The following is a 57,671-nucleotide window of genomic DNA, read 5'->3' on the forward strand; positions in this document are numbered from 1 at the left end:
CTTTTCGGCTCGCTCGCCGTGTCCGATGGCCTTCGTCGACCCATCGTGCCTGCCGCTATCGCCGGGCATGCAGTACTTGCTGGTCCGCCGCAGCTGCCGCGCGCTACGACCGCCGCTCGTAGGTGACGAACGAGAAGGACACCCCTTCGGGGGTCACTCCGCCAGGCTGGGAGTCAGCAATCTGCCAGGCTGGGTTCTCGTCGAGGTTGGGGAAGTACGCATCTGCCTCCACGACGGTATCGTTCTTGGTGACGTACGCCCTGGAGCAGCGGGGGAGAAGGGCACGGTAGACGCTTTCGCCGCCAATGAGCCAGACCTTCCCGTCGCCCTCGCCCACGACGGCTCGAAGCGCATCCTCCGGCGTGGTGTACACCTCGTAGCCCGTGCCTCCCCCTCCGCCAGCGTCTCGTCCCGCGCCGTCCGAGCGAGGGTAGCCTGCGCGCTCATAGTGGGCATCATGCGTGATGACCACGTTCCGGCGTCCGACAAGCGGTCCCTTGGGGAAGCTCTCGAAGGTGGTTCGCCCCATGAGGACGGTGCCACCGCGTGTGAGTTCGACGAAGCGGTGCATGTCGGCACGGTTGCGCACGAGCAGGCGCCCGTTGTTGCCGATACCCCAGTCGCTCGTGACGGAGACGATGGCGTTCATGCTGCTCCTTGTCTGTTTTCGGACGGTGCTTCGACCAGCACTCTTGGCAGTGATGGCGCTTGGGCGATGCCTCCGGCCAGCGATGGGCAACCCGGGTGGCACCCCCTTGGCCAGTGGCGGGGATGGGGGGCTACACGGCAATGGGGATGTCCTTGACCTGCGGACCGTGGTTGTAGTCGCAGACGATGAGGTCGTCGGTCGTGAAGTCGTAGAAATCGTGCACGTCAGGCCTGAGGCTCACCTTGGGTGCGGGGTAGGTCGGCCGCGCGATGAGCTCGCGCACGATGTCCACGTGACGGTCATAGATGTGCGCGTCAGAGATCATGTGGACCAGCTCGCCGGCGACCATGTCATTTGTCTGCGCGACCATCATGAGGAGGATGGCGTACTGGCAGACGTTCCAGTTGTTTGCGGCTAGGATGTCCTGGCTACGCTGAACGAGCAGCATGTTCAGGGACGGGCGCTCCTCTCCGGGCGTCTGCGTCACGTTGTAGATGACGTTGAAGGCACAGGGGTAGAGGTTCATCTCGGAAAGGTCCGCGAAGGTGTACGTGGAGGTCATGATGCGCCTGCTGTATGGATTGCTCCTGAGGTCGAAGAGGACGCGGTCCATCTGGTCCATGTCGCCCTCGGGATAGTGCGATTTCTGGGCGATCTGGTAGCCGTAGGCCTTGCCGATGGAACCCGACTCGTCGGCCCACTCGTCCCAGATGTGTGAGCTGAGGTCATGGATGTTGTTGGACTTCTTCTGGTAGATCCAGAGCACCTCGTCCATGGCACTCCTGAGGGCCGTGCGGCGCAACGTGAGAGCGGGAAACTCCTCGCGCAGGTCATAGCGGTTGCATACGCCAAACTGCTTGATGGTGTAGGCGGGCGTGCCGTCCTCCCAGTGCGGGCGGACCCTCTGACCCTCGGTCGTCGTGCCGCGCTCGATGATGTCCGTGCACATCCGGACAAAGATGTCATCGGCTCTGCTCATGCTGTCGCCTCCGTGCGTCGCGTGGTCGAAGGGGCCTGTGGAAGGATCCGTGGAGGGGGCTCGCACGGAAAGGCCGGGATATGAAGAGATCGAGATATGGGGGTTTCCTCGGTGTGGCGCAAAGGGCCCTAGGACAGGCTGCTGGTCGAGAGGGTCCCCGAGCCATATCCCGAACCAAGCCTGCCGTCCTCCCGCACGAGCTCCTCGAGCCTCTCGTACACGTCCCCGTCGTCGTAGTCGTCGTAGCGGCGGCGACCATAGTCGTAATCGTCGTACAGGCCGTTGTTGATGCCATACGCTACCGCCGTGATCATGTCGCTGACACAGCTGCCCACGCTCAGGGAGAGCGCGAGGAGCGCCGCGAGGCCCACCGCCGCAATGACATAGGGCTTGGAGCCGGAGTTGGCGTTGTCGGCTGAGGTCGTGGCCGAGGCCGTCTCGATGATGGGGGTGCCGGCCTGCTGGTGCTCGGTTGCTTGCGAGCAGGTGCTCTCAGTCTCTGCTGCCATGTCTGGTCCTTTCGTAGCGAGTGCCCCAAAGGGCACGGGTGCGTGTTGGGTGCGCTCCCTGCAGTTCACCTGCGCTCCGTGGGGCCTAGAGGTGCGCCACGGAGAAGATCTCCTCCCATGCGACGCCCAGACCCATGACGAGGCCACGGTCCGCGGGGAGCCACTCCACTGACATGAGGTCGTCTCGGCCCATCCAGCGGGTGTCCCTGTGCTCGAGCGATTGGGGCTCCTCACCCTCGGCGAGCGTCGCCACGTAGCAGTCCATGTGCAGGTGGAAGTCGGGGTAGTCGTAGTCCACGGTGTCCAGGTACCACATCGTAGAGAGCTTGCAACCCAGCTCCTCCCGGACCTCGCGCCTGAGCGCGGACTCCGCTGTCTCACCGGGCTCGACCTTCCCGCCGGGGAACTCCCAGCCGCCCGCTAGCGCACCGCATCCACGCTGCGCGCAGAAAACCCGCCCGTTGCGTTCGATGATGGCCGCAACCACGTGGATCGTCTCTGCCATTGGGTATCCTTTCGTTCGGCGCACCACCCGATTCTACCCGTGTGGCCGTGCCAGGCGCCCCTTTCGGGCGAGCCCACAGAAGCACAGCGCAATTGGCAAGCGATTATGGGGGGCCGAGATGCCTATCCCGCCTATCGCTTCCTGGTCACTCTCGACTCCGACGCGTCCGACTAGGGAGTCTCACGCGTCCTGCAGCATCACGGTGGCGAAGGGTCCTCCCTCCGGGCGCGAGAGCTCGACGGTGCGGCCCGACGCACAGGAGGACACCCGTGGCACGATCGTGTCGCCGGAGAGGGCCATGCTCTGGTACTGCACGGATATGCGGTGCAGGTCAAGGGAGATGCCCAGCTCGTCGAGGGCCGCGAGGGCCATGGAGATATAGCGTGCGTTGTTGACGTGGCGGTTGGTGTCGAGCTGCTGCTCGTCCACGACGATGGGACTCGTCTCGACGAAGGGCCCCTCGACGGGGATCCTGCGTCGTGTCGCAGGCATGTCGAGACGCCCCTCCCCAGACAGGTAGGCCCTCTGAGAGTCAGGGATGCGCACGGGGCGGCATGCCTCGGTGTCGAAGACGAACCAGAGGGAGTCAGCTCGCACGAGGGTGTTTCCGACCTGGTCGTTGATGGTGAAGTTACGTGACGCCAGGGCACGCCTGAGCCCGTAGCACCAAGTGCTCACGGTGATGTCGTCACCGAAGGAGGGGAGTTCGCCTATCTCTATCTGCCAGGCCGAGATGAACCACGCGTAATGGTCGGCCGCCATCCTGGCCAGTCCCAGCCCCAGGCTCTCGGAGTGGAACGTCGAGCAGTCCTGCAGGTAGTTGACCAGACCCAGGATCGAGAGCCGACCCGTCTCGTCGCATTCGCTGTAGCGAACGCGGCTGTCGAATGAGTACATGGGACCTCCGTCCGTGTCGTCCGTACGCGAGCAATTATGCCCCTTGCACGTGGCACAGCTTGCGAAATCGACGTATCCTGAACCTGTCATCCCCACATGCGTGCATGGGGGATGGGGCGGATGCGACCAAAGGGGGACCGTATGCCAGCCGTGAGGTTTGCGACCATTGGCAGGGGCGCCATCGTAGAGCGTTTCCTGGACGCCCTGGCCCAGAGCGGAGCTGCCGAGTTCGTCGCAGCCTACTCGCGTGACGGGGCCTCGGCATGCGAGTTCGCGCGTGCGCACGGTGCATCCCTCTGGTTCGGTGACCTGGATGCCCTCGCCGCCAGTCCGGAGGTCGATGCCGTGTACGTGGCCAGTCCCAACGCCCTGCACGTCCCCCAGGCCCTGCGGCTTGTTCGGTCGGGCAAGCATGTGCTGGTCGAGAAGGCCCTGGGTTCCAACGAGCGCGAGGCCCGCCTGCTTCTCACGTGTGCCAGGGAGAGGGACGTCGTTGCGCTCGAGGCCATGCGCAACATCCACGGCCCTGGGTTTGCGGCGGTCGAGGGCATGCTCGCCGACGTGGGAGAGCCCCGCCTCGCGCGACTGTGCTTCTCCAAGGTGACGTCGCGCATCTCTCGCCTGAGGGCGCGCGAGCGCGTCAACGTCTTCGATCCCCACCTCTCCGAGGGCTCCCTCATGGACATCGGCGTCTACTGCGTCGAGCCGGCCGTCGCGCTCTTCGGTGCGCCGCGCACGGTCAGCGCCGTGGGTGTCACGGCTGCGGTGGGCGGCGTCGCGCCGACGGACCGCTTCGCCACGATCGATCTGGCGGGGCAGGTGACGTTGGGTTACGAGGGAAAGGTCGTGGGCCTCTCCTTTGGCAAGGTCTCGAACGGCCTCTTGGACTGCGAGGTCCAGGGCGAGCGGGGCACGCTCGCCTTTGGCGAGACCTGCCGCATCGATCACCTCTCGTTTACGCCGCACGTGGACAGGGGCATGGTCTTCACGGAGACCGCAGGGACCATGGCAGCCCCGCGGTCCCTCGACATCGCCGAGAACGACATGGTCTACGAGCTGGAGGTCTTTGTCGCCGCCGTGCGCGGCGATGCGTCCGCGCTGGCGAGGGTGGCCTGGGCCCAGGAGGTGACGCTCTCGTCGCTTGCCGTCATGGACGAGGCGCGACGCCAGATGGGCGTGAGGTTTCCGGCGGACGACGAGGCGTAGCCCCGTTGGGGACATACCTGCTCACGCCATCGACGATCAAGCGGTTGCAGCCACCGATGACGTGGGCGTCGTAGGCGTCGATGGTGCCTGGCATGGCCTCGCCGTCCACCTGGAGCGGGATGGGCCGCGAGGACCTCACCTGGACGGAGGCCCCCGTGAACTGCTCGATGCAGGGCCTCCCTATGACCCTCCCGCTGCGGTCGACGAGGCTCGCGAACACTGGACGCAGCAGGTGCACGGCATCGGAGGTCTCGAGCACGATGACGTCGAGGAGCCCGTCGGTCATGCTGCAGTTGGGGACGACCTCGATCTCGCCCTGGATCATCGCGTTGTTGGCGACGATGCAGGCTATGCCGTCACGCTCGTGGGTGACCCCATCGACGGTGATGGAGAAGCGCGCCACCTCGGGCCGGGGGTTGGCGAGCGCTGCGGCAAAGTAGGCGGCCTCGCCCATGAGCTTCTTGTTGGGGACCGCCGCCGCCATGATCTGCGCGTCGAAGCCCGAGCCAGCCATGAGCCCGAAGCCACGCGTGCGCGCACGTCCGTCGCCGTCCACCCAGCCGATCTCGCCCAGGTCGGTCCGGATGGTCCTTCCCTGCCGACAGGCATGCGCGATCGCCGAGGGCTCCGAGGCACAGCCCAGGTTCTTGAAGAGGAGGTTGGCGGTCCCGGAGGGGAAGACGCAGGTGGGGACGTCGCGACCGCGAAGCTCGAAGAGCAGGCTCGTGATCGTCCCGTCACCACCGGACGCCACCACCAGGTCGAAGGACTCGGCATCGGAGAGGATCTCCCTCGCGCCTGCGCCATCAGGCAGGACGCGCAACACGCATTCGTCACCCTGCGAGACGAGTGCGCGCTCGAACTCGAAGACCGCGTCAGAGCCAAAGCCCGACTTCGCGTTATGGACGATGAGGCTGCGCACGTTACCTCCAGATGGCTTCTGTATCATGTCCTGTTGGCGCGCCACCCTGGTGGCGCCGCCCCTGACTTGTGATGTTAGCCATTTTCATTCCCGGGACGAATCGAGAGCCTGTGTACATTTCTGACCACGAGGGACTGACCACGTTCTGCAAGCGTGTCGCGACCTCCAGAGTTCTGGCCATCGACACCGAGTTCCTCCGAGAGAGGACCTACTTTCCGCGGCTGTGCCTCATCCAGGCCGCAACCCCTGATGAGTCCGCGGCAATCGACCCCATCCTCATCGATGACCTCTCTCCTCTCGCGAGGCTCCTTACGGACGAATCGATCACCAAGGTGTTCCATGCCTGCTCACAGGACCTCGAGGTCATCTACGACGCCCTGCACTGCGTGCCCGGGCCCATCTTCGACACGCAGCTGGCCGCAGCCTTCCTGGGCCATCGCCAGCAGATAGGCTACGGAGCGCTCGTCGACGCCTGCTGTGGCGTCCGCCTCCCCAAGGCGGAGTCCCTCACCGACTGGTCCCGCCGTCCGCTCGACGCCGAGCAGCTCGCCTACGCCGAGGATGACGTTCGCTACCTCCCGGGCATCTACGACCAGATGATGGCGGAACTCATCATGAGGGACCGTCTCCCCTGGCTTGCGCCCGAGATGGCCGAGCTCGTCTCGCCCGCACATTTCATGCGCGTCCCCGAGGAGGCATACCTGCACCTCAGGCGCTCGGGCTCCCTGACGCGCCGCCAGCTCGCGATAGCGCGCGAGGTCTGCGCCTGGCGCGAGAGCGCCGCCGCGCGCCGTGACGTCCCGCGCAAGTGGGTCGTCTCGGACGAGCTGATCGTCGAGGCCTGCAAGCGCGCTCCACGCACGCTTGACCGCCTGCGACGCATCCGTGGCGCCGAGTCCCTGGGCGAGCGCGACGCCAAGGCCCTCATCGAGGCTGTCGGGCGTGGTGCCTCCTGCCCTGCGGAGAAGTGCCCGTCGGCCAGGCGCAAGGACCGTCCCTCTCCCGACACGGAGAGCGTCATCGACCTGATGTACGCGATGCTGCGCCTGGTCGCCGAGAGGAGCGGCGTCGCGACACAGCTCATAGCGACCCGCGATGACCTGCTCGAGTTCGTCTCGCACCGCGAGGAGAGCCGCCTTGCCCACTCGTGGCGCTACGAGCTCGCCGGCAGGCAGCTTACCGATCTGCTCGAAGGCAAGGTGGGACTGACCGTCAAGGACGGTCGGGTCGAGACGCTCTGACGCCCACTGATTGGGCAGGGGGCTCTTCTGGCGCGAATTGCCATCCGTCGCGTCGTGTAGAGTGCCTCCTGATGGCGTGGGCCGCACGCAGGTGGGGTACAAGGAGGACAGCTGCGTCCCTCTCGACTGATTGGAGCCACCACATGCCCTATGGGATCGGATATGGTTATGGGCTTGGGTACGACATGACCTACATCGCGATCGTCGTCGTATCGATGGTCCTCGGCCTCTTGACCCAGTGGTACATCAACTCGTCCTACAAGAGGTGGTCCAGGGTCCCCACCTCATTCGGTACGACGGGCGCCGAGGTCGCCCGTCGCATGCTCGACGAGAATGGCGCCTCGGCCGTTGGGATCGGCCACGTCGCGGGACACCTCAGTGACTACTTTGACCCCCGTGACAACAACCTGCATCTCTCCGAGGAGAACTACGAGGGAGGCTCCGTCGCCTCTGTCGCAGTTGCCTGCCATGAGGCGGGCCATGCCGTCCAGACGGCGCGCGGCTTCGCGTTCGGTCGCTTTCGCACCGCCATGGTTCCGCTGGTGAACGTCACGCAACAGGCGTGGGCGGTCCTCCTGTTTCTGGGCCTCGTCTTGAACTTCACGGGCCTGGTTCAGCTCGGCGTGTTCCTCTTCGCCTTCACGGTGCTGTTCCAGCTGGTCACCCTTCCCGTCGAGATAGATGCCTCCCGTCGTGCGGTCGCCTACCTTTCGGCGTCGGGTTCCGGCATTGACGAGCGTGGCGCACGCCAGGTTCTCACGGCCGCTGCCCTCACGTACGTGTCTGCGGCGCTCGTGTCCATCCTCCAGCTCGTCTACCTGATGGGTCGGGCTGACAGGAGAGGTCGTTAGGAGTCTTATGCCTGTCAGTCAGCCCCTTTCCGTCCGAGAGGCGGTCGACATAGCGAAGCGTGGGGTCGACGCTCTGCCCGCCCTCGTCGTGCGCGGCGAGGTCAGCGGGTTTCGGGGTCCCAACGCCCGTTCGGGTCACTGCTACTTCCAGCTGAAGGACGAGGCCTCGAGCATGGATGCCATCGTCTGGCGGGGCATCTACCAGTCTGCAGGCTTCAGGCTCAAGGATGGCCTGCAGGTCCAGATGGATGGCAGGTTCAACGTCTACAACGCCAGCGGCAAGCTCTCGTTCGTCGCCCGTCACGTCGAGCTTGCCGGTGAGGGACTGCTGCGCCAGCAGGTTGCCGAGCTCGCGCGCAGGCTCGAGCGCGAGGGCCTCATGGAGGAGGGCCGCAAGCGCCCCATCCCGCGCTTTTGCTCCCGCGTGGTCGTGGTGACCTCGCTGTCAGGCAGTGTCATCGAGGATGTCAAGCGCACGCTCTCCCGCCGCAACCCCCTGGTGGAGATTTTGGTGGCCGGCTGCTCCGTCCAGGGCAGCTCTGCTCCCCCGACGATCATCCGTGCCCTTGCCATGGCAGCAGACGCCCGTCCCGACGCCATATTGCTCGTCAGGGGCGGTGGGTCTTTCGAGGACCTCATGTGCTTCAACGACGAGGCCCTGGCGCGCGCGGTGGCCGCAAGCCCCGTGCCCGTCGTCACGGGCATCGGTCACGAACCCGACACCTCCATCTGCGACATGGTCGCGGACCGCCGCTGCTCGACGCCCACCGCCGCGGCAGAGTCGGTGGCCCCGGGCATCGACGAGATCGAACGGAGCATCAACGACCGTCAGCTACGGCTCGTGCGTGCCATGTCCTCCCAGCTCGAGGGTGAGACGCAGCGTCTCGGTACGCTCGGCGAGCTTGCCCGCCGCTCGCTCGAGGTTCGCATCTCGCGTGAGCGCTTGCGCATAGAGGCCCTCGCCCAGCGCCGTTGCCTCACGGACCCGTATGCCTCCTACGAAGACCTCTCGGCACAGCTTGAGCTTACCGAGCAGCGCCTGCGTGACGCGCCGCTACGCTCCCTCGTCCATAGGGCGCAGTCCCTCGAGTCCCTCGGACAGAGCTTGCACGTCGCGGGCCCGCAGGCCTGGAGGCGCCTGGGCTTCGAGGTCGAGCGTGATGGGGCCCTCCTGAGGGGGATCGCGGCACGTATGCTGCGTCCCCACGAAGCCGATCTAGCCCGCAGTGCCGCCGCACTCGACGCGCTCTCGCCGCTCAGGGTGCTCGCGCGTGGCTACTCCGTCGTCCGGGACGGGTCTGGCCACGTCATGGGAGATGCCGGCGGGGCCAGCGTGGGAGACACGATCGAGGTGACGATGGCGCGCGGCTCGCTTGAGGCCGAGGTCAAGGACATCCGTTTGGACGAGGACGTGCGGCGCTAGTCGCAGGGAAGAGGAGAAGATGGCAGAGAAGAGCTATCCAAAGATCGAGGACATGAGCTTCAAGGAGGCCTCCATCGAGCTGGAGCAGATCGTGCGTTCGCTTGAGAACGGGGATCTGGAACTCGAGGAGTCCCTCTCACGCTATGCACGGGGCGTCGAGCTCCTGAAGAGCCTGCGCGAGCGCCTGGCCCGTGCGGAGCAGAAGGTCCAGGTACTTCTTGACGCGACAGACGAGGACGCCCCGGTGAGCGACACCACGGCCGCGCCGTCGACGGCCTTCATCGACGAGTAGGGGAGAGGGCATGGCAACCAAGGACGACTGCATCTTCTGCAAGATAGCGAACCACCAGATCGAGTCGGACTACGTGTACGAGGACGAGCTCGTCTGCGCCTTCCGCGACATGGACCCGCAGGCACCCGTACACGTGCTTATCGTCCCCAAGCAGCATTACGATGACATCATCGACGACGTGCCCGCCGACACCCTGGTGGCGATGAAGCGCGCCATCGCCGAGGTCGCTCGTCGTGAAGGGGTAGACGCGTCGGGGTTCAGGATCATAGCCAACACCGGCGCCGACGGGGGCCAGACGGTCCGGCACCTGCATATGCACCTGCTCGGTGGCCGCTCGCTGGGCGCTGCGATCCTACCCGAGTCCTAGGGCCCATCCTCGGACCCGTCCCGTCCGACAGGCGCTATCATGGTTCGCGCTTGTGCGTCCAATCGGGGTGCGTCCCCGGCGAGAGGAGACTTATGATCGTTCTGGTTATCAACGCTGGCAGCTCTTCGCTCAAGTACCAACTTCTGGACACCGCGACGGGCCAGGTGCATGCAAAGGGCAACTGCGAGCGCATCGGCATCGACGGCTCCTTCGTCGGCCACGAGGAGAATGGCTCTGGCAAGCGGAGGCTCGAGGTCGCCCTCCCGGATCACAAGACCGCCATCAAGTACGTCTTCGACATCCTCTCCGAGGCTGGCTTCGACACCGACAAGATCGAGGGCATCGGCCACCGCGTGGTCCAGGGCGGCTGGTACTTCCCCGAGTCCAAGGTCGTCACCGAAAAGACCCTGGGATGGGTCCGCGAGGTCGCGCCGCTCGCTCCGCTGCACAACTATGCCGAGGCGGACGTCATCGAGATCTGCCGCGAGATGTTCCCCTCCATCGGCAACGTCATCGTGGCCGACACCTCCTTCCACTACAACATCCCCGAGAAGGCCTGGCGCTACGCCCTGCCGCGCGACGTGGTCGACAGGCTCCACATCCGCAAGTATGGCGCCCATGGCACCTCGCACCGCTACATCTGGAAGAAGACGGCCGAGTTCCTGGACGGTGACGTGCACAAGCTCGTCTCCTGCCACCTGGGTTCGGGCGCGTCGCTGTCGGCCATCGAGGACGGGCGCGACAAGGAGACCACGATGGGCCTCACCCCGCTCGACGGCCTGATCATGGGCACCCGCTGCGGCACCATCGACCCCGCCACGGTCGCCTACCTCATGCGCGAGGGGGGCTACTCCATCGACGAGGTCGACACCATGATGAACAAGCAGTCCGGCCTGCTCGCCCTCTCGGGCCTCTCCTCGGACTCCCGCGACATCGAGGAGGCCGCCGAGGGCGGTGACGCCAACTGCCAGCTCGCCCTCGAGATGTTCTACTACCGCACCTCCCAGCTCATCGCCGAGATGGCCCAGTCCATGCATGGCTTCGACACCATGGTGTTCACTGCCGGCATCGGCGAGAACTCCTCCACCATGCGCCTGGGCGTCGCCAAGGAGCTGGAGTGGCTGGGCGTCAGGATCGACGAGGAGGCGAACAAGGTCCGCTCTGGCGAGCCGCGCGTGATCTCCACCGAGGACTCTGCGGTCAAGGTCCTCGTCGTCCCGACCAACGAGGAGCTTATGATCGCCCTCGACGTCGAGGAGCTGCTCTCAAAGTAGGCACTCCGCGTAGACACCCCGAATAGGCGTCCCGCGACCCTTGCATCTCGTAGGGCCACGCCTTCGACATCGACCAGGACCGGTGTCATGGCACCGGCCAAGAGCTGCGCTATGGCATCTGGCGGCGGCAACTGACCAACTTCGAGAGAGGAGCGGATTCATGACCATCGGCATCACCGGCGTGACGGGCAAGCTCGGCTCCTACACTGCCCGTGTCATCGCGGATGCAGACATCCCGTCCATCCACCTTGCGCGGACACCGGCGAGGGCGGAGCCCTACGAGCGAGCAGAGATCCGTCAGGCCAGCTATGAGAACACACCAGCAACGGTGGCGGCCCTGACGGGCGTCGACGTGCTGCTCATGGTCTCTGCACGCGAGAACCCTCGACGTGCGGAGGAGCACGGGGCCTTCGTGGACGCGGCCAAGGCGGCCGGTGTGCGTCACATCGTGTACACGTCGTTCTATGGGGCGAGCGAGCAGGCCACCTTCACCCTCTCGCATGACCACGCGAGGACAGAGCGCCACATCAGGGAGGCAGGCCTCGCCTACACCTTCCTGCGGGACAACTTCTACCTGGACTTCTTCGTGGACATGTGTGTGAACGACGGAGAGATCCGCGGGCCCGCAGGCGCGGGGAGGGTGTCGGCCGTCGCGCGGCGGGACAGCGCCGCCGTGGCGGCAGCCATCCTGATGGACCCGCAGGTCTGGGAGGATCGTGTGCTGAACCTCACGGGCCCGGAGGACCTCACCATGGGGGAGATCGCCCGTGCGGTCAGCCAGTCCACCGGCACAGAGGCATCCTTCCATGACGAGACGATCGAGGAGGCCTATGCCTCGCGCCTGCGGTGGCCTGCGGAGCAGTGGCAGTACGACGCTTGGGTGAGCACGTACACCGCCATCAGGGCAGGCGAGCAGGAGGGCGTCTCCACCGATGTCGAGCGCGTCCTCGGACGCCCTGCCACGTCTTTGCGCGACCTGCTGGAGGAGTGCTAGGTGCCTCGTGTCAAGGCCTTCTCGCGCTGACCTTCTCGCACAAGGCAGGAGACGGTCCCCACATCGAGAACTTCCTGCCCCGCTGGGGTGATGTCGTAGAGCTCGCGCCTCTCTTCCTACACGACGAAGCGAACGAGCCCGTTCTTCTCCATCTTGGAGAGGTTTCCGTATATCGTGCCTGCCGGCGCCTGCGCCTCTTTGTCCGCCAGTGTTGCACGGTGCAGGTGCGTATCCAGGCGGCACAGGCGTATGCCCTTTCGCGAAATCTCGGGCTTCGACTGCCAGAAGTGTGTACCCGAGGCACCAGAAGTGAGTGACGGGCACTCACTTCCAATGACTATGCTAGCGCCTGTGCCTGCGGAAATGACGAGGGACATGCTTTTCTCGGGATCTGCGCGCCCCCTGGGAGGCCGAAAAAGCACTCACTTCTGACGGCTAGGTACTCACTTCTGATTGGGCGCGCTTCTGATCGGATGCCTGCCGAATTCGGCTATGGTATGCGTGAAGCAGCTGTGAGACTCGTAGTTGGATGCCCTTCCACGTGAGGGGGGCGCCGCTTTCGTCGGATGCACATGTCGAGAGATGCCCCCTTCGAACGGCGACGCTGCGAGTTGCGCTGCGTGTAGTGCCCGTCTGGCTGTGGTGTCCTTCCGACCTTACGGTCCTATGGTCTATGATCTCCCTGACAAGCGGGGAGTCGAGGACGTGGCAGGGCATTGGGGCCAGGCGCATGGAATGAGGTCGGTGAGGCATGCGACGAGTGACGAGGCCTGTGAGGGGGCTCGTCGTCCCCCTCATGGGGTCCTTCCTTCTCGTGCTCTGCGTCGCCCTCTTGGTCTCAGGGTGTGCCCAGGAGCCTTCTCGGGAATACGGGGTGTTTCTGGGTATCAGCGGAAACGAGATTGAGCGGCTCGACGGATACGACATCGTCGTGATCGAGCCTTCCGAGTTCAATGCGGAGCAGATCGAAGCGCTGCATGCCGACGGCACGACGGTCTACGGATATCTCAACGTGGGGGCGATCGAGGGGTGGCGACCGTACTACGACCGCTTCCGGGACATGACCCTGGGCGTCTACGAGGACTGGCCGGACGAGCGCTGGGTGGATGTGACGTCGGCGGCGTGGCGGGATTTCATCGTCAACGAACTGGGCAAGGAATATGCCGCCATGGGCCTGGACGGCTTCTTCTTGGATAACGCTGACGTCTACCATCACTATCGCACGGACGAGACGTTCGAAGGACTGAGCCTCATGTTGAGGGGGCTTAAGGGCTACGGCCTCCCTCTCGTCGTGAACGGCGGTGACGACTTCGTCTCGAGATGCATCGACGACGGCAGCGCACAGGGCCTCTTTGACGGAATCAACCAGGAGACGGTCTTCACCAGCATCGACTTCGAGCGCGGGACCTACGGGGAGCGGACGGAGGGGGAGTGCGCCTTCTGGCAGGACTACCTCGCCAAGGCCAAGCAAAGCGGCCTCTCCGTTTACTTGCTGGAATACGGGGCAGACCAGGGGCTTGCGATGCGCATAGACGCGTACTGCCGGGAGAACGGCTTTCTCTGGTATGACGCGGAAGGCCTAGAGCTACGGTAGCCTCGGCGTGTAGGCGCCCTCACACATCTAAGTCGCTCCTGCAGGACGCGACAGCACCCGCACCCAGTAGGCGTCATCGACGGCGGAGCTTGCGGTCTTGTCGCGGAGGCGCCCTACTGTATTCGCTAACGCAGAAGTCGACAACTTGGGGCTGCGGTGGGAATCCTAGATCGTTTTGATTTCTATGTTAGACCGGCATTGACCTCGGCACCGTCCTCCCAGTAGTCCCCGAGGGGCTACGGCATCTCGACGAGGGTGCGCCTCGTATGGACGTGCCTGCCTCCCGCAAGCTGCCCGGAGAGGGCATCCCTTCTGTCGTACTCGGGATGACGTGCCCCCTGCTCCAGCTGGGCGAGCTGTGCAGCGCGGTGGTGGTGAGCTGCGTCGTCACGGCGGCGGTCGCGCTCGTCGGACGGGTGACGTGGGGCCTGCGTCTCTTTGTCTCGCCGGGCTCCGTCGCGGCCATCGTGGTCTGCTCCTTGGGGATGTACGGCATGGGCCTGGTCTTGGATGGCGTCGCCGTCAGGTACAAGCGGACGGGGTCGCTGCTGCTCCTGTTTCAGCTCGGCCTGCTGCTTGTGACCGATACGCTCCCCTCGGACCCGGGCGTCCTGGCCTTCACGCGAGCGATCCCCCTGACCGCGTGCAACGACTTCATCCGCCTGTCCATGACGGGAGGGGACCCTGGTGGGGCGCTGGTTGCCCTGGTCGTCACGTCGCTTGCCTGGCTGGTCGTCGGCAACGTCACATTCCATCTCCTTCTCGCAAAGGCAAGGAGAGATGGGAACCTCCTCTTTTACTGAATGGGAAAGCGAATGGGACTTGTCTTACCTCATGAGGTGCACCCCTGACTCCGGGAGGCACTCGGAGGCCGAAGCCGGCTGATGACCATTTCCTCCTATCCACCTTCCATCCTCCCCATCCATCAGAAGTGAGCACCAGTGCCATCAGAAGTGAGTACCAATGCTCACTTCTGATGGATGGGACAAGCCTGTTACCTGCGACTATGTCAGGAGGTATTTGTCTGTCGGATGCCAGATGCCTTCGGGAGGCCAAAAAAGTACTCACTTCTCAAAAAAGTGCTCACTTCTGGTAACCGAAACCGGGATCGGCAACCCGAGACCGGGGTCGTCCTCTCGGGCTCCAGAACCGCGATCCTCCCCGCCACGGTCGCCTGTGGTCCAGTGGTAGGCGAGACGAGCGCCACCATCAGGCAGATGTACGGTGCCGCAGCGCACAAAGCCTAGCCCCTCCAGCAGGCCCTGCATGGGCAGGTTGTCCTCATGGGTGTCAGCGCGCACGTCGCAGCCCCAAGAACAGGCCCAGGACATGCAAGCACCTCCAACGCCCGTGCCCTGGACTCGCGCGGCAATGCGGTGCACGACCTTGTAGGGCTTGTCGTTGAGCCAGCTGCCTCCCCCGATGGAACCATAGCTAGGATCAGGTCCGTCCAGCAGCGTGAGGCAGCCTAGGACCCCGCTCCCTCCCTCGCACACGTAGCAGTACCCGACGGCGATGTCCCGCTCTGCCGTCGAGCGCGAGGGGTAGCCGTCCGACCACTGCGTCGCGTTGCCGTGGGCTTGCATGAAGCCGCGCGCCCGTTCGTAGCAGTCCGCTATGTCATCGAGGTCGTGTGGTGTCGCGAGGCGTATGTGCAACTCGATGCCCTTCCGCGTTCGGCCGGAGCGCTTGCCTTACAGGGGTCGCATCACGAACGCATGAGCCTGCGTCTGCCCCGGGGCAAGCAGGCTCATGCCGCGTTTGCGCTCGAAGACGTCGTCCTCGTCGAGTGCGGTCGCGCAGCCGGTCCAGGGTTCGAGCGCCACGAACGGCGCGCCCCCGGCAGCCGACCACACGCCCAGGTAGTCGAAGCCCTCGAAGTCCACGCGCATGCCATGGCCCCTGGGTCCGACGAGGCGGACGGTCCGGTCCGGGACGTCCTCGAACACTAGCGTGTCAATGGAGAAGAGCTGGTGGGAGAGGGGCAACGTATCCGATGCGTCGAGCAGGTCTATGCGATTGTCGAAGTCGAGCAGACCGCTTCGCGTGTCTATGCTGGGCGTGGCGTAGGTCCACGGGCGTGAGAACTCCAGGCGGTACTGGGAGAAGTCCTCGTTGGCGGCGCTAGCTTCTGGTCCGGGTGCCGGTACGTTGAACGCGGGATGCCCGCCCACGACGTAGGGGAGCGTCTCGTCGCCGGTGTTGGTGACGAGGAACTCCTGGCGCACGCCGCCCTCGACGACGGAGTAGCTCACGCGCAGATCGAAGTCATAGGGATACTGCCTGCGCGTCTCCTTGCTGGAGGACAGCACGTACGAGAGGGACGCGCCATCCCTCCTCTCGAGAGCGAAGGTATGGTTGCGCGCGAGTCCGTGTCGCCCCAGGCTGATCCTCCCTTGGGCCGACTCTGCCTGCCCGTCCCTGATGTTGCCGACGATGGGGAAGAGGACGGGGGCGCGGCGCGGCCACCAACGCCCGTCACCCTGCCAGAGGAACTCCCCGTCGCCCACCTTGAGGCTCATGAGCTGGGCCCCCAGTGGGCTGACCTCTATCCTGATGCCAGCGTTGCCTGCGACGTCATGTGTATCCATGTCTCTCCTCCCTCGCGTTACCCTATTATGGACGACGTCCGGCATGACGACGCCGGCGTTATGGATGGCGAGGCGCTATAAGTGCTGGGGTGGCGCGCTCTGGACGGCGATGCCGTTATGGATGACGATGCCGCGCGCGGAGCAGGAGCGGGGCGACGGAAGGGTGAGGACGGCCACGATGATGGGGCACCAGCTGCGACAGACGGAGGGCAGGCGGGTACTGCGTTGCCTGCTCGTCGCCCTGCTCTGGGTGCTGGTCTGGCAGCTCGCGAGCGTTGCCGTGGGAAGCGAGCTGCTGCTTGCGGGTCCCCTTGCCACCGCAGTGCGCCTTGCCGAGCTCATCGTGACGCCCGATTTCTGGTCCGTCGCGTTGGGTACGCTCGGGCGCGTCGCCATGGGCTTCTCCCTGGCGCTCGTCTCGGCATCTTTGCTGGCCGCCCTCGTGTGGAGGTTTCGCTCCCTTGAGGATGTCATCGAACTGCCGCTGGGAGTCCTCAAGAGCGCTCCCATCGTCTGTCTCATCGTGCTGTTGCTGATGTGGCTGGGGTCTCGCTCCGTCGTCTTCGTGGCCGTCTACATCGCCGTCCTCCCGTCCCTGTATTTCGCGCTTGTCGAAGGCCTTCGTCAGCTCGACCCAAGGCTCCGCGAGATGCTCTGCGTCCATCGCGTGAGTGCGCCCAGGCGGCTGCTGGCCCAGCTGTGGCCATCCCTCCTCCCGTTCCTCCAGGCTGCCTGCCGTAGCGCCTGTGGCATGGCGTGGAAGTCGGGTGTCGCGGCGGAGCTGGTCGGTCTGCCCGCCGCCTCGGTGGGGGAGCGCGTCTATCAGTCAAAGCTCCTGCTCGAGACCGCCGACCTCTTCTCCTGGACCATCACCGTCATCGTGCTCTCGTGGGCCTGCGAACGCGTCTTCCTGCACGTCCTCGCGATGTCGGGACCCCTCGCACAACGCTTCGCGGTCTGGGGCCTGGGCGGCTCCTCGCCCTCGGGCGAGACCTGCGGGTCCGCCGTCGTCGACGTCTTCGCGCTTGCGGTGACCCTGGGGCAGAGGGACGTGCTCGCAGGCTATGAGCTGCACCTGGGCCCCGGACAGCGCCTGGTCCTGACCGACGGCTCCGGCGCGGGCAAGACCACGCTTCTGGGCGTGCTCTCCGGTCGGATAGTCCCGTCGTCTGGCCAGGCGCGGGTCCGTCCCGGCAGGGTGTCTGCGGTGTTCCAGGAGACCAGGCTCGTGGAGGGTCTGTCGGCCGAGGAGAACGTCCTTCTCGCCTGCGGGCGCTCAGTCACGCGCGAGAGGGCCCGCGCCTCGCTGGAGCGCCTGATCCCGGGCGTGGTGGGCGCAGGTCCCGTTGAGCGGCTCTCGGGTGGGCAGCGGCGTCGCGTCGAGCTCGTGCGGGCCCTCCTGACCCCATCTGACCTCGTCCTTCTGGACGAGCCCTTCGCTGCCCTCGACGAGGCGGCCCATGTGGCCTGCTGCACATTCGTGGTCGATGAGCTTCGCGGTCGGACGCTTGTCGTCGCCTCCCACGACCCGATGGACATCGAACGTCTGGCCGCATGTGGTGGCCGCCTTGCCGAATGAGGGGTCACAAATGGCCCCAAATGTCGTATCGTGCTGACAAATGTCGGCACAAAGGGAGGTCAGCATGATTCCTGAGCAGCTTGCAGCCTGTGGTCTCAGTGGCTGCAGGGGGGCGATCCTCACGGACGCCTCACCTGCCGTCCTCATCGAGAAGGCCCTTGCCAACCACGAGGGCATACTCACCTCGACAGGTGCGCTTGCCGTCGAGACGGGCAAGTATACGGGCCGATCGCCCCATGACCGCTTCATCGTCGATACGCCCGACGTCCACGATGACATAGCCTGGGGCTCGGTCAACATGCCGTTCTCCATCGAGGGCTACGAGAAGGTCAGGAAGGCCATCACTGACTACCTCAAGGCGCACGACCTCTACATCGTCCACGCCATCGCCGGTGCCGACCGTCGTTGGTGCCGCAAGTTCCTGGTTGTGTGCGAGCGTGCCAGCCAGGCCCTCTTCGCGCGCCAGCTCCTGGTGCGCCCCTCCAAGCGCCAGCTCGCGGACTTCGACCCACAGGACTTCAGCGTCCTCGTCGCCCCGGGTCTCAAGCTCGACCCTGCCGAGTTCGGCACAAACTCCGAGGCCGCCGTCCTGATCAACTTCCAGCGCCACGAGATCCTCATCGCCGGCACGCAGTACTCCGGCGAGATCAAGAAGTCGGTCTTCTCGGTCATGAACTACCTGATGCCCGTCGAGGAGAACGTCCTGCCCATGCACTCGTCCGCGAACATGGACCCCGTGACGGGGGAGACGGCGGTCTTCTTCGGCCTCTCCGGGACGGGAAAGACGACCCTTTCCGCCGACCCCCAGCGCATGCTCATCGGCGACGACGAGCATGGGTGGTCCGAGGGCAGCGTGTTCAACTTCGAGGGCGGATGCTACGCAAAGGCCATTCGCATCTCTGCGGTGACGGAACCCGAGATCTTCCACGCCATCCGCTTCGGCGCCATGTGCGAGAACGTGACCGTGGACAACGTCACGCGCAAGCCCGACTACTTCAATGGGACCCTGACCGAGAACACACGCGTTGCGTATCCCATCGACTACATCGACAATGCCCAGGTCATGGGGCAGGGACGCTACCCCAATGTCATCATCTTCCTGACTGCGGACGCCTTCGGCGTGCTCCCTCCCATCGCGCGCCTCGACAAGAACGCAGCCATGTACCATTTCCTCTCCGGCTTCACGAGCAAGGTTGCCGGCACCGAGCGTGGCGTCACCGAGCCCCAGCCCACCTTCTCCACGCTCTTCGGCGAGCCGTTCATGCCGCTCTCGCCCCTGCGCTACGCCCGGATGTTCGGAGAGAAGATGTCGTGCGGGGGTACGCGCGTCTACCTCATCAACACGGGCTGGACGGGTGGCCCCTATGGCATTGGCAGCCGCATGGACCTCGCCTCCACGCGCCTCATGGTCTCTGCGGCCCTTGACGGATCGGTCGAGGAGGCCGAGTTCGCGCACGACCCCATCTTCAACGTTGATGTCCCCCAGCACATAGAGGGCGTCGACAGCCGCGTGCTCAACCCCCGGAACACCTGGTCGGACAAGAATGAGTACGACCGCAGCGCCCGTGCGCTCGCCCAGATGTTTGTCGACAACGCTGCCGAGAAGTATCCCGATATGGCTGCCGAGGTGCGCGCCGCCGGTCCGATGCCAGCCTAGTCGTGCATGTCGTCTCAGGCTTCAGGCAATCGCACAACATAAAATTCAAAGAGATGGGTCTGCAGGGTCGTATATCGGGCAGATCCACCTTCACAGGCTGCGAGGACCCAGCTTTGCGCACCCTCTTGCGTGTGCTTAGAGGGCTATAGCTACCGTTCGCTGGATGGGCGATGATATCCCTTACGGGAGAAATGATCATGATTTAGTATTCATTTCGTTGACCAGGTGCTGCCAGGATTGGGGGATCTATGGCAAGACTGCACGTCATGGAGAGGAGCGAGGCGCAACAGGTCATGGACGACCTCCACAAGGCCGTCGAGAAGCGCCTTTCCGTGAGTTCCCTGGAACCGTGTCCGGTCGAGTTCTCGGCCGCCTTCGTGCGCATGTGCATGACGCAGAGCTGCGGGAAGTGCACGCCCTGTCGCATCGGCCTGCCAGCTCTCGGCGAGCTCATGGAGCGGGTCCTCGACGGCACGGCCGAGGAGTACACCATCGACCTCATCGAGAGGACCGCAGAGGCCATCTATCTGTCGAGCGACTGCGCGATAGGCTACGAGGCGGGCGAGATGGCCCTCGAGGCGGTGCGGGGCTTCCGCGACGACTTCGAGTTCCATCTCAGGCACCACGCCTGCGGCTTCGAGCAGAGCATGACGGTGCCCTGCGTATCGGGTTGTCCGGCGGGGGTGGACATCCCGGGCTACATCTCCCTCGTCGAGGCGGGGCAGAACGTCGAGGCCGTCCGGCTCATCCGCAAGGACAACCCACTGCCTCTGGTGTGCGGGTATGTGTGTGAGCATCCCTGTGAGATGCACTGTCGCCGCGGCATGGTCGACGATCCCATGAACATCCGCGGGCTCAAGCGCTTTGCCGTCGACAACATGGAGAGGGACTACCGCCCTCACATGGCGCCCAAGACCGGCAGGCGCATCGCCATCGTCGGGGGTGGCCCCGCCGGCCTCTCCGCCGCCTACTACCTCACGGTCATGGGCCACGACGTCACGATCTTCGAGGCCCGCAGGCATCTGGGGGGCATGCTGCGCTATGGCATCCCCAGCTATCGCCTGCCCCGCGAGCGCCTTCAGGCGGAGATCGACTGGATCGTCGGTCTGGGCGTCCACGTGGAGTACGAGAGCAAGGTCGAGGACATCTCGCGGCTTCGTGAGGACTTCGACGGCACCTACATCGCCATCGGTGCCCACCGCGACCGCAAGCTCGGGCTTGAGGGGGAGGGCGCCACAGGGGTGCTCTCCGCCGTCGAGATGCTCCGTTGCATCGGCGACGGCATGGCTCCCGACTTCACGCATGAGCGCGTCTGCGTCGTGGGTGGAGGGAACGTCGCCATGGACGTCGCCCGCTCGGCCGTGCGCTGCGGTGCGGACAAGGTGTCCATCGTCTATCGCCGCCGCGTCACGGACATGACGGCGCAGGACGAGGAGATAGAGGGCGCCCGGGCCGAAGGCTGCGAGCTTCTTACGCTCAACGCCCCGCTGCGCATCGTCGCCGAGAATGGTGCGGTCACGGGGCTTGCCGTGCAGCCCCAGATCATCGGGGGCTTCCGGAGCGGCCGTCCCGCCCCGCGCCCCGCCGACACGGCGGAGCGCATCATCCCCTGTGACCGCGTGGTCGTCGCCATTGGCCAGGCCATCGAGTCCGCGCCGTTCGAAGCCCAGGGCATCCCGTGCGACCACGGGCGCTTCGTCGCGAACGAGGATGGGACCGTAGATGGCTTCGAGGGCGTCTTCGTGGGGGGCGACTGCCAAAGCGGCCCAGCGACGGTCATCCGTGCCGTCAACGCCGGGAAGGTCGCCGCAGCGAACATCGATCACTACCTGGGCTTCGAGCACCTGATCGACAAGCACAACGTCGACATGCCCCCCGTCAAGTTCAAGGGCAAGACGTCCTGCGCCCGCTGCGAGATGACAAACCGCGAGGCAGCGGATCGCGTCGGGGACTGGGGGCTCGTCGAGAGGGGTCTCACGGCGCAGGAGGCGCACCAGGAGGCGGCGCGCTGCCTGAGGTGCGACCACTTCGGCCACGGGGCGTTCCGCGGGGGAAGGGTCATGACATGGTAAGGCTCACCATCGACGGCAGGGAGGTCGAGGTCGAGGAGCACACCACCATCCTCGACGCGGCACGGACGGCCGGTGTCAACATCCCGACCCTCTGCTACCTGAGGGACATAAACGAGATCGGCTCATGCCGTGTCTGTGCCGTCGAGGTGGAGGGCATCGACCAGCTTGTCGCCTCGTGCAACAACTACGTGCTGGACGGCATGGTCGTCAGGACGAACAGCCCCAAGGCCCGCGCGGCGCGCAAGGTCAACGTCGAGCTCCTGCTCTCGCGTCACAAGACGGCCTGCACCAGCTGCGTCCGGTCGGGGAACTGCACCCTCCAGGAGCTCGCGAACGACCTCAACATCTACTACCTGGACTACGCCGAGCACGTGCCATTCGTCCACTGGGACAAGACGTACCCCCTCATCAGGGAGAACCACAAGTGCATCGATTGCATGCGCTGCGTGCAGGTGTGTGACAAGGTCCAGGCCTCGCGCATCTGGGACGCCACGAGCCGCTCGACCCATCGGACGGTGAACGTTGTCGGCGGACGCAGCTTTGACGACGTCGACTGCACCTACTGCGGGCAGTGCATAACCCACTGCCCGACGGGCGCCCTGCGCGAGCGCGATGACACCGAGCGCGTGTTCAGGGCTCTGGCCGATCCCAACGTCACGACGATCGTGCAGGTGGCCCCCTCCGTACGCACATCCTGGGGCGACGAGTTCGGCCTCGGGGCAGACGAGGGCTCGCTGGGCAGGCTCGTCTCTGCGCTGCGGCCCATGGGTTTCGACTACATCGTGAACACGGACTTCTCGGCCGACCTCACGATCATGGAGGAGGGCACCGAGCTCCTTGCACATATGGCAAGGGAGGGTGACAAGGACGCTGCCGAGAGGCTCCCCATGTTCACCTCCTGCTGTCCGGGCTGGGTCCGCTTCGTGAAGGCGCACTACCCCCAGCTCGTCGACCACGTGTCCACCTCCAAGTCGCCTCAGCAGATGTTCGGCGCCGTGGTCAAGAGCTACTATGCCGACCTGCTCGGCCTCGATCCCCATGGGATTTTTTCCGTCTCGATCATGCCCTGCGTGGCCAAGAAGGCCGAGGCTGACATCGAGTGCATGAACGACGCCTGCGGCGACCCCGACGTGGATGCCGTCCTGACGGTCCGCGAGGTCACGCGCATGATCCGTGCGGAGCACGTGTGCGTGGACGCCCTCGAGCCCTCTGCCTTCGACGAGCCATTGGGCATGGGGACGGGTGCCGGCATCATCTTCGGTGCCACGGGCGGCGTCATGGAGGCCGCCTTGCGCACCGCCCACCACATCGTCACCGGGCGGTCGCCCGAGGAAGACATGTTCGAGCGCGTACGCGGCCTCGAGGGATGGAAGGAGGCGACGTTCGACCTGGCGGGGACGTCCGTCCGCGTTGCCGTCGCCTCGGGCCTGGCAAACGCCAAACGCCTGTGCGATGCCGTGCTCGCGGGAAGGGCCTCCTACGACTTCGTCGAGGTCATGGCCTGTCCGGGTGGCTGCGTGGGAGGTGGCGGTCAGCCCATCCGCGAGGGCGAGGAGCGTGCGGGGGAACGCGGCCAGGTCCTCTATGGCCTAGACAAGATCGCCCAGTACCGCAACTCCTACGAGAACCCCTCCATCGTGCGGTGCTATGAGGAGTACTTTGGCGCACCGATGTCGAAGCGCGCCGAGGAGCTGCTCCATACCGACCAGCATGCCTGGCAGATGCCGGGGGAGAGGGGGCTGGGACCCCTCGCTTAGGCGCCTGCGGACGTTCCCTGAACCCGCCCCCGTCGCCCTGCCGACAGGGCAAGGCGCCGCTCCCGTACGGGAGCGGCGCCTCGGTGTCCCTCTTCAGCCTGCGCGAACATCCCCTACTCGGCCATCTGTGCCTGGACGGCCGTGATGGCGACGACGCCCACGATGTCATCGGACGAACAGCCGCGGGAGAGGTCGTTGACTGGCTTGGCAATGCCCTGGAGCACAGGACCGTAAGCCTCCGCGCTGGCAAAGCGCTGGACGAGCTTGTAGCCGATGTTGCCAGATTCGAGGTCGGGGAAGACGAGGATGTTGGCGCCTCCGGCCACCCGGGAGGCAGGTGCCTTGAGGTCGGCGACGGAGCGTACGAGCGCCGCGTCGAGCTGGAGGTCGCCATCGAGTGCCAGCCCGGGCTCCTTCTCGTTCGCGATCCTGGTGGCCTCCTGGACCTTGGTGGGAACCTCGCCCTTGGCGGAGCCCATGGTGGAGAAGGACAGCATCGCGACCTTGGGCTCGTCGCTCATGAAACGTGTCCAGGTGTGGGCGGATGCCAACGCGATCTCGGAGAGCTCATCGGCGGTGGGGTCGATGTTGAGGCCGCAGTCGGCGAAGAGCAGGGTGCCCCTCTCGCCGTACTCCTCCTTGTCGGTGCACATGATGAAGAAGGCCGAGACGAGCTTGGTGCCCGGGGCGGTCTTCAGGATCTGGAGCGCGGGACGCAGCGTGTTGGCGGTGGAGTGACAGGCACCGGAGACCAGGCCGTCGGCATCCCCCATCTTGACCATCATGGTGCCGAAGTAGGTGGCATCGTTCATCTGCTCCATGGCCTCGGGGAGGGTGACGCCCTTCTTGGCGCGCAGCTCCGCGAACTTGGCGGCGTACTCGTCGTGCTTCTCGGCGGTACGTGGGTCTATCACCCTGACGCCGTCAACCTTGACCTGGCTGGGGTCGCCGAGGACAACGAGGTCCGCGAGGCCTTCCGCCACGATCTTCTCGGCTGCCTCGATGGTGCGTAGATCCTCGCCCTCAGGCAGCACGATCGTCTTCTTGTCCGCCCTGGCGGCGTCCTTCATCCTCTGCAGAAACTCGCTCATCGAAACCCCTCCATGCCAAGCCGTACCGTGTCCGTTGCGGGTCCCGAGTCGGCAGTTATGCACGTCGGCTGGGTATTCGGCGCCCGTGGGACTCATTATAGGGCCACATGCTAGAATCAACCGAGCAATCGGGTGCCGGCGTTCGCCCTGTGCCCGGTCCGCCCTGCGCGGCAGGCTCTCGCGGACCAGATGCGCTGTCTGACCTGAAAGGACGACAAAAGCCATGACCATCACCAACGGCCTTCCCGAGGACTTCAATCCCGATGGCTACGACGCCATCGTCGTCGGCGCGGGCTATGCCGGCGCCGTATGCGCCCGCCGTCTCGCCGAGGCCTGCAACTACAAGGTCGCGCTCCTCGAGCGCCGTCCCCACGTCGCGGGCAACGCCTACGACTGCGAGGACGAGGCGGGCATCCTCGTCCACCGATACGGTCCGCACATCTATCACACCAATGACGACCGCGTGCACGAGTTCCTCTCCCGCTTCACCGACTGGATGCCCTACTCCCACAAGGTTCTCGCCAACATCTCCGGTACGTTGGTGCCGGTGCCCTTCAACCACCAGAGCCTGCTTGCGGCCTTTGGCGAGGAGCGTGGCGAGCGCCTGTACCAGAAGCTCGTCGCGACCTTCGGTCGGGACCGCAAGGTCCCCATCCTCGAGCTCCGCGAGAAGGACGATCCCGAGCTCGAGGAGGTCGCGGACTACGTCTACGAGAACGTGTTCCTCCACTACACCATGAAGCAGTGGGGGAAGACGCCCGACCAGATAGACCCTGCGGTCACCGGCCGTGTGCCCGTCTTCGTGGGCGACGACGACCGCTACTTCCCACAGGCCCTGCACCAGGGCATGCCCGCCGTCTCCTACACCGCCCTGTTCGAGCGCATGCTCGACCACGACCTGATCTCCGTGTTCCTGGGCGTTGACGCCCGTGACGTCATGCACGTCACCGACACGACGGTCGAGGTCTGCGGCAGGTCCTACGGCGGAGAGGTCGTCTACACGGGCGCCCTCGACGAGCTCTTCGGGATGGATCTTGGCGCCCTGCCGTACCGCACCGTCGACATGGTCTTCGAGACGCTCGAGAAGGAGCGCTTCCAGCCTGTCGGTACCGTCAACTACACCGTCTCGGAGAACTTCACCCGCATCACCGAGTTCAAGAACATGACTGGCCAGGTGGCGCCTGGCAGGACCACCATCCTTCGCGAGTACTCCCGCAGCTACCTGCCAGGAGTGGGGGAGACGCCCTACTACGTCGTCAACGACCCCGAGAACCTGGAGCTCTACGGCAAATATCGTGCCCGCGTCGAGGGCATCTTGAACTTCCATGCCGTCGGGCGCCTCGCCGAGTACCGCTACTACGACATGGATGGCGTCACCGCCTCCGCGCTCGAGCTCTCCGACGAGATCATCAACAACCACTAGGCTCCGCGTCTTCGGAGCGGCAGGACCAGGCAATGCAGAAGACCATCACCTTTTCGATTCCGTGCTACAACTCGGCGGGATACATGGACCACTGCGTCAAGTCGATCCTTGAGGGCAGTGACTTCGCCGAGGACGTGCAGATCGTCATCGTGGACGACGGGTCCACAAAGGATGACACGCTTGCCCGCGCACGGGCGTGGCAGGAGCGCCATCCCTCTATCGTCAAGGCCGTCCATCAGGAGAACGGGGGCCATGGGGTCGCGGTCATGAAGGCACTCGAGCACGCCGAGGGCGTCTACTTCAAGAACATCGACTCCGACGACTGGGTCGACGCCGCCTCGCTCCAGGCCCTGCTCGCCCAGCTGAGGCGCTTCATCGAGCTCGGGGATCGTGTCGATTTGGTCATCACGAACTACGTCTACGAGCATGTCGAGGACGGGACGCGCAACGTCGTCGACTACGGCTTCGCCCTCCCCAAGGGAAGGGTCTTCGGCTGGGGGCAGATCGGGCACTTCAACATGAGCCAATACCTGCTCATGCACGCCCTCTGCTACCGGACGGACGTCCTGCGCGCCGGGGGCGTCCCCATGCCGGCCCACACCTTCTACGTCGACAACGTCTACGCCTACGTGCCCCTGCCACGCGTGTCGACGATCTACTACCTTGACGTCGACCTGTACCGCTACTTCATCGGTCGCGACGACCAGTCCGTCAACGAGCCCGTCCTCGTGTCGCGCATCGACCACTACTGGCGCGTCGCGCGTATCATGATGAGGTCGTACCACCTCTATCAGGACGTCGAGTCTCCCAAGCTGCGCAGCTACATGTTGGGCTACTTCACGATCATCATGGCGATCTGCTCGGTGTTCTCGCGTCTCTCGGACCGCCCCGACGCCATGGACCAGCTCGCCCGGCTCTGGGCGGAGCTCAAGGAGTACGACCCGCGCATGTACCGCCATGCCCGCCGCGGCATCGTGGGCACCTTCACCAACCTCCCCACCAGTGCCGGGGACAAGGTCACGATCGGCCTGTACCACGTGGCCCAGAGGCTCGTGAAGTTCAACTGACGGCCGCCCCGCCGGCCCCGGCCCTCGCCTCGCCCGCCCGCCTCAAGGCTACGTGATGTCGCCGCCGATGGCGACGTAGCCTTGGATGACGCGTGTCCGACGCTTGCTGCCGGGTGGGCAGATGCGGTCGAAGGCAGGCATGATGCCCTTGAAGATGACGTCGACCTTGACGCGGTTGAGCCGGCCGCGGGCGGAGTGCTGGGAGCTGTCGAGCCGTTGCTCGAGCACGTCGAGGAAGGCGCTTCTCTGCGCGAAGCGCCAGAAGTAGTCACCCATGTCGCAGTCGGGGTAGTCCCACGGCCTGTCATCGGGTCCCGCGAAGTGCACGATGGCGGGATCGTCACGTGCGGCGTCGTACTGCGAGCGTATGTCCTGCGGTGCCTGTGCAATGATGTGGTCGCGTCTGAGGGCCTTCCAGTCCATGAGGGTGTTCCAGCGCATGTCGAGCCTGACGTACTTGCCGTCCGCGAGCATGTTGAGTATGTCCTGGTCAAGCCAGCGCCAGACGCGGACGGTGGAGAGCCGCAGCATGTCCTCTATGGTGAAGATGTGACGGAAGGCCTTGAGGTTGAGCAGGAGGACCCCTGCCTGAAAGTACTGATAGGGATCGCTGAGGCCCAGGTCGTCTGCGAGATAGGGCCCAACCGTGTGGTCGTAGCCCTCGAGCTGTCCGATGGTGTCGGCGTCGCGCGTGGCGGCGAGGAGATAGCCGTCGACCCCGATGTCGAAGAGCCGTGCCGGATCGTCTAGGACGACGAGGTCGCTGTCAAGGTAGATGGCCTTGTCGCAGTGGGGCAGCATCCAGGGGGCCAGGAGCCTGAAGAAGGTCTCGGGCCTGAAATGCCCGTGATGGGGGAGCTTCGTGCCCTGCAGCGCCGACTCCGCGTCCAAAAAGCCGATGGAGACGTTTGACGACCCCACGTGGGCGACGAGGGTCTCCATGGTCTGTTGCGTGATGTCACGAGTGAGGATGACGATGTCGTAGTGGCGTTCAGGGGAGGCCGCCTCGACGACCGACTCCAATGCCACGGCCATGTAGGGCGCAAAGTACTCATTGCTGGCAAAGACGATGACGACATCGGAGAAGCCGAGACCCATCTCGTCTGCGGTGCGCGAGAGCCTGACGGGACCCTTCGATCCGACGCTTGTGATGGATGGCATCAAACCCCCTGAACCTGAGGTTACGATTGACTGCTGGCGACGGTTGGCTGCTGACGCGACTCCGCGCCAGCAAAAGGCGTACCAGAATGGGATGGGCACATTCTACCAGAGCGCCCGTGCCCCATGGAGCATGGCTCCGATTGCGAGGGAGACCACAGGGACGATATGTGCGCGGGCCATCCGTGCCGTCCGTCAGGCAAACTCCCGCGCAGAGGGGTAGCCGTGGGCGGAGGGGGCATCTCGGACGGCGCTGACGATGGCTTGCTCGAGCGCGCCGGTGGCGAGGTAGCCGACGGTCTCCACAGATGCCTCGACCTCACCTGTGGCCATCACGAAGACGGTGTCCCCATCAAGTGGCGTGTGCGTGGGATTGATGGCGTGGGCATAGGCATCGGCGGCCATCTGAGCGACCTTGGTGGCCTGTGCCTTGGTGAGGCGCGCGTTGGTGGTAACGCAGGAGATGGTCGTGTTGGTGCGCAGCAGCGGCTCCCTCCCGGCGGCGGCGTCCATGGCCGCATCCACGTCCAGTATCGCGTCGTGACCCTCGCTGAGCGCGCCTGCGATCGTTCTGCCCGAGCGGGGGTCGATCACGTTGCCGACGGCGTTGACCGCGGCTATGGCCCCGCAGACAAGGGCGCCCCTCTGGCTCACGCCCTCGCCCAACCCGGACTTCATTGCCCGCCCCATCCCGGCGAGCTTGCCGACGGTACAGCCGGCTCCAGCGCCGACGTTGCCCGTCTCGAGGGCCTCCTCGGCGCCACAGAGCGCCCTGCGTGTGGCCTCGGCGCCGAAGCTTGCGTCGGGCCTGACGTCAGCCCTGCCGCAACCGAGGTCGAAGAGGCAGGCTGACGAGACGATCGGCACGACGCCCACGCCCACGTCCAGGCCAATGGAGCGTCTCTCCAACTCCTCGGCGACACCGCAGGCGGCCGCAAGTCCATAGGCGCTGCCACCCGAGAGGACGACGGCATGCAAGACCCCCACGCTCTCCTCGGGCCTCAGGAGGTCGGTCTCGCGCGTTGCGGGTGCCCCGCCCCTGACGTCGACGCCAGCTGTGGCCCCTCGGGGGCAGACGACGACCGTGCAGCCCGTTGCCGCGTCTCCATCCGTGACGCTGGCGGCGAAGATGCCATCCATATGCGTGACGCTTGTGACCCTACCATCCATGCTTGCCTCCCGGCAGTGCGTCCGGCGCCAGTCTGGGGCCGAGTGCCTCCCCCATGAGATTGAGCTCCCGCATGAGACGGGCGACGGGAAGCCCGACGACATTGTAGAAGTCGCCCTCGATCCCCCGCACAAAGAGCCGACCGCGACCCTGTATGCCGTAGGAGCCGGCCTTGTCCCGAGGCTCCCCGCTTGCCACATAGGAGGCTATTTCCTCGTCGGACAGATCATAGAAGCACACCCTCGTCGTCTCCACGAAGGAGCGGGCCTGGGTGGGGGAGAGAAGGCAGACTCCACTCGAGACGCAGTGGCTCCTCCCCGAGAGCGCGTGGAGCATGCGCTCGGCGTCACGGGCGTCTGCGGGCTTTCCCAGCGCCCCGCCCTCGCCCGTCCATACGATCGTGTCGGCCGCGACGATGACGTCATGGTCTGGGAGGCACCCGAGGGAGTCGAGGCAGGCCTGGGCCTTCAAACGGGCGAGCCGCTCGACGAGCGTGACGGGCAGCTCGCCGGGCAGGGGACTCTCGTCCACGTCAGACGGCTGCACGTCCACGCTGATGCCCAGCTCGCGCAGCAGGTCCCTCCGACGCGGAGAGGCAGATGCAAGTATCATGCCGAAAGCACCCCCACAAAAACGGGACCGCCGAAAGGCGGCCCCTCGCACGGCCCGCCCAGGCGAGCCAAGGTCGGTTGCGCGCTACTCGATGCCGATGGCGCTGACGGGGCAGTTGTCGGCGGCCTCCTGGGCGGCATCCTCGCTCTCCTCGGGGACCTCGTCGACGACGACCTCGGCGATGCCCTCGTCACCGATGGCGAAGACGGCGTCGCAGGTGGACTCGCAGAGGCCGCAGCCGATGCAATCCTCGTTAACAGTAGCCTTCATGATGAATTCCTCTCCCACTGATAGAACCTTGGGCCCCTTACCCAAGTGCCTCTGGCTCCTTTGTACTATTTCGTGCCGCCGAACGCCAGTGTCAATGTGCCCTGCGGCCAAATTGGCCCTTCCCGCCCGGTTCGAACAAGGGGATCCGGGCTCGTGTACCGCCGGCTAGACATGCCTGAGGATGGTGACGGTCTCCACATGGAACGTCTGGGGGAAGAGGTCGACCGGCACCACGCTCTCGATGGCGAACGCAGCGCGCTCGCGGAAGCGTGCGAGGTCACGTGCAAGCGTGGCGGGGTCGCAGGAGACGTAGGCGATGGCGCGGGCGTCCTGTGCCGAGAGCTTGTCGACGACGGCCCCCCCGAGGCCCGCCCGGGGGGGATCAACCACGATGACGTCGGCGTCGGACTGCGGGAACTCGCGGTCGGCATCCCCACCCTGGGCATCGACGTTGTCGAGACGGGCGACGTCGAGGTTATGCCTGAGGTCACGCACGGCAGGGCCGTAGGACTCGACGGCGCTGACCCAGGCGCAGCGACGTGCAAGGGGGAGCGTGAAGGTGCCGGCCCCGCAGTAGAGGTCCATGGCCCCATCGTCCTCGGTGGGGCGAAGCCCCTCGAGCACGAGCGACACGAGCCTCTCGGCACCACGGGTATTCACCTGGAAGAAGGAGGGCGCCGACACGGACATGCGCTCCGAGCCCACGAGCTCGCCCCAGTGGCCGCGTCCCGCGAGGCGCTCGACGCCCGTCACGCGACGGGCCTTCTGTGGCCCCTTGGTGAGGACGCGGACCACGGAGGTCGTCCTGCATGCGTCGCCGAGGACCTTTGCCACCTGCGCCCGTGGGAAGGGCCCCGGCTCGGTCCAGAGGGCCACCTCCACCTCGCCCGTGCGCCTGGATGCGCGTATGCCGATGCGCTCGATGTCGAGGGCATGGGAGTTGGCGAGGTAGGACACGGCGCCCGCCACAGACTTGGTCATCCTCTCGTAGCGCTTGTCCAAGAGGGGGCAGCGGTCGACCTTGATGACGCCTTGGCCTCCGGCGCCATGCATGCCGACGAGGGCCCTGCCCCCCCTGCGCGCGAATGCGAGTTCGACCTTGTTGCGGTAGCCCCACGGATCGCCTGCGACGGCGCAGGGGCCCACGAGCCGCTCCGCCTCCTTTGCGGGCAGGCGACCGATGCGCGCGAGGGCGTCCACGACGTTGGCGCGCTTCGCCGCAAGCTGGACGCTGTAGGACAGGCTTCCCCAGGGGCAACCTCCACAGACGGTGCAGAGGGGGCAGGGGGGCCCGACGCGGTCGGGCGAGGGTGCGAGGACCCTCTCGACCCTCCCCTTCGAGAAGGACGTGCCGTCCTGGGTGATGGCGACCCTCGCAACGTCGCCGGGCACCCCGCCCGAGACGAAGACGGCCTTGCCGTCCGCCGCGTGGGCGACCGCGTCGGCGCCATATGCCATGCGCTCTATGGTCAGTTCCTCGTGGCGCAGCGCGCTCTCGTCTGGCAACTACTTCCTCCTTCGGGAGAGGCTTCCCGTGAACAGCTCGCGGATGCCGAGCCCGATCAGTCTAAACCCGAGGGAGACCCTTCCGCCCCGTATGATGGAGGAGGGTTCGACCTCATCACGGTTTGCGCACGCGGCCGCGCCCTTCGCCCGCGGGATCGGAGCGGGTCTTGGGGCGGGCGTCGCGGCATCACCGTAGGAGCTGATGGCGGGCAGCGCACCCAGGCGCTCCATCTCGTCATCCGCGAGCTGCGTGCGGATGCTCGTGGGCAATCCCAAAGGACCCGCCACGCCACCCGCGTGGGCCCTCCTGTAGGCGAGCGAGAGGAGCAGCTCCTGGCTTGCGATCCGTCTCGCGTTCCCTCCGCGCCCAACGACCTCCCAGGTGCCCTCTTCCGTCAGCTGGCGCGCCTTCGCGTTGTCCGCCAGCTGGAGGTTCATATAGCCGACGACAAGCGCCTTGCAGGTGGGGTCGAGAACGGGGTAGGCGATCTCGACGCGGCGCTCGGTGTTCCTCGTCATCATGTCCGCGCTGGACAGGTAGACGGTGTCCGTCTCGACGCCGAAGGCGTAGACGCGCGCGTGCTCGAGGAAGCGGCCCACGATCTGGCGGATGACCAGGCCCTCGGTCCTGCCCTTGACGTTTGCCCTGATGCAGCAGATGCCCCTGATGATCAGGATGACGCGCACCCCCTCCCTGCAGGCGTCGCTGAGCTTGTCTATGACGTCGCGGTCGGTGAGGGAGTTCATCTTCATGAACACCTGGGCGCCCTCGCCCCTGCGGGCACGCTCGATCTCTCGCTCGAGGCCGCGCATCACGAGCGGCTTGAGCCCCGACGGGGCGACACCGAGATGGCGGTAGCTGCCCGAAAGGTTGCCCAGTGACAGGTTGCGGAAGAAGACGTTGCCGTCCTCGCCTATGCCCCCGTGTGCCGTGAGCAGCATGAAGTCGGAATACAGGAGTGCAGTCTTCTCGTTGAAGTTCCCCGTTCCCAGACAGGTGATGTAGCTGACACCCGCTTGGTCGTGGTAGGCGATCTGGCAGATCTTGGAGTGGACCTTGTAGCCCTCCGAACCATAGATGACCGTGCATCCGGCGTGCTCGAGGCGCTCGGCCCAAGCGATGTTGTTCGCCTCGTCGAAACGGGCCCTGAGCTCCATGAGCACGGTGACCTCCTTGCCGTTCTCGGCGGCGAGCACCAGGCTCTCGCAGAGCTTCGACTGCTTGGCTACGCGGTAGAGGGTGATCCTGATGGAGACGCATGCGTCGTCCCCCGCAGCCTCCTTCAGGAGGACGAGCAGGGGAGACATGCTCTCGTAGGGATAGAAGAGGAGGGCGTCGTGGTCCTCGATCTGGGGTCGGACCGGTCGCGTGAGGTCGACCATGGGGGAGACCTGGGGACGGAACGGCTCGAAGGTGAGCTCGGCCACGCTCTCCTCGGGTATGTGCCGCTCAAGACCGTAGACATAGCTCAGGTCAAGCGGCATGTCGCATGTGAAGACGCGCCGTTCCTCGAGACCAAGCTCCTGACGTACGTAGCCGAGCAGGTCCGCATGAAGCGAGCCCCCGACCTCAAGCCTGACCGCCTGGAGGCGCTGACGCAGCTTGAGCACCTTCTTCATGTGCTGGCGGTAGTCCTCCTCCTCGCCGACGCCCTCGCCGTCGGGGTCCAGGTCGGCGTTCCTGGTCACCCTGATCGTGGCCGCCGAGGTCACCACGTAGTCGCCAAAGCAGCCGTCAAGGCAGGCGAGCACGACGTCCTCCACGAGGATGTAGCGCCACTCCGACGCAGTCGGGGGAAGTGCGACTACGCGCTCGAGGGCGGGGGGTATCTCCACGAGTCCGAGCAGTCCCTCCTCATCGTCGCCGTCTAGGGAGCAGGTGACATAGAGCTGACCGTTCCTGAGGTTGGGAAAGGGGTGGCGCGGGTCGACTATCATGGGCGAGACGAACGGGGCGAGGCGGGCGTCGAAGTGGCGTGCGATGGCAACGCGGTCTGCGTCGGTGAGCTCGTCGCGGGACACGCGCGCGAGCCCCCTCTCGGCGAGGTGCGCCTCGATCTGGGCGAAGGCGTCCTTCTGCCTCTCGATCAGGGCGGGGAGCATCGAGAGCACGGTGCGCAGCTGCTCGGCGGGCGTCTCGTTGGACTTGTTGTCCCTGGGCTGTCGCTTCAGGAGCGTCAGGTCGCTGAGCCCACCGATCCTGATCATGAACCACTCGTCGAGGTTGCTCCCGAAGATGGCGACGAACTTGAGGCGCTCGAAGAGCGGGACCGTCTCGTCGAAGGCCTCGTCGAGGACGCGGTCGTCGAAGCGCAGCCAGCTCACCTCGCGATTCTGTGTGTAGGAGAAGTCCTCGCTCGTGGCCTTGCCCTTGTGCCCTCCCTTGGCGTCCTTGCGTGGCTTGGGCTTCGTGCGCCGGAGCCCATCCGCGCCGCCCGCCTGCCGCCGACCCTTCTTGTCCATGTTGGCTCCAGCCCACGGTGTCCTCCTGCCTAACTGGAGTCTAACAAGCCCGGACACCCCTGTCCCCGCCACTGCGCTCCCCTTACGCAAGCGTTACCTCCGGTGGGGTCGTCCGCCGCGACGCGTCGGGACGATATATGCAATAGAATAGGATGTTTTCGTATAGATATAGTATAAATATGAGATGTTAGGCATTTTCAAGCGCAGGGGCGAATATAGACCCCTCGATGAGGACCTATCGACGAAAAAATGTTACAAATATATGAAATAGCAGTTAAATAACCATATAATAGTCACGAATACAGATGACCCTACCGCTCGTAGGCTGAATGCTACCGTTCCCGCAAAAGAAGCGGGATTTTTGTCATAGGGAAAAATGTATTGGATATATTCCTGGATGGCGTTATTCTGGTGCTGCAGACGCGCAGGGCAAGGCCACGCTCGCCGGATGGCCTTGGGCGCCTGCAGTGGAGTATCCGTTTGTGGTGTCGGTGGATTCCGGCACGAAAGGAGTGGGAGGAACCATGGCTAACGGGCTTTATGTCCACAGCGAGATTGGCCCCTTGAAGAAGGTCTGTCTTCACCGTCCCGGTGAGGAACTCCTGAACCTGCCGCCTGACGAGCTCGGCCGTCTGCTCTTTGACGACGTGCCCTTCCTCGAGGTCGCGCAGCAGGAGCACGACCGCTTTGCGGAGATCCTGCGCGAGCAGGGCGTCGAGGTCCTCTATCTCGAGAAGCTCGTCGCCGAGGCCCTCGATGCCGCAGGCTCCCGCGAGGAGTTCACCGAGCAGTGGCTTGACGAGTCCGGCCTCCGTGGCCGTCATGTCCGCGCCACCGTCAAGGAGTTCATGGACTCCATCGAGGACACCCAGGCCTTCGTCGAGAAGTGCATCGCCGGCATCCGCAAGGACGAGCTCGAGCTCCCCAGCAAGTCGAGCAACCTCCTGGCCGACCTTGTCGGCAACGATCACGAGTCCGAGTCCGACCTCCTGATCGATCCGATGCCCAACACCTACTTCACGCGCGACCCGTTCGCGATCGTCGGCAGGGGCGTCAACCTGAACCACATGTTCTCGGTCACGCGCAACCGCGAGACCCTCTTCGGGAAGTACGTCTTCCGCGACCATCCCGAGTACAACGACGCTCCGCTGTGGTACCGCCGCGACTCCGCGTACCACACCGAGGGCGGCGACGTCCTCAACATCAACGCCCACACGCTGGCCATCGGCATCTCCCAGCGCACCCAGGCGGCTGCCATCGACACCCTTGCCCAGCACATGTTCTGGGACAAGGCCGACGAGTGCGAGATTGACACCATCTACGCGTTCAACATCCCCGTCTCGCGTGCCTTCATGCATCTTGACACCGTCTTCACCCAGATCGATGTCGACAAGTTCACCATTCACCCGGGTATCATGGGCACCCTCCAGGTCTTCAAGCTCACCAAGGGCACTGCCCAGGGCGAGGTCAAGATCGAGGAGATGAACGACACCCTCGAGCACGTTCTCGCCAAGGCCATGGGCCTGGATTCCGTCAAGCTGATCAAGTGCGGCGGCGGCGATCCCGTCGCAGCTGCCCGCGAGCAGTGGAACGACGGCTCCAACACCCTCTGCGTCGCTCCTGGCAAGATCTGCGTCTACCAGCGCAACACCGTCACCAACGACGTCCTCTACAAGGAGGGTCTCGACCTCCTCGTCGTTCCGTCCGCAGAGCTCTCCCGCGGCCGTGGCGGCCCCCGCTGCATGAGCATGCCCTTCGCGCGCGAGGATCTCTAGGCTTCAAGTCAGGCGCCAATCGTCCGGGGGCGGGAGTCTCGCCTCCGGACGTTAGGCATGTAGGACATGGATGGGGGCGCCCTGCGCCCCCGATCGTCGAAAGGAACCAAGCATGGGCGTCAACCTCCGTGGTCGTAACTTCCTGAAGCTCCTTGACTTCACTCCCGCCGAGATCGAGTACCTCATCGACCTCTCCGCTGACTTCAAGCGCATGAAGCGTGCCGGCGTGCCGCACCGTTACCTCGAGGGCAAGAACATCGTCCTGCTCTTCGAGAAGACCTCCACGCGCACCCGCTGCGCCTTCGAGGTCGGTGGCATGGACCTCGGCATGGGCGTCACCTACCTCGAGCCCGGCTCCTCCCAGATGGGCAAGAAGGAGTCCATCGAGGACACCGCCCGTGTCCTGGGCCGCATGTACGACGGCATCGAGTACCGTGGCTTCGAGCAGGAGAAGGTCGAGTGCCTCGCCGAGAACGCCGGCGTGCCCGTCTGGAACGGCCTGACCACCGAGTTCCATCCCACCCAGATGATCGCCGACATGCTCACCGTCAAGGAGAACTTCGGCCACCTCAAGGGCCTCAACTTCACCTTCATGGGCGATGCCGGCAACAACGTGGGCAACTCCCTCATGGTCGTCTGCGCCAAGCTGGGCCTCAACTTCACCGCCTGTGGTCCCAAGGAGCAGATGCCCGATGCCGAGCTCGTCGAGACCTGCAAGGCCCTCGCCGCAGAGCACGGCGCGACCGTGACCCTGACCGAGGACGTCGAGGCCGGCACCAAGGGTGCCGACGTCATCTACACCGACATCTGGGTCTCCATGGGCGAGCCCGACGAGCTCTGGGCCAAGCGCATCCAGCTCCTCGAGCCCTACCGCGTCACCAAGGAGGTCATGGCTAACGCCCACGAGGGCGCCATCTTCATGCACTGCCTTCCCTCCTTCCACGACACCAACACCACCATCGGTGCCGACATCGCCAAGAAGTTCGGCGTCACCGAGATGGAGGTCGCCGACGAGGTCTTCGAGTCCAAGGCCTCCAAGGTCTTCGACGAGGCCGAGAACCGCATGCACACCATCAAGGCGGTCATGTATGCGACCCTGAAGTAGCGCGCCTACTTCGAGACCTGAACCTCCCCGTCGGCTGGCGGGGAGGTTTTTTGCGTCACAGAAGACTTCTGTTATTGGATATGATTTATTAAGTAATCGAATTTTACAAAAAAGTAACCAATATGAAAGGCAATCCCATGACAAAAGGATCAGCACCTACCGTGGACAGGGAGGGAGGCGTCGGCTACCTCGGCCTCGTCGGTCTTGTCGTGTCCTCCTGCATCGGCTCCGGTGTGTTCGCACTGACCGGACAGCTGGCCAACGTCGCCTCGCCCGCCGCCGCGCTCGTGGCCTGGGTCCTCTGTGGCCTGGGCTTTCTGTTCCTGGCCCTGTCGCTGGCCAACCTCGGTGCCAGGCGTCCCGATGCCGACGGCGCCGTCGCATACGCCGAGGAGGGATTCGGCAAGTTCGCCGGCTTCGTCTCGGGCTGGGGCTACTGGCTGAGCGCATGGCTGGGCAACGTCGGCTTCGCGACGATGGTCGCCCAGACCCTCGGTTCCGACTACTGCCTTGGCGCGGTCTTGCCCGGTGTGTTCTCCAGCCCCGAGACCGGCAACCCCGCCCTCGTCGGCGTCATCGTCGTCTCCCTCGCCCTCTGGGCGCTCACCTTCCTCGTCCTCAACGGCGTGGAGGGTGCCGCCGGCCTCAACGCGGTCGTCATGATCGTCAAGGTCGCCTCCATCCTGCTCTTCATCCTCTTCGTCGCCATGGCCTTCAACGTGGTCGCCTTCAGCGGAGACTTCTGGGGCACCGCCGAGCGCAACGCGACGATCATCGCCTCGGGCGCCGAGGGCGGCTTGGGCGGCGTCTCCTCTCAGGTCACCAACTGCATCCTGATCATGATGTGGGTCTTCATTGGCATCGAGGGGGCCTCGGTCATGTCCAAGCGCGCCAAGAGAAGGAGCGAGGTCGGCTCCGCGACCGTCGTCGGCCTCGTCGTCCTGCTCGTCCTCTACATCGGCGCTTCCGTCCTGCCGTATGGCGTCATGCCCTATGAGGAGCTCGTCGCCGCGCCCAAGCCCGCCACGATCTCCGTCTTCGAGGCCATCGCCCCCGGTTGGGGCGGCGCCTTCATCTCGTGGGCCATCATCGTATCCGTCCTGGGCTCCTGGCTCTCCTTCACCATGCTGCCCGCCGAGTGCTCCTCCATGATGGCTGACCATGGCTTGCTGCCCGCCTCCTGGGACAAGCGCAACGCCAAGAACTCCCCACAGCTGTCACTGGTCATCGTCGGGGCCTGCACCCAGGCCTTCGTCATCGTCGCGACCTATGCGGCCGACGCCTACACCTTCGCCATCTCCATGTGCACGGTCACCATTGTCGTCACCTGGGCTTTTGCCGCAGCCTACCAGGTCAAGTACAGTGCACGGGAGAAGAGCTACGGTCAGCTCGTCATCGGCTTGCTGGCCCTGGTCTTCCAGGTTGTCGGCGTGCTCTTCACCGGTTGGGGCTTCTTGCTGCTGGCCTGCCTGGGCTACATTCCCGGCATGTACTTCTACGCCAAGGCCCGCAGGGAGGACGGCTCCACCGTCACCAGGGGGGAATGGATGGTCTTCGCCGTCATCGCCACCCTCGGCATCGCCTCGATTCCTCTGACGGCCGTCGGCATCATCCCGGTGTTCTAGGTATCGCAGGGCACGCGAGCGCCTCTGTTCGGGGCGGAGGGCTCGCCTCCCTCCGCCACCTCGTATCGAAGGAGGGGACTTTCGATGGACATTCCCGTTATTGGGGTCGAGGACTGGCTCAACGTCCACGAGCATGACGCGCGCTGGGACATCGCCCAGTCGACCATCGCGTCGCTCACGATGGGCGAGCTGCGTGCCCTCGACGACGCGGATGGCGCGGAGTTCTACGACCTGCTCGACCGCGAGAAGATGGACTATGGTTGGATAGAGGGTTCGGCCGCGTTCAAGGACGAGGTCAGGAGGCTCTATCGGCACGAGATCGCGGACCCCGACATCCTCCAGTGCAATGGCGCGACAGGCGCCAACCTCAACGCCCTCATGGCCCTCGTGCGCCCGGGGGACCACGTGATCGCCGAGTGGCCGACCTACGCACCCCTCTACGAGATACCTCGCACGCTGGGCGCCGAGGTCGAGTACTGGCAGATCAGGGAGGAGCTGGGCTGGAATCCCGACATCGAGGACCTCAAGGGACTCGTCCGTCCTGACACGCGCCTGATCTGCCTCAACAACGCCTCCAACCCCATCGGCACGGTTTTGCCCAGGGAGACCCTGCACGAGGTGTGCGACCTTGCCCGCTCGGTCGGCGCTTACGTCCTCTGCGACGAGGTGTACCTTCCGATGGAGGGTACCGGGGACTTCGAGAGCATCGTCGATGTATACGACAAGGGCATCGTCACCAACTCGGTCTCCAAGACCTATTCGACCCCTGCCGCGCGTTGCGGCTGGGTCATCGCTCCGCGTGAGGTCTCCGATGCCATCCGCACCCACCGCGACTACACGATGATCTGTGCTGGCGTCTTCAACGACGCGCTGGCCACCTACGTTCTTCGGCACAAGGACAAGATCCTCGCGCGCAACAGGGAGATTCTCTTCGGCAACCGAGAGCTTGCGCAGAGGTGGATCGACGGGCAGCCCCGCGCCTCCTGGGTCGCCCCCAGGGGTGTCTCCACGTCCTTCGTCAAGCTGGACATCCCCGAGAGGGACGAGGACTTCTGCCTGCGTCTGCTTGAGGAGCGGGGCGTGCTCCTGGTGCCAGGCTCGCGCTTCGAGCTACCCTGCGGCGTTCGCCTTGGGTACTGCGCGCAGCCGGACGTGCTGACCAGGGGACTGGAGCTTCTGGGCGAGGCGCTTTCCACGTTCGATCGTTAGGAACGGCCCGAAGGCTCGGGAGGCGCCGTTATCGGGGCCGCACCGTAAAGGTGCGGCCTTTTCCATATGCCGAGATGTCTGCATATATTGATTTATAAATACTAAAAATCGGTTATGTTTACTATATGGATGCAATATGATGAAAATATGGTCACCTAGGGGAGAGATGTGGTAGAACCCCACGTCTTCCTGGGAAAATGACCAAGGATCCCAATGATGGCGCAATGGGGATTGAATACAAAATCTGGTAGGCGGTCGAACGGCTCCGTCGGTGGCAGAGCGCTACCGTTGGACGGACTATTGCATAACGCTCAGACTTTTACGTTGTCCGCCTGACAGCCATTCGCTATAGTCTACCCATGGGTTCGTTTTTCTTGTTCAGTTTCTGTTTCGCAAGGGTTTCTATCTGTTCGACTGGCGTCATCGACGCCGAAAGGAGTTGCGGTCATGTCTGATTCGACAGCGCAGCCGAAGAAGAAGAGGGAGATGCTCACCTCCTTCTCCATCATCTTCATCTTGCTAGCGGTGGTAGCCGTCGTTACCATCATTCTCTCGGGCGTCACGCCCGACGTGACGGGCGCCACTCTTGGCGACTTCCTGATGGCTCCCGCGAAGGGCTTCGCGGATGCCATCGACGTCTGCCTCTTCGTCATGGTCCTGGGCGGCTTCCTGGGCATCGTCAACAAGACCGACGCGCTCAACACCGGCATCGCCGTCCTCGTCAAGAGGATGCACGGCAACGAGCTCAGGCTCATCCCCGTCCTCATGGGCATCTTCGCCATCGGTGGCTCCACCTACGGCATGTGCGAGGAGACCGTCGGCTTCTACGCCCTGCTCTCCGCGACGATGATGGCTGCAGGCTATGACTCGCTCACGGGTGCGATGATGGTCCTGCTCGGCGCCGGCGTCGGTTGCCTCGGCTCCACCGTCAACCCCTTCGCCACCGGCGTTGCCTCCGCAGCCCTCACTGACCTCGGCATCACGGTCGACCAGGGGGTCGTCATTGGCCTGGGTCTCGTCCTGCTGGTCGTCGCCTATGCCATCGCCGTCTTCTTCGTCCTGCAGTATGCCAAGTCCGTCAAGGCCGATCCCTCTCGCACGCTCATGAGCGCTGCCGAAATCGAGAGCGCCGAGGCCACCTACAAGAACGAGGACCTCGAGGGCGAGGCCAAGAACGTCTCGCTCACCGGCAAGCAGAAGGCCGTCCTGTGGATCTTCGGCGCTGCCTTCCTCGTGATGGTCATCTCCTTCATCCCCTGGGAGGACCTGGGCGTCGATGCGTTTGTCGCCGGCTCCGCCTCCCATGACGAGGTCGCCGAGGTGACGGCCGACGACATCGCCGCCCAGTACGAGAGCGACAAGCTTGGCACGCTCGAGCTCCCCGGCAATGTCAAGGGCACCCTCACCAGCACCGTCACCGACAATGCCGGCTGGTCCGCCTTCCTGACCGGCACCCCGCTCGGCCAGTGGTACTTCGCCGAGTCCACCACCTGGTTCCTGATCCTCGCCATCACCATCGGTATCGTGGGCGGCCTTTCCGAGCATGAGATCGTCGACAACTTCATGGCTGGTGCCGGCGACATGATGTCCGTCGTCATGATCATCGCCGTCTCCCGCGGCGTCTCCGTCCTCATGAGCTCGACTGGCCTTGCCGACTACGTCCTCAACTCCGCCGCGACCGCACTGTCCGGCACCTCGGGGATTGTGTTCTCCATCGGCTCCTACCTGCTCTACTTCCTGCTGTCCTTCCTCATCCCCTCGACCTCCGGCATGGCGACCGTCTCCATGCCGATCATGGGGCCCCTGGCTCAGCAGCTTGGCTTCAACCCCGCCGTCATGGTCATGGTCTTCTCCGCTGCCTCTGGTGCCGTGAACCTGATCACCCCGACCTCGGGCGCTATCATGGGCGGACTGGCACTGTCCCGCATCGAGTACTCCACCTGGGTCAAGTTCGCCATCAAGATCGTCGTCACCATCGCGCTTGCCTCGATGGTTGTCCTGACGGTCGCAATGCTCACGCTCTAGGCTATCCGCGCGCAGAACTGAACGGGAGGCACCCCCGGAAGGGGGTGCCTCTGCATATCGGCCTGTCCCCGGGACTCACGGGGGCGTCCCATCTCTGGGGGGCGCCCCCGTGTCCTTCTCACCCTCTCGATCGCCCTCGCTGGTCCCTCGTCCGCCCGTGCTTGGCCATCGTGTCAGTAGATCATGCCCATGGCCTCGCGGACCTCCTCAAGCGTGGCCTCGGCAATCCCGTTGGCGCGGCGGTTGCCGTCGTGCAGGACGTCCCTGACGTAGTCGAGATCCTCCTCGAAGCGTCGCCGACGCTCGCGGATGGGGGCGAGGTAGTCGTTGACGACCTGGGTCGTGTAGCGCTTGAGCTCCCCGGCACCCCCCATGCCGATCTCCTCGGCGATCTCGTGCGGGTCTCGGCCGGAGCAGATGCCGGCAGTCGTGAGCAACGCGGAGACACCGGGACGTCCCTCGGGGTCAAACGTTATGTTCCTCTCGCTGTCCGTCTTCGACTTCCGGATGAGCTTGGACGTCTCTTCGGCCGTCATGCTGATGGAGATGGCGTTGCCATAGGACTTACTCATCTTGCGGCCATCGAGACCCGGAAGGAGCGGCGTCGAGGTGAGCAGGCCGGTCACCTCGGGAAATACCCTGCCGTAGCGCCTGTTGAAGCGTTGGGCTATCTTGCTGGTGATCTCGATGTGCGGGAGCTGGTCGCGCCCGACGGGCACGATGTTTCCCTTGCAGAAGAGGATGTCGCATGCCTGGTGGACGGGATAGGTGAGGAGAAGTCCCGTCAGAGCGTGCCCCGACGCCTCTTGCTCGGCCTTCACGGTGGGGTTTCGTTCCATCTCGGCCTCGGTCACGAGGGAGAGGAACGGCAGCATGAGCTGGTTTGCCGCCGGCACCGCAGAGTGGGCGAAGATCATCGTCCTCGCGGGATCGATGCCGCAGGCAAGGTAGTCCATGACCATGTTGCAGACGTTGTCAGCGATGTGCTCGGTCGTGTCACGATCGGTGATGACCTGGTAGTCGGCAATGATGACGTTGGTTCGCACGCCAAGGTCCTGAAGGCGCACGCGCTCCCTGATGGTGCCGAAGTAGTGTCCCAGGTGCAGCCTGCCGGTCGGCCTGTCGCCCGTGAGCATCGTGTACCTGCCGACGTTGCCGGCGTCCAGATCCGCCCGGACCTTGTTGCTGCGCTCGAGCGCGGCCTCGTAGCTTCCTTCGTTGGGCATGTGCCTCTCCAATGCATCGCCTGTCGTTGCCCATACATGGTACGGCAAAGGGGCCGTCTCTAGCCGGTGGGCGGATGGGAGCCCATGAGCCTGCGCGCTTGGCGCCAATCGGGGAAGTAGTGTGCCATCAGCGCGTGGAAACGGGCGTTGTGGCTGGGCTCCAGCAGATGGCAGAGCTCGTGGACCACAACGGACTCGAGGCAGATGGGCGGAAGCTCGCAGAGTTGCGCGTTGAGCGTTATCTTTCGCGACCGCACATTGCAGGAGCCCCAGCGCGTCCTCATATGGCGCACGCATAGGGCCGAGTGCGCAACGCCCATGATGTCCCCGTGGCGCTCCAGCAGTGGTCCTGCTGCCTCGCGGACCCTGTCGGCCTGCCAGCGGCGCACCAGCCGTCGGGCCTCCCTCGAGCGCTCGTCGGGGGAGAGGCCCGCCGCAACTGTCACGTACAGCGTGCATCCGTCGTCCGAAAGCCTCACAAGGACCTTGTCCAGCACGCTCGCGCCCTCTTCCATGTGCAGGGTGACGGCATCCGAGAAGAACGGGAGGGCGTGACCCTCCCGCCATTTGGCCGCCTCGGCCCCCCTGTCTCGCAGTCTCGCCTCGACGGCCGAGTCGATCCAGGGACGCTTGAGTCGCACGAAGCGCTCGATCTGGGAAAGGGGCACACGGGGCGGCGCGCTGACGGCCACGGTGCCATCCGGGCGCACGCGCAAATTCACCCGCCTGACTCGTTTACGCGTAACCTCAACGCAAAGCCCATCCACTACAATTGGTCGTGCGTCTGGCTTTGCCGCCATGGCATGGCTTCCCTTCGGAGTCCCTTTTCCGATCGAAGTATCCCACAGCGTCTTGGGCCGGGGCAACGTTGCATGCGACCAAGAGGGGAAGGCGGGTTTGACCGATGGCGAGTTCCTGTGGAGAGGATGCGAGCAAGAATGCCCTGCGCGATGCCTACCTCACGTTGCGTGCCAGCCTGACGCCCCGGCAGCGCGGGCGTCTTGAAGCCCAGGTCGTACGCCACCTCACGGAGCTGGAGGCCTACCGCTCCGCAGACCTGCTGTTGGCCTATGTCGCCTATCGAGACGAGATGGACACGCGCGCGATGTGCGAGAGGGCATGGGCGGATGGGAAGTCCGTCGCGTTGCCACGCTGCGAGGGTGGGGAGCAGTCCTTGGCCTTCTATGTCGTCGACACGCTGGAGGGGCTCGCCCCAGGTGCCCGCGGTGCCCTTGAGCCCGTCGTGGACGACGGCGACGTGTCGCTTGATCCGACGGCCCTGCAGACATCCGTCTGCCTGGTGCCGGGTCTCGTGTTCGACGCGGCGGGCTATCGTGTCGGCTATGGGGCCGGGTACTACGACAACTTCCTGGCAGGCTACGTCGGCACCAAGGTGGGCGTCGTGCATGCGATGCAGGTCAGCGGCAACCCACTTCCTCATGACGAGCATGATGTTGCCGTCGACGTGCTGGTGAGCGACGGGGCCATCTGGATGTGCCGCTGACCGTCGCCTGCGGGCGGCACGGCAGGGGAGGAGGAGCTCCGGGACGGGCCTACCTCCTCCTGAGGTGGGCCGCCATGTCCCTGATCGCGTGGGCGTAGCCGTCGATGCCCTCGCCCATGATCGTCTCGAAGCAGGCGGCCCGGACGAAGGAGCGTTGGCGGAAGTCCTCGCGTTCGCTCACCTGCGAGAGGTGCACCTCAATGGCGGGGACCTGCACTGCCTTCAGGGCGTCGAGCAGGGCAACGGAGGTGTGCGTGTAGGCGGCCGGATTGATGATGATGCCTTCGAACTCCTGATAGGCGTCCTGTATCCTGTCAACGAGGTCACCCTCGTGGTTCGATTGGTAGCAGAGGCAGTCGGCGAAGCCCTCCTCCTCCGCCGTCTCGTGGCAGACCGCAAGGAGCGTGGCGAAGTCCTCCCTGCCATAGAGCTCCGGCTCGCGGATGCCCAGCATGTTGATGTTGGGACCGTTTATGACCAACAGGCGCGGTGCGCCTTCGTGGGCGAGCTTGCGCATGTCGCCCGCCTCGGGTCCAGGAAACGGGCTGACCCCGGCCTCGGGGGCCCCTCCGATGCGCCGTTCGCTCTCCTCCAGCATGCGGATGAGCAGGCTTGTCTCGTCCTCCACGCCCCTCGCGGCCCCCTTGGCGCCCCCACCAGAGGGCGTTCCCGCCCGCGCGGCGGACGGGTCTGCGGGTGCGTCCACGTCCGGGCCCGTGTCTGCGGACCCTGACGTGACCTGCACGTTGAAGTTGGACGCGAGATCCTTGTCCTGGGGAAGGTCGTAGGTCGCTGCCAGTCCGGTGAGCTTGGCAAAGGTATCGAACACGCCGCGGACCGCCGTGGGACCAAACACGACCTCGAGACCGTTGGCCCCGCGACCGACCGTGCCCAGCACGCCCGGTATCGAGGCGAGTGCCTTCCTGTCGACCAGCGTGGGGTCGGCAATCGTCAGGCGCAGCCGCGTCATGCACAGCGAGTTTGCCACGACGTTCGCCTTGCCGCCCACGCTCTTCAGCACCGATGCGGCGATACTCCTGTTGTCCATGCTGCGACTCTGCCCCTCGTCCTCAAGGAACGCCGGCATGTTCTCGAACTGCCGGCGCTGCGGTTCGACGCGTTGCATTATAGGGCGCGAGGTGCCCGCACAGGCGTCTTGGCATACGGCGACTAGGCCAGCGCGTCAGAGCGCACCGCGAGCGCGTGTCCACTCGTCGCTTGCCTGCGCGACCTTCGTCAGATGCCCAAGAGCTCCCTGGTGCGTGCCGCGTCTCCCGCTGCGGATCCGGTGCAGGCCAGCTTCACGTCCGCCCATGCGTGGTAGAGGTCCTGCCTCTCGTGGGCTATCCTCTCGACCCCCTTCGCCTGAGAGAGGGGTCTCCCTCGCAGTGACAGCTCGGACAGGGGTCTGTCCAACAGCACGATGCGCCCGTTCTGATGGAGGAGGTCGTAGTTCTCTGGTCTGGTGACGACGCCGCCGCCACAGGCGATGACCAGTCCCGAGCGGGCGCCGTAGCGTGTGGCCATCCGTGTCTCGACGGCACGGAAGGCAGCCTCGCCCCGTGTCCGTATGAACTCCTCCGCCGAGACGCCCAACTCGAGGCCGATGGCATCGTCCATGTCGACGAAGGGTCGTCCCAACAGGCGCGCGAGGGCCTTGCCAGACGTCGTCTTCCCAGACCCCGGCATCCCGATATAGACGACGTTGGTGACCGACGACAGGATCTCGCGCTCGAGCCCGCCAATCATCCCGTCGTCGAGGGGACGGCCCTGGAACAGCTCAGAGGAGAACCTCGCCTGTGCCACAAGCATCGCAAGGCCGCTCTCGAAGGGGATCGAGAGGCGCTCTGCTGCGAGGCAGATGCCCGTTCGCGTGGGGTTGTAGACGACGTCCAGGACGCCGCGCAGCGATTCGAGCCGGGCAAGGTCGGCCTCGGAGACGGGACTTGCGGGGCAGTGGGGGTACATGCCGACGGGTGTGGTGTTGACGATGAGGCTGGCGTCTGAATGACGCCGGGCGAGCGTATCGTAGCCGTCCGGGCCCCGGCGCGATATGACCGAGACCCGTGCGCCCGCTTGTGCGAGGACGGCTTGCGCGGCCTGGCTGGCACCACCGCTGCCCAGCACGAGGGCCTTGCGCCCCGCAAGAGCCTCACGTGCGCACCCGCCGAGCCGTCGCCGACAGAACCTCTCGAGCATCCAGGCGAAGCCCGCGAGGTCGGTGTTATCGGCAAAGACCGATCCGTCCGCACGGCGCACGAGGGTGTTTGCCGCGCCAAGGTGCCGGGCCCCCGGCGATGCCTCGTCAGCCAGGCGGAAGGCATCGGCCTTGTAGGGGATCGTGACGTTGAGGCCGCGCCACGACCCGCGGCGGACGAAGCGCTCGACCTCGCCCGGCTCTCGCTCGAAGAGTGCATAGGGCGCCGATCCGAGAGCGGCGTGTATCGTGGGGGACCAACTGTGGCCCAGCCGGCGTCCCAGCAACCCGAAGGGCGCGCCCCTCTCGGCCGCCGCCATCAAACCACCTCTCGGTAGCTGCCGAGGTAGCGCAGCTCCTCGCAGGCCCCATCGAGCGACCGCACGAGCGTGAGGAACTCGGGTGCGGCGGCGGGGCAGTCGACGTCGAAGTAGAACATGAACTCGAAGTCGCGGTCGGGGATGGGACGGCTCTCGAGTTTGATGATGTTGATGTCGAGCGCGTAGAACTTGGCGAGGATCTTGTAGAGGGCGCCCGGCTCGTGACTGACGACGAGCATGAAGGTGCTGCGGTCAGCTCCGGGATAGATGGCGAGGTCCCTGGCGATGCATGCGAAGCGCGTGTAGTTGTTGCCCTGGTCTTGCACGCTGCGTGCGAGTACGTCAAGGCCGTAGAGCTCGGCACAGGTGCGCGAGGCCAGGGCCGCCACGTCACTGCGCTCGCTCTCGGCGACCATCCTGGAGGCCATGGCGGTGTTCTCGCACGCGTGGACCTGCACGCCCCTGAGGGACGAGATGAACTCGCCGCACTGGTTGATGGCCTGCTCGTGGCTGTAGACGTGGTGGATGCCCTCGAGGCCCGTGCCGGGCTTTGCCAGCAGGTTGTGGTCGATCTTGAGCCGGCACGTGCGCACGATGTGGAAGTTGTGGCGCATCATGAGGTCGAAGACCTGGTTGACCGACCCTGCGGTGCTGTTCTCGATGGGAAGGACGCCGTAGCGGCAGAAGCCCTCCTCGACGGCGCGGAAGACGGCGTCGAAGGTGTCGAAGTAGGCAAGGTTGGCGTGGCGGAAGATGCGGTCTGCCGCCATCTGCTGGTAGGCACCCTCGACGCCCTGGCATGCCACGAACGCCCTCGCGGGGAAGAGCTCGGGCGCGGCCCCGAGGGCGCGCTCGATGTCGTCGGCGGTAGCGCTCTGCCTTCCCAGGCGGCGGTCCTGGCGATTGCGCGAGGCCTCCATGAGCAACTGGAACAGAACCTCGATGTAGCTGCGCATCTCGTGGGGGACCCTCTCGGCAACCTTGGCCAAGAGGTCACGCTCCCTCGACTTGTCAAGGACGGGCATGTGGTGGGCCGCCTTGTAGGAGGCGACGTGCTCGGCGCAGTCCATGCGCCGCATGAAGAGGTCGATGATGCCGTCATCGATTCGGTCTATCTCTTCTCGGATGTCCTTGAGCTCTTCCATCTGTCCTCTACTCGTCCGTCTCGGCTGGAAAGGCCAGCAGCGCGTCGAGGAGCACGAGGGCGCATACGGCCTCGACTGCCGGCACGGCGCGCGGTGCGACGCAGGGGTCGTGTCGTCCGCGGACGCAGAGCCGTTCGTCCGTCTTGCCGACGAGGTCGACGGAGTCCTGGGCGCGCGCGATGCTCGGCGTGGGCTTGAGCGCCAGGCGGAAGTGGACGGGCGCCCCCGTGCTGATGCCCCCGAGGACGCCCCCCGCGTTGTTGGTGCGAGGGCAGGCGGCGCCGTCGCGCATCTCGAAGGGGTCGTTGTTCTGCGATCCACGAAGGGTCGCAGCCTCGAAGCCGCGACCGAACTCGATGCCCTTGACTGCGGGAATCCCAAAGACCGCGCGGGCGATGAGGTTCTCTATGCCGTCGAACATGGGCGAGCCCACACCGGCGGGGAGGCCGAGGGCGACGCACTCGATGACGCCGCCGACAGAGTCCTGCGCACGGCGCGCGCCATCGATGGCGGCGCGCATGCGCGCCGCCACAGCGGCGTCGAGCGTGGGGAAGGCCCTGCCATCCGCCAGGCGATCGAGTTGGTCTGCGAGGCGGGTCTGCGAGGCGGGCGTGTTGTCGAGCACGTCGAACGCCTCGTCGGTGACGTCTGCGACGGAGAGAAGGTGCGCGCCTATGCGGATGCCCCTTTCGCCCAGGTATTGCAGGGCGATGCCGCCAGCCAGGCAGAGGGGGGCCGTCAGACGGCCGGAGAAGTGGCCGCCCCCAGGGATGTCCTGGTTGCCGTGCCACTTGGCGAATGCCGCGAAGTCCGCATGGCCGGGCCTGGGGACGCGCAGCAGGCGGTCGTAGTCCGAGGATCGGGTGCTGGTATTGTCGATGAGGGCGGCGAGCGGGGCCCCGCAGGTCTTCCCGTCGGCGTTGAGGCCGCTCACGATGTGCGGGTGGTCCGGCTCGCGGCGGGGCGTGGCCCAGCTGCCCTGGCCGGGCGCCCGGCGGGCCATGAAGCCTGCGAGTCGCTCGCGGTCGATGGCGATGCCGGAGGGGAGCCCCTCCACGACGCAACCGACCGCCTCGGAGTGGGACTGACCGAAGACCGTGACCTTGAGGGCGGCGCCAAAGGTGGAGGGCATGCTAGTCCTCACGCTCCTCTGCGATACCGCCGAGGAGCGTGAAGTCCTCGAAGAAGCGAGGGTAGGACTTCGACACGCACTCGGCTCCGTGGATGGTGGTGGAACCCGTGGCATGGGCCGCGGCAATCGCGGCCATCATGGCGATGCGGTGGTCGTTGGCAGCATCGACCTCGCCCCCAGAGAGGGTCGGCCTGCCCGAGACCGCGAGGCCGTCAGCCTCGACGCGGATGTCGGCGCCCAGGGCGGCGAGCGCCGCGCACACGGTCTCAAGGCGGTCCGACTCCTTGAGGCGCAGCCGGGCGGCGCCCACGATGCGCGTGCTGCCCTCGGCGATGCTTGCCACGGCCGCTAGGGGCGGGACGAGGTCAGGGATGTCCGAGACGTCGATCGTACGTCCCTGGAGGTGGTCGTGCGCACAAGCCGCAGACGTGCCCCCGCGGCGCACGCGGGCCCCGAAGGCCGCGAGCGCCGCGAGGACGGCGCGGTCTCCCTGGGGGCTGTCCATCCTGAGGCCCTCGACTGCCACATCGCCTCCCATGGCGGCCGCGGCGAGCCAGAAGGCGGAGTTGGACCAGTCCCCCTCGACGACTGCCGTGCCGGGGGATGCGAGCTGCGCGGCGGCAGGCACGGTGAACACGCTGCGGCGCACGTCGCCTCCCGCGCCGGCCTCCCGCGCGCACGCGACCTCGACGCCGAAGTCCCTGAGGGCTTCGAGCGTGACGTCGATGTAGGGGCGGGACTCGATGGGCTCGCCCACGACGATGCTGGTGGGACCCTCGAGCAGGGGGGCGGCCATGAGGAGGCCGCTCGCGTACTGTGACGACACGTCGCCTGGGATGAAGAACGAGCCGCCCCGGAGCTTTCCGGCCACCTCGAGGGGGAGGCGCCCCTTCTCGGAGAGCCGCGCCCCATGCGCGACGAGCTCCTCGTAGAGGGGGGAGAGCGGGCGGCTTGCGAGCCTGCCGTGCCCCGTGAGCCGCATCTGGGCTCCCAGGGCGCAGCCGACCGGCAGCAGGAAGCGCAGGGTCGACCCGGACTCGCCGCAATCGAGCACGGCCCCGCTGCGTGCTGGGAAGCCCTGGTCGCCGCCTGTGCGGCAGGGGAGGGGCTTCACGCGAAAGCCGACCCTGGTGCGGGCGATGCGTGCGCCCAGCGCCTCGAGGCAGGAGACGGTCGCCTCGATGTCATCGGAGCTGCTGTTGCAGTCGAGGTTGGTCGTCGTGGGTGCGAGCGCCGCCAGGACGAGCAGGCGGTGTGCCGCAGATTTCGACGCGACGGCCCGGATGGAACCGGTGAGGGCGTGTGGGTGGATGGTGATGTCCATGGTCACCCTTCGCTATGCGGGGGCACAGCCGAGCTCGACGAGCTCGGCGAGCTCGCCGAGCGTGACGTGACGGACCTCGACCGCCCCCAAGGCCCGGGGGGTGATGACGTTGACGCCTGCGCCGTGGCGTTTCTTGTCATGGGCGGCGAAGGAGACGATCGTCCTGTGGTCGATGTCGGTGCCGGTGGGAAGGCCGTAGGCGTCGACGGCGCTCACGATCCTGTCGGCGACGTCTTGTGTGCACCAGCCCCTCGCTGCAGAGGCACGGGCGATGCAGCACATGCCGACCGCGACGGACGAGCCGTGACCCAGCTCGAAGGAACTCGCTGCCTCGACGGCATGGCCGATCGTGTGCCCGAAGTTGAGGACCTGCCTGAGGCCGCCCTCTCGCTCGTCGCGCTCGACCACGTCGCGCTTGATCCTGACGTTGCGGGCAATGACCTCGACGAGTCGACCCCGGTCATAGCCCTGCGCATTGATGGGCTCCTCGCCCAGCCGTGCGAGGAGCTCCGCGTCCGCGATGGCGGCGTGCTTGATGACCTCGCCACAGGAGTCGGTGAAGAGCGAGGGGGTCAGGGTGTCGAGGCAGTCGACGTCAGCGATGACGAGATGCGGCTGGAAGAAGAAGCCGGCGAGGTTCTTGCCCGCCGAGAGGTCGACTGCGGTCTTCCCTCCTACGGACGAGTCGACCATGGCGAGCAGCGATGTGGGAACCTGCACGACCTTGCATCCCCTGAGATACATGGCCCCGGCAAGTCCCGCGATGTCGCCCGTGACCCCGCCTCCTACCGCGATGACCACGTCATCGCGGTCAAGTCCCGCTTGGGCAAGGCCTTCGAGCAGGTCGGCGAGCGTGCCCATGTTCTTGGAGCCCTCGCCTGCCTCGAAGGCCTGCGCCGTACATTCGTAGCCCGCATCGGCGAGGGACTCCGCGACCGCGTTCGCGTAGAGCGGCGCAACGTTGGAGTCCGACACAACGCAGGCCCGCCTGCCACCGCAGGCCTCGCGCGTGAGTCGACCGACCCCATCGAGCAGGTCCCGTCCCACGAGCACGTCGTAGGAACGCGAGGGCGTGCGTACGCGGATCCGCCTTGTCTCGCTCATCTCTTCTCGGCCTCCCTCTTGAGACGGTCGCCCTCGGCCAGGAGGGCCTTGAGCCTGCTGGCGTCACCCTCGTCGAGGGCGTCCCTGTAGGCCTGCAGGCTGTCGATGATGGCACCTATCTCCTGCGAGAGGTAGTCGGCGTTGTCCAGGAAGAGCTCGGTCCACATGGGCGCGTTGAGGCGCGCCACGCGCGTGAGGTCCCTGTAGGACCCTGCCGAGAAGCCCTTGTGCATCTGGGCCGCGGGGCTCTTGACGTAGGCGTTTGACACGATGTGGGCTAGCTGGGAGGTGTAGGCGATCTGGCGGTCGTGGAAGTCTGCCGTCGCGAGCGTGAACGACCCGAACGAGCAGGGGGCAAGCAGGGCCTTGAGGCGCTCGAGCACGTTGGCCCGCTCGAGGTCGTCCATGTGCCTTGGGGGAACGACGACCAGCGGTGCGCCCCTGAACATGGTGGCGCTCGCGTGGGCGTAGCCCGAGTACTGCTTGCCGGCCATGGGGTGGCAGCCCACGAAGGTCCAGTCGTGGCGGTCCGCGATCTCGAAGCAGCGCTCGCAGACGGTGCGCTTGACGCCTATGGTGTCGATGACGATGGCACCGGGGGAGATGAGGCCCTCCTCCCGGGTGAGCCAGTCGATGCTCGCCTGGGGGTAGCCTGCGAGGATGACGAGCTCGCAGCTGGGAATCGTATGCGCATCGAGCTCACCATCGACGGTGTCGATCAGGGCGAGCTCGAGCGTCGAGCGCGTGCGGTTCCAGGCATAGACCTCCTGACCGGCCGCATGCGCGGCCTTTGCGAAGGAACCGCCCATGAGACCCAGGCCCACCACGCCGATCCTGCCGGCAACGAGGGCGGCCGCGTTCTTCTCGGCCATGGCCTATGCCCCGTCCCCGTCGTCGACGGCTTCGCGGATGAGGGCGATGCGCCTCATCGCCGAGGCGAACTGCGCAGGGGTCAGGGCCTGCGCCCCGTCGGACCAGGCCTGGGAGGGCTGGTCATGGACCTCGATCTCGAGACCGTCGGCACCTGCTGCGACGGCCGCATACGCCGCAGGGCGGACGTAGCGGGTGTAGCCCGTGGCGTGGCTGGGGTCGCCGATGACGGGGAGGTGGGAGAGGTGGTGCAGGACGGGGATGGCGTTCACGTCAAAGGTGTTGCGGGTGCGTGTCTCGAAGGTGCGGATGCCGCGCTCGCAGAGGATGACGTTCTTGTTGCCTTCGCTCATGACGTACTCGGCCGCCATGAGGAGCTCGTCGAGGGTCTGGGACATGCCGCGCTTGAGAAGGACGGGCACAGTGGTTCTGCCGACCTCCTTGAGCAGGCTGAAGTTCTGGGCGTTGCGTGCACCGATCTGCATGACGTCAATCTGCCGGTCGACGAAGAGCTGGACGTCACGGGGGTCCATGACCTCGGTCACGATGGGCATGTCCAGCTCGCAGGATGCCTCGAGCAAGAGGTCGAGTCCCCTCTCGCCCATGCCCTGGTATGCGTAGGGCGAGGTGCGGGGCTTGTAGGCCCCGCCGCGCAGCATCGTGGCCCCCGCCTCCTTGACCGCGCGCGCGATGGAAAGGAGGTTCTCGCCCTCGACGGAACAGGGTCCGGCGATGACCTGGAAGCTGCCTGCGCCGACGCGGACCCCGTGCCCGCACTCGATGACGCTGTCCTGGGGATGGAACTTGCGGTTGGCCTTCTTGAAGGGCTCGGTGACGCGCCGCACCTGGTCGACGATGTCCATCGACTCCAGGAGGAAGGGGTCGATCTGGGTGGTGTCGCCGATGATGCCGACGATGGTTTCGCTCTCGCCGCGCGAGACGTCCGTCTTGAAGCCGCGGTCCTCGATCCAGCCGATGAAGTGGGCGAGCTGCTCCGACGAGGCGGAGCCCTTTACGATTGCGATCATGCGCATGCCTTTCGAGGCCCAAGGGGCCATGGGTCCTGGTGTCTGTAGAGATGCTACAGCATGAGAGGACGGGCCCAAGGCCACGTATTCAAAGCGTTACCTACGAGGGGGGGTCGGCGGCGTCTGTGCTACGTGACCGGGAGGCTGCAAGATGGTGACCCCAGTGGGGCTCGAACCCACGACCTTTCGCTCCGGAGGCGAACGCTCTGATCCACTGAGCTATGGGGCCACGCAGCGCCCCATTATACATAACTCCCGAAATGACGGCGCGTTGGATTTGTGGGCGCCTCGTGCAAGCCCGCCGAGTCGGAAGTGTCCTGTAGAATGGGACAGCCATAGGTACGGGAGGGGTTGATTCGTGACACGGGGCACGACTGACAAGCCGGCCAGGGGGCTCACCGCCGTCGAGGTCGCCGAGCGCGTCGCCGACGGACGAGTGAACATAAATGCCGACGTGAAGACCAAAAGCGTGGGACAGATCGTGGCGGAGCACGCCCTCACACTGTTCAATGTCGTTAACGTGGGACTTGCGGCCTTGGTCGCGTCCACGGGCCAGTATCGAAACATGCTCTTCGTGGGGGTAGTCGTCTCCAACCTCGTGATAGGGGTGTTCCAGGAGATCAGGGCCAAAGTCCTGGTGGACAGGCTCTCCATCCTCACTGCAAAGGACGTGACGGTCAGGCGCGATGGCACCGAACGCGCCATCCCCGTCGACCAGGTGGTGGTCGACGATCTGGTGCTGCTCTCGCATGGCGACCAGGTCCCTGCGGACGGCACCGTGCTCAGGGGCGGCGCACGCATGGATGAGAGCCTCCTTTCCGGGGAGAGTAACGCCATCGAGAAGGACGTGGGCGACGAGGTCCTCTCGGGTTCCTTCGTCGACTCGGGAAGTCTTGAGTATCGTGTCACCAGGGTCGGGGCACAGGGCTACGCCGCTCGCATCAATGCCGAGGCTAAGTACGTCAAGGCCGTGCACTCGGAGATCATGGACACCGTCCAGGCGGTCATACGTGTCGCGACCTACCTGCTCGTCCCCATGGGCCTCAGCCTCTTCCTGCGCACACTGCTGTCATCGGGCGGGAGCTACCAGGAGGCGGCCCTCCAGTCGGTGGCGGCCCTCGTAGGCATGATCCCCCAGGGGCTCGTCCTGCTCACCTCCAGCGTCTTTGCCATTGCGACGACGCGCCTGGCGTCGCGCAAGGTGCTCGTGCAGCAGAGCTACTGCGTGGAGACCTTGGCGCGTGTGGACGTCCTCTGCCTGGACAAGACTGGGACCATCACCACGGGCGCGATGGAGGTGTGCGACGTCGTCGACGGACGGGGCATGCGGGGGGAGGCGTCCGAGGCCGCCCTGGCCGTTGCCCTCATCGTGGCGCATGCGAACCGCGCGGACGCCAACGAGACGGCGCGGGCCATCCTGTCCCATGGGACGGGCCGGGGGATGGAGCCAGTCCCTTGCATCCGCGCAGTCCCCTTCTCCTCGCGTACCAAGTACTCGGGGTGCACTACCGCGGACGGGCGCTCTCTCGTGCTGGGCGCGGCCCAGCTTGTGCTGGGGAACCTCTTCGCGACCTTCGAGCCCACCGTCCGCTCCTTCGACCCCACCGTCCGCGTCCTCGTCTGCGCCGAGGTGGAGGGCTTCGCCGAGGACGGGTCCCTCCAGGGGGTGCCTCGCGTCGTGGGCTTCGTGGGCATACGGGACCAGGTGCGCGAGAATGCCGCGCAGACCATGCGCTTCTTTCTCGACCAGGGCGTCTCCCTGCGCGTCATATCAGGTGACGACCCCCTGACCGTCTCGGCCATCGCCAAGTCCGTGGGCATTCCGGGCGCGGAGCGCTGCATCGACGCCTCGGGGTTGGAGGACACCGAGGAGCTTGCCCGCGCCGTCAGGGACTGTCGCGTCTTCGGGCGCGTGACCCCGCAGCTCAAGCGCGAGCTCGTGCGTCAGCTACGGGCCAGGGGGCATACCATCGCGATGACGGGCGACGGGGTGAATGACGTGCTGGCCCTCAAGGAGGCGGACTGCTCGGTGGCCATGGCCTCCGGGTCTGCGGCGGCGCGCAACGTCGCCGAGATCGTTCTGGCCGACAACGACTTCGCCCACATGCCCGAGGTCGTGGCCGAGGGACGTAGGTCCATCAACAACCTGCAGCGCTCGGCCTCGCTCTTCCTCACCAAGACGGCCTACAGCGCGGTGCTGGCGCTCGTCTGCATCCTCATGCCGCCCTACCCGCTCATACCCATCCAGATGTCAATCATCTCCACGGCAGTCATCGGGGTGCCGTCGTTTCTGCTTGCCCTCGAACCCAACCACGACCGCGTGAGTGGTGCCTTCCTGGGCAACGTCCTCTCCCGGTCGCTGCCCGCCTCCGCCGCCATCGTCTGCGAGCTCGTGGCGACCTTGGTCCTGTTCCGCGCCCTGGGCTGGTCGCGTGCAGTGATGTCGACGCTCTGCATGGTGCAGATCGCTGCAGTTGGCGTGGCGCTCATCTGGCGCATCTCCCGGCCGCTCAATCCCCTCAGGCTGTTCGTCCTCGCCTTTTCCGTGGTCTACGTCATCGTGTCCTGCACGGTATGTGGGGACTTCATCCGCGTCGAGTTCCCCGCGCCCGACGCTGGTGTCGTGTGCGCCGCCGTATGCGCATGTGGGGTAGTCTTTTTCAATATGCTCTACGACGTCTCTTCCGAAAGGCTTCCGGGCTCGGCCTTCCTCGAGTCCCTCAACAGGAAGGTGGGACACATCCATGACAGCAACGACTGACTTCGAGCGCGCCGTCGCGAGCGCGCGTATCCCCCGACCCCTGTGCGCTGGTTCCCTCAGACGTCTCGTCTATGACGTCTCGAAGATCCCCGGTGCCGCACACCTGCCACGCGCCCTCGTCGTTTTGCTCGAGAACTGCGTGCGCAGGGCGACCAGCGACGAGCAGGCGACTGAACTCGCGCGGCGTGTGATCGAGGCTGGCCTCGCGGGGGCGCAGGGTTCCGAGATCGAGTTCATGCCCGCCCGCGCGCTCTTCCAGGACTTCACGGGCGTTCCCGTGTTCGTTGACTTCGCGGCCATGCGCGACGCTGTTGTCGAGCGCGGGGGAGACCCCTCCCGCGTGAGCCCCCACATACCCTGCACGCTCGTCGTTGACCACTCCGTGATCGCGGATTTCACGGGCAGCGACGATGCGGCCGAGAGGAACCAGCGCATGGAGGCCGAGCGTAACCACGAGCGCTTCGCCTTCCTCAAGTGGGCGGCACACTCCTTTGACAATGTCCGCATCGTCCCACCCGGGAGTGGCATCTGCCACCAGCTCAATATGGAGCACTTCTGCGAGGTCGTCTGCGACGACGCCCTTGCGGGAGGTGACGTGCCTGTGGCCTGCTTCGATACGCTCGTCGGCACGGACTCCCACACCACGACCGCAAACGGGCTCGGCGTGCTCGGCTGGGGCGTTGGTGGCATCGAGGCGGAGGCTGCGGCGCTCGGTCAGCCCATCACGATGCTCGTCCCCCCCGTCGTCGAGCTCAACCTCACCGGCGCTCTCAACGACGGCGTGAGTGGGATGGACCTGGCGCTGACGGTGGCCCAGGTCCTGCGCTCCGAAGGGGTTGTCGGCACGCTCGTCGAGGTGGGTGGTCCTGGCGTCAGGACCCTGAGCGCCACACAGCGTGCCTGCGTGGCAAACATGACGCCGGAGTACGGCGCCACGACGACGCTCTTTCCCGTCGACGATCGCTCCATCGAGTACCTGGCCCTCACGGGGCGCGACCCCGAGCGGATCGAGCTCGCGCGGGCCTACCTCGAGGTCCAGGGCGTCTTTGGGGCCAGCGAGGGTAGGCGCTACGCCCGCCGCATCTCCCTTGACCTCTCGACGGTCGCGCTCAGCCTCGCCGGTCCCTCCCGCCCGCACGACCGCGTCTCGCCGGCGGGTCTGCGCGAACGCTTCAGGGACGCCCTGGCATCGCATGGACGCGCG

Annotated in this window: 49 protein-coding genes and 1 tRNA gene (1 of these 50 cut by a window edge); 24 read left to right on the forward strand and 26 right to left on the reverse strand. The window is 65.6% G+C overall.

What is annotated here, in order from left to right; all coding sequences use genetic code 11:
• Positions 1-103: 103 nt before the first annotated feature.
• The 5 genes from OLSU_RS04010 to OLSU_RS04030 form a co-directional block, all read right to left on the reverse strand.
• Positions 104-649, reverse strand: a complete 546-nt coding sequence (locus OLSU_RS04010) for a dihydrofolate reductase (RefSeq protein WP_013251669.1) — start codon at positions 647-649, stop codon at positions 104-106.
• Between the two features lie 130 nt (positions 650-779).
• Positions 780-1,628, reverse strand: coding sequence for a thymidylate synthase (thyA, locus tag OLSU_RS04015; RefSeq protein ID WP_013251670.1), 849 nt, complete (start codon positions 1,626-1,628; stop codon positions 780-782).
• A 128-nt stretch (positions 1,629-1,756) separates the two neighbouring features.
• Positions 1,757-2,137: a hypothetical protein gene (locus tag OLSU_RS04020; protein ID WP_013251671.1), complete on the reverse strand. Its 381-nt coding sequence runs from the start codon at positions 2,135-2,137 to the stop codon at positions 1,757-1,759.
• Between the two features lie 85 nt (positions 2,138-2,222).
• Positions 2,223-2,642 (reverse strand): (deoxy)nucleoside triphosphate pyrophosphohydrolase, encoded by a 420-nt coding sequence (locus OLSU_RS04025; protein WP_013251672.1) that lies wholly within the window; start codon positions 2,640-2,642, stop codon positions 2,223-2,225.
• A 180-nt stretch (positions 2,643-2,822) separates the two neighbouring features.
• Complete coding sequence (locus OLSU_RS04030; protein ID WP_013251673.1) at positions 2,823-3,539, reverse strand: acyl-[acyl-carrier-protein] thioesterase; 717 nt, start codon at positions 3,537-3,539, stop codon at positions 2,823-2,825.
• Positions 3,540-3,680: 141 nt separating this feature from the next.
• On the opposite strand from OLSU_RS04030, the gene OLSU_RS04035 reads away from it, so the two are divergent.
• Entirely contained in the window at positions 3,681-4,745 is a 1,065-nt protein-coding gene (locus tag OLSU_RS04035; RefSeq protein WP_013251674.1) for a Gfo/Idh/MocA family protein, read from the forward strand.
• On the opposite strand, the gene OLSU_RS04040 is transcribed toward OLSU_RS04035, so the two are convergent.
• Positions 4,687-5,667: a diacylglycerol/lipid kinase family protein gene (locus tag OLSU_RS04040; protein WP_013251675.1), complete on the reverse strand. Its 981-nt coding sequence runs from the start codon at positions 5,665-5,667 to the stop codon at positions 4,687-4,689. The genes OLSU_RS04035 and OLSU_RS04040 overlap by 59 nt on opposite strands.
• 110 nt (positions 5,668-5,777) lie before the next feature.
• On the opposite strand from OLSU_RS04040, the gene rnd reads away from it, so the two are divergent.
• The 9 genes from rnd (at position 5,778) to OLSU_RS04090 (ending at position 14,506) form a co-directional block, all read left to right on the forward strand.
• A complete protein-coding gene (gene rnd / locus OLSU_RS04045; RefSeq protein ID WP_013251676.1) occupies positions 5,778-6,908 on the forward strand; it encodes a ribonuclease D in 1,131 nt (376 codons plus the stop codon).
• A 143-nt stretch (positions 6,909-7,051) separates the two neighbouring features.
• Positions 7,052-7,759 carry a zinc metallopeptidase gene (locus tag OLSU_RS04050; RefSeq protein WP_013251677.1) on the forward strand — a complete coding sequence of 236 codons (708 nt, stop codon included), beginning with the start codon at positions 7,052-7,054 and terminating at the stop codon, positions 7,757-7,759.
• Positions 7,760-7,766: 7 nt separating this feature from the next.
• Positions 7,767-9,182, forward strand: a complete 1,416-nt coding sequence (gene xseA / locus OLSU_RS04055) for an exodeoxyribonuclease VII large subunit (protein WP_013251678.1) — start codon at positions 7,767-7,769, stop codon at positions 9,180-9,182.
• 19 nt (positions 9,183-9,201) lie between these two features.
• Positions 9,202-9,474, forward strand: a complete 273-nt coding sequence (gene xseB, locus OLSU_RS04060) for an exodeoxyribonuclease VII small subunit (RefSeq protein WP_013251679.1) — start codon at positions 9,202-9,204, stop codon at positions 9,472-9,474.
• 10 nt (positions 9,475-9,484) lie between these two features.
• Positions 9,485-9,841, forward strand: coding sequence for a histidine triad nucleotide-binding protein (locus tag OLSU_RS04065; protein ID WP_013251680.1), 357 nt, complete (start codon positions 9,485-9,487; stop codon positions 9,839-9,841).
• Between the two features lie 92 nt (positions 9,842-9,933).
• Entirely contained in the window at positions 9,934-11,115 is a 1,182-nt protein-coding gene (locus tag OLSU_RS04070) for an acetate/propionate family kinase (protein WP_013251681.1), read from the forward strand.
• Between the two features lie 160 nt (positions 11,116-11,275).
• Positions 11,276-12,109, forward strand: coding sequence for an SDR family oxidoreductase (locus OLSU_RS04075; RefSeq protein ID WP_013251682.1), 834 nt, complete (start codon positions 11,276-11,278; stop codon positions 12,107-12,109).
• 751 nt (positions 12,110-12,860) lie between these two features.
• Positions 12,861-13,703 (forward strand): endo alpha-1,4 polygalactosaminidase, encoded by an 843-nt coding sequence (locus tag OLSU_RS04085; protein WP_013251684.1) that lies wholly within the window; start codon positions 12,861-12,863, stop codon positions 13,701-13,703.
• Positions 13,704-13,969: 266 nt separating this feature from the next.
• Positions 13,970-14,506 carry a hypothetical protein gene (locus OLSU_RS04090; RefSeq protein ID WP_013251685.1) on the forward strand — a complete coding sequence of 179 codons (537 nt, stop codon included), beginning with the start codon at positions 13,970-13,972 and terminating at the stop codon, positions 14,504-14,506.
• A gap of 261 nt (positions 14,507-14,767) precedes the next feature.
• Here the strand turns inward: OLSU_RS04090 and OLSU_RS04095 are convergent, their stop codons facing one another.
• Positions 14,768-15,361 carry a GNAT family N-acetyltransferase gene (locus OLSU_RS04095; protein WP_013251686.1) on the reverse strand — a complete coding sequence of 198 codons (594 nt, stop codon included), beginning with the start codon at positions 15,359-15,361 and terminating at the stop codon, positions 14,768-14,770.
• Positions 15,362-15,397: 36 nt separating this feature from the next.
• Positions 15,398-16,294: an aldose 1-epimerase family protein gene (locus tag OLSU_RS04100; RefSeq protein WP_013251687.1), complete on the reverse strand. Its 897-nt coding sequence runs from the start codon at positions 16,292-16,294 to the stop codon at positions 15,398-15,400.
• A 127-nt stretch (positions 16,295-16,421) separates the two neighbouring features.
• Between OLSU_RS04100 and OLSU_RS09100 the strand changes: the two genes are divergently transcribed.
• The 4 genes from OLSU_RS09100 to OLSU_RS04120 all read left to right on the forward strand — a co-directional run bounded on the left by OLSU_RS09100 (position 16,422) and on the right by OLSU_RS04120 (position 23,359).
• A complete protein-coding gene (locus OLSU_RS09100) occupies positions 16,422-17,873 on the forward strand; it encodes an ATP-binding cassette domain-containing protein (protein WP_049765157.1) in 1,452 nt (483 codons plus the stop codon).
• Positions 17,874-17,937: 64 nt separating this feature from the next.
• Positions 17,938-19,530 carry a phosphoenolpyruvate carboxykinase (ATP) gene (gene pckA / locus OLSU_RS04110; protein WP_013251689.1) on the forward strand — a complete coding sequence of 531 codons (1,593 nt, stop codon included), beginning with the start codon at positions 17,938-17,940 and terminating at the stop codon, positions 19,528-19,530.
• A 248-nt stretch (positions 19,531-19,778) separates the two neighbouring features.
• A complete protein-coding gene (locus tag OLSU_RS04115) occupies positions 19,779-21,602 on the forward strand; it encodes an NAD(P)-binding protein (protein WP_013251690.1) in 1,824 nt (607 codons plus the stop codon).
• Positions 21,596-23,359, forward strand: a complete 1,764-nt coding sequence (locus tag OLSU_RS04120; RefSeq protein WP_013251691.1) for a [FeFe] hydrogenase, group A — start codon at positions 21,596-21,598, stop codon at positions 23,357-23,359. Before OLSU_RS04115 ends, OLSU_RS04120 begins: the two co-directional genes overlap by 7 nt.
• 113 nt (positions 23,360-23,472) lie before the next feature.
• Here OLSU_RS04120 and pta read toward each other — a convergent pair whose 3' ends face one another.
• The gene (pta, locus tag OLSU_RS04125; protein ID WP_013251692.1) at positions 23,473-24,450 is read right to left on the reverse strand and encodes a phosphate acetyltransferase; all 978 of its coding nucleotides are present in this window, start codon (positions 24,448-24,450) and stop codon (positions 23,473-23,475) included.
• 223 nt (positions 24,451-24,673) lie between these two features.
• Between pta and glf the strand changes: the two genes are divergently transcribed.
• Positions 24,674-25,873 (forward strand): UDP-galactopyranose mutase, encoded by a 1,200-nt coding sequence (glf, locus tag OLSU_RS04130; protein ID WP_013251693.1) that lies wholly within the window; start codon positions 24,674-24,676, stop codon positions 25,871-25,873.
• A gap of 32 nt (positions 25,874-25,905) precedes the next feature.
• On the forward strand, positions 25,906-26,940 hold the full coding sequence (locus OLSU_RS04135) for a glycosyltransferase family 2 protein (RefSeq protein WP_013251694.1): 1,035 nt from the start codon (positions 25,906-25,908) through the stop codon (positions 26,938-26,940).
• Between the two features lie 48 nt (positions 26,941-26,988).
• Here the strand turns inward: OLSU_RS04135 and OLSU_RS04140 are convergent, their stop codons facing one another.
• From OLSU_RS04140 to ppk1, 6 genes are all read right to left on the reverse strand, one after another.
• Entirely contained in the window at positions 26,989-28,101 is a 1,113-nt protein-coding gene (locus OLSU_RS04140) for a glycosyltransferase family 8 protein (RefSeq protein ID WP_013251695.1), read from the reverse strand.
• A 192-nt stretch (positions 28,102-28,293) separates the two neighbouring features.
• Positions 28,294-29,268 carry a P1 family peptidase gene (locus OLSU_RS04145; protein WP_013251696.1) on the reverse strand — a complete coding sequence of 325 codons (975 nt, stop codon included), beginning with the start codon at positions 29,266-29,268 and terminating at the stop codon, positions 28,294-28,296.
• Positions 29,258-29,878: a Maf family protein gene (locus tag OLSU_RS04150; RefSeq protein WP_013251697.1), complete on the reverse strand. Its 621-nt coding sequence runs from the start codon at positions 29,876-29,878 to the stop codon at positions 29,258-29,260. Before OLSU_RS04150 ends, OLSU_RS04145 begins: the two co-directional genes overlap by 11 nt.
• Positions 29,879-29,962: 84 nt before the next feature.
• Positions 29,963-30,148: a ferredoxin gene (locus OLSU_RS04155; protein ID WP_036573933.1), complete on the reverse strand. Its 186-nt coding sequence runs from the start codon at positions 30,146-30,148 to the stop codon at positions 29,963-29,965.
• 165 nt (positions 30,149-30,313) lie between these two features.
• A complete protein-coding gene (gene rlmD, locus OLSU_RS04160; RefSeq protein WP_013251699.1) occupies positions 30,314-31,654 on the reverse strand; it encodes a 23S rRNA (uracil(1939)-C(5))-methyltransferase RlmD in 1,341 nt (446 codons plus the stop codon).
• Positions 31,655-34,117 carry a polyphosphate kinase 1 gene (gene ppk1, locus OLSU_RS04165; protein WP_013251700.1) on the reverse strand — a complete coding sequence of 821 codons (2,463 nt, stop codon included), beginning with the start codon at positions 34,115-34,117 and terminating at the stop codon, positions 31,655-31,657.
• 524 nt (positions 34,118-34,641) lie between these two features.
• Between ppk1 and arcA the strand changes: the two genes are divergently transcribed.
• The 5 genes from arcA (at position 34,642) to OLSU_RS04190 (ending at position 41,856) form a co-directional block, all read left to right on the forward strand.
• Entirely contained in the window at positions 34,642-35,892 is a 1,251-nt protein-coding gene (arcA, locus tag OLSU_RS04170) for an arginine deiminase (protein ID WP_013251701.1), read from the forward strand.
• Positions 35,893-36,004: 112 nt separating this feature from the next.
• Complete coding sequence (gene argF, locus OLSU_RS04175; protein WP_013251702.1) at positions 36,005-36,997, forward strand: ornithine carbamoyltransferase; 993 nt, start codon at positions 36,005-36,007, stop codon at positions 36,995-36,997.
• A gap of 161 nt (positions 36,998-37,158) precedes the next feature.
• Positions 37,159-38,622 carry an amino acid permease gene (locus OLSU_RS04180; protein ID WP_236697192.1) on the forward strand — a complete coding sequence of 488 codons (1,464 nt, stop codon included), beginning with the start codon at positions 37,159-37,161 and terminating at the stop codon, positions 38,620-38,622.
• Between the two features lie 84 nt (positions 38,623-38,706).
• Complete coding sequence (locus OLSU_RS04185) at positions 38,707-39,831, forward strand: aminotransferase (protein WP_013251704.1); 1,125 nt, start codon at positions 38,707-38,709, stop codon at positions 39,829-39,831.
• Between the two features lie 447 nt (positions 39,832-40,278).
• On the forward strand, positions 40,279-41,856 hold the full coding sequence (locus tag OLSU_RS04190; protein WP_013251705.1) for a YfcC family protein: 1,578 nt from the start codon (positions 40,279-40,281) through the stop codon (positions 41,854-41,856).
• Positions 41,857-42,029: 173 nt separating this feature from the next.
• Here the strand turns inward: OLSU_RS04190 and trpS are convergent, their stop codons facing one another.
• Complete coding sequence (gene trpS / locus OLSU_RS04195) at positions 42,030-43,082, reverse strand: tryptophan--tRNA ligase (protein WP_013251706.1); 1,053 nt, start codon at positions 43,080-43,082, stop codon at positions 42,030-42,032.
• Between the two features lie 59 nt (positions 43,083-43,141).
• Positions 43,142-43,804 carry a M48 family metallopeptidase gene (locus tag OLSU_RS09105; protein ID WP_056991257.1) on the reverse strand — a complete coding sequence of 221 codons (663 nt, stop codon included), beginning with the start codon at positions 43,802-43,804 and terminating at the stop codon, positions 43,142-43,144.
• Positions 43,805-43,986: 182 nt separating this feature from the next.
• Here OLSU_RS09105 and OLSU_RS04205 point away from each other — a divergent pair, with 182 nt between their 5' ends.
• Positions 43,987-44,586, forward strand: a complete 600-nt coding sequence (locus OLSU_RS04205) for a 5-formyltetrahydrofolate cyclo-ligase (RefSeq protein ID WP_013251708.1) — start codon at positions 43,987-43,989, stop codon at positions 44,584-44,586.
• Positions 44,587-44,635: 49 nt separating this feature from the next.
• Here OLSU_RS04205 and OLSU_RS04210 read toward each other — a convergent pair whose 3' ends face one another.
• The 9 genes from OLSU_RS04210 to OLSU_RS04250 all read right to left on the reverse strand — a co-directional run bounded on the left by OLSU_RS04210 (position 44,636) and on the right by OLSU_RS04250 (position 53,935).
• Positions 44,636-45,634, reverse strand: coding sequence for a type II 3-dehydroquinate dehydratase (locus tag OLSU_RS04210; RefSeq protein WP_013251709.1), 999 nt, complete (start codon positions 45,632-45,634; stop codon positions 44,636-44,638).
• Between the two features lie 188 nt (positions 45,635-45,822).
• Positions 45,823-47,103: a shikimate kinase gene (locus tag OLSU_RS04215; protein ID WP_013251710.1), complete on the reverse strand. Its 1,281-nt coding sequence runs from the start codon at positions 47,101-47,103 to the stop codon at positions 45,823-45,825.
• Positions 47,103-48,248 (reverse strand): bifunctional chorismate mutase/prephenate dehydratase, encoded by a 1,146-nt coding sequence (locus OLSU_RS04220; protein ID WP_013251711.1) that lies wholly within the window; start codon positions 48,246-48,248, stop codon positions 47,103-47,105. Before OLSU_RS04220 ends, OLSU_RS04215 begins: the two co-directional genes overlap by 1 nt.
• Before the next feature lie 7 nt (positions 48,249-48,255).
• Positions 48,256-49,380, reverse strand: coding sequence for a chorismate synthase (gene aroC / locus OLSU_RS04225; protein WP_013251712.1), 1,125 nt, complete (start codon positions 49,378-49,380; stop codon positions 48,256-48,258).
• Position 49,381: 1 nt separating this feature from the next.
• Positions 49,382-50,704 (reverse strand): 3-phosphoshikimate 1-carboxyvinyltransferase, encoded by a 1,323-nt coding sequence (aroA, locus tag OLSU_RS04230; protein ID WP_013251713.1) that lies wholly within the window; start codon positions 50,702-50,704, stop codon positions 49,382-49,384.
• 12 nt (positions 50,705-50,716) lie between these two features.
• Entirely contained in the window at positions 50,717-51,808 is a 1,092-nt protein-coding gene (aroB, locus tag OLSU_RS04235; RefSeq protein WP_013251714.1) for a 3-dehydroquinate synthase, read from the reverse strand.
• Entirely contained in the window at positions 51,805-52,680 is an 876-nt protein-coding gene (locus OLSU_RS04240; protein ID WP_013251715.1) for a prephenate dehydrogenase, read from the reverse strand. Before OLSU_RS04240 ends, aroB begins: the two co-directional genes overlap by 4 nt.
• Positions 52,681-52,683: 3 nt before the next feature.
• Positions 52,684-53,706 (reverse strand): 3-deoxy-7-phosphoheptulonate synthase, encoded by a 1,023-nt coding sequence (gene aroF / locus OLSU_RS04245; protein ID WP_013251716.1) that lies wholly within the window; start codon positions 53,704-53,706, stop codon positions 52,684-52,686.
• 152 nt (positions 53,707-53,858) lie between these two features.
• Positions 53,859-53,935, reverse strand: a tRNA-Arg gene (locus OLSU_RS04250).
• 129 nt (positions 53,936-54,064) lie between these two features.
• Here OLSU_RS04250 and OLSU_RS04255 point away from each other — a divergent pair.
• Both OLSU_RS04255 and acnA read left to right on the forward strand, forming a co-directional pair.
• Positions 54,065-56,467, forward strand: a complete 2,403-nt coding sequence (locus OLSU_RS04255; protein WP_013251717.1) for an HAD-IC family P-type ATPase — start codon at positions 54,065-54,067, stop codon at positions 56,465-56,467.
• A protein-coding gene (acnA, locus tag OLSU_RS04260; RefSeq protein ID WP_013251718.1) for an aconitate hydratase AcnA crosses the window boundary here: on the forward strand, positions 56,451-57,671 show its beginning. It continues 1,458 nt past the right edge of the window; 1,221 of the gene's 2,679 nt are visible here — the first part of the coding sequence; the start codon lies at positions 56,451-56,453; the stop codon falls past the right edge of the window. The genes OLSU_RS04255 and acnA overlap by 17 nt, the downstream gene beginning before the upstream one ends.

This window comes from Olsenella uli DSM 7084, assembly GCF_000143845.1.
Taxonomy (GTDB): Bacteria; Actinomycetota; Coriobacteriia; order Coriobacteriales; family Atopobiaceae; genus Olsenella; species Olsenella uli.

Coding starts and splice junctions, on each gene's coding strand:
- thyA (WP_013251670.1), bottom strand. CDS start 1,628: ATGAGCAGAGCCGATGACATCTTTGTCCGGATGTGCACGGACATCATC.
- OLSU_RS04220 (WP_013251711.1), bottom strand. CDS start 48,248: ATGGAAGAGCTCAAGGACATCCGAGAAGAGATAGACCGAATCGATGAC.
- OLSU_RS04120 (WP_013251691.1), top strand. CDS start 21,596: ATGGTAAGGCTCACCATCGACGGCAGGGAGGTCGAGGTCGAGGAGCAC.
- glf (WP_013251693.1), top strand. CDS start 24,674: ATGACCATCACCAACGGCCTTCCCGAGGACTTCAATCCCGATGGCTAC.
- OLSU_RS04190 (WP_013251705.1), top strand. CDS start 40,279: ATGTCTGATTCGACAGCGCAGCCGAAGAAGAAGAGGGAGATGCTCACC.
- trpS (WP_013251706.1), bottom strand. CDS start 43,082: ATGCCCAACGAAGGAAGCTACGAGGCCGCGCTCGAGCGCAGCAACAAG.
- OLSU_RS04100 (WP_013251687.1), bottom strand. CDS start 16,294: ATGGATACACATGACGTCGCAGGCAACGCTGGCATCAGGATAGAGGTC.
- OLSU_RS04215 (WP_013251710.1), bottom strand. CDS start 47,103: ATGGCGGCGGCCGAGAGGGGCGCGCCCTTCGGGTTGCTGGGACGCCGG.
- OLSU_RS04155 (WP_036573933.1), bottom strand. CDS start 30,148: ATGAAGGCTACTGTTAACGAGGATTGCATCGGCTGCGGCCTCTGCGAG.
- ppk1 (WP_013251700.1), bottom strand. CDS start 34,117: ATGGACAAGAAGGGTCGGCGGCAGGCGGGCGGCGCGGATGGGCTCCGG.
- OLSU_RS04185 (WP_013251704.1), top strand. CDS start 38,707: ATGGACATTCCCGTTATTGGGGTCGAGGACTGGCTCAACGTCCACGAG.
- argF (WP_013251702.1), top strand. CDS start 36,005: ATGGGCGTCAACCTCCGTGGTCGTAACTTCCTGAAGCTCCTTGACTTC.
- xseA (WP_013251678.1), top strand. CDS start 7,767: ATGCCTGTCAGTCAGCCCCTTTCCGTCCGAGAGGCGGTCGACATAGCG.
- OLSU_RS04090 (WP_013251685.1), top strand. CDS start 13,970: ATGGACGTGCCTGCCTCCCGCAAGCTGCCCGGAGAGGGCATCCCTTCT.
- OLSU_RS04140 (WP_013251695.1), bottom strand. CDS start 28,101: ATGCCATCCATCACAAGCGTCGGATCGAAGGGTCCCGTCAGGCTCTCG.
- OLSU_RS04050 (WP_013251677.1), top strand. CDS start 7,052: ATGCCCTATGGGATCGGATATGGTTATGGGCTTGGGTACGACATGACC.
- OLSU_RS04135 (WP_013251694.1), top strand. CDS start 25,906: ATGCAGAAGACCATCACCTTTTCGATTCCGTGCTACAACTCGGCGGGA.
- OLSU_RS04150 (WP_013251697.1), bottom strand. CDS start 29,878: ATGATACTTGCATCTGCCTCTCCGCGTCGGAGGGACCTGCTGCGCGAG.
- aroA (WP_013251713.1), bottom strand. CDS start 50,704: ATGGACATCACCATCCACCCACACGCCCTCACCGGTTCCATCCGGGCC.
- aroB (WP_013251714.1), bottom strand. CDS start 51,808: ATGAGCGAGACAAGGCGGATCCGCGTACGCACGCCCTCGCGTTCCTAC.
- OLSU_RS04205 (WP_013251708.1), top strand. CDS start 43,987: ATGGCGAGTTCCTGTGGAGAGGATGCGAGCAAGAATGCCCTGCGCGAT.
- OLSU_RS04070 (WP_013251681.1), top strand. CDS start 9,934: ATGATCGTTCTGGTTATCAACGCTGGCAGCTCTTCGCTCAAGTACCAA.
- OLSU_RS04025 (WP_013251672.1), bottom strand. CDS start 2,642: ATGGCAGAGACGATCCACGTGGTTGCGGCCATCATCGAACGCAACGGG.
- OLSU_RS04020 (WP_013251671.1), bottom strand. CDS start 2,137: ATGGCAGCAGAGACTGAGAGCACCTGCTCGCAAGCAACCGAGCACCAG.
- OLSU_RS04210 (WP_013251709.1), bottom strand. CDS start 45,634: ATGGACAACAGGAGTATCGCCGCATCGGTGCTGAAGAGCGTGGGCGGC.
- pta (WP_013251692.1), bottom strand. CDS start 24,450: ATGAGCGAGTTTCTGCAGAGGATGAAGGACGCCGCCAGGGCGGACAAG.
- OLSU_RS04115 (WP_013251690.1), top strand. CDS start 19,779: ATGGCAAGACTGCACGTCATGGAGAGGAGCGAGGCGCAACAGGTCATG.
- OLSU_RS04145 (WP_013251696.1), bottom strand. CDS start 29,268: ATGGATGGTAGGGTCACAAGCGTCACGCATATGGATGGCATCTTCGCC.
- aroF (WP_013251716.1), bottom strand. CDS start 53,706: ATGATCGCAATCGTAAAGGGCTCCGCCTCGTCGGAGCAGCTCGCCCAC.
- OLSU_RS04085 (WP_013251684.1), top strand. CDS start 12,861: ATGCGACGAGTGACGAGGCCTGTGAGGGGGCTCGTCGTCCCCCTCATG.
- OLSU_RS04010 (WP_013251669.1), bottom strand. CDS start 649: ATGAACGCCATCGTCTCCGTCACGAGCGACTGGGGTATCGGCAACAAC.
- pckA (WP_013251689.1), top strand. CDS start 17,938: ATGATTCCTGAGCAGCTTGCAGCCTGTGGTCTCAGTGGCTGCAGGGGG.
- arcA (WP_013251701.1), top strand. CDS start 34,642: ATGGCTAACGGGCTTTATGTCCACAGCGAGATTGGCCCCTTGAAGAAG.
- aroC (WP_013251712.1), bottom strand. CDS start 49,380: ATGCCCTCCACCTTTGGCGCCGCCCTCAAGGTCACGGTCTTCGGTCAG.
- OLSU_RS09100 (WP_049765157.1), top strand. CDS start 16,422: ATGCCGCGCGCGGAGCAGGAGCGGGGCGACGGAAGGGTGAGGACGGCC.
- OLSU_RS04240 (WP_013251715.1), bottom strand. CDS start 52,680: ATGGCCGAGAAGAACGCGGCCGCCCTCGTTGCCGGCAGGATCGGCGTG.
- OLSU_RS04065 (WP_013251680.1), top strand. CDS start 9,485: ATGGCAACCAAGGACGACTGCATCTTCTGCAAGATAGCGAACCACCAG.
- OLSU_RS04030 (WP_013251673.1), bottom strand. CDS start 3,539: ATGTACTCATTCGACAGCCGCGTTCGCTACAGCGAATGCGACGAGACG.
- OLSU_RS04075 (WP_013251682.1), top strand. CDS start 11,276: ATGACCATCGGCATCACCGGCGTGACGGGCAAGCTCGGCTCCTACACT.
- OLSU_RS04035 (WP_013251674.1), top strand. CDS start 3,681: ATGCCAGCCGTGAGGTTTGCGACCATTGGCAGGGGCGCCATCGTAGAG.
- xseB (WP_013251679.1), top strand. CDS start 9,202: ATGGCAGAGAAGAGCTATCCAAAGATCGAGGACATGAGCTTCAAGGAG.